51 protein-coding genes, 3 tRNA genes and 1 pseudogene (1 of these 55 only partly in view) are annotated in these 55,234 nt (G+C 70.1%); 24 read left to right on the plus strand and 31 right to left on the minus strand.

Features of this window, described 5'->3' with window-relative positions:
- Positions 1–202 precede the first annotated feature (202 nt).
- Positions 203–1,393, plus strand: a complete 1,191-nt coding sequence (locus O2L52_RS03975) for a M20 metallopeptidase family protein (protein ID WP_270114030.1) — start codon at positions 203–205, stop codon at positions 1,391–1,393.
- On the opposite strand, the gene O2L52_RS03980 is transcribed toward O2L52_RS03975, so the two are convergent.
- Positions 1,390–2,727 carry a Vgb family protein gene (locus O2L52_RS03980; protein ID WP_270114031.1) on the minus strand — a complete coding sequence of 446 codons (1,338 nt, stop codon included), beginning with the start codon at positions 2,725–2,727 and terminating at the stop codon, positions 1,390–1,392. The two genes, O2L52_RS03975 and O2L52_RS03980, sit on opposite strands and share 4 nt — an antisense overlap.
- A gap of 108 nt (positions 2,728–2,835) precedes the next feature.
- Positions 2,836–3,339, minus strand: coding sequence for a gluconokinase (locus O2L52_RS03985; RefSeq protein WP_270114032.1), 504 nt, complete (start codon positions 3,337–3,339; stop codon positions 2,836–2,838).
- A gap of 209 nt (positions 3,340–3,548) precedes the next feature.
- On the opposite strand from O2L52_RS03985, the pseudogene O2L52_RS03990 reads away from it, so the two are divergent.
- The 4 genes and pseudogenes from O2L52_RS03990 to O2L52_RS04005 form a co-directional block, all read left to right on the plus strand.
- Positions 3,549–4,205 (plus strand): annotated as a pseudogene (locus tag O2L52_RS03990) (FadR/GntR family transcriptional regulator); the annotation flags it as partial.
- Between the two features lie 352 nt (positions 4,206–4,557).
- Complete coding sequence (locus O2L52_RS03995) at positions 4,558–5,685, plus strand: hypothetical protein (RefSeq protein WP_270114034.1); 1,128 nt, start codon at positions 4,558–4,560, stop codon at positions 5,683–5,685.
- 95 nt (positions 5,686–5,780) lie between these two features.
- A complete protein-coding gene (locus O2L52_RS04000; RefSeq protein WP_270114035.1) occupies positions 5,781–6,665 on the plus strand; it encodes a poly(ethylene terephthalate) hydrolase family protein in 885 nt (294 codons plus the stop codon).
- Between the two features lie 113 nt (positions 6,666–6,778).
- Entirely contained in the window at positions 6,779–8,482 is a 1,704-nt protein-coding gene (locus O2L52_RS04005; protein WP_270114036.1) for a LuxR family transcriptional regulator, read from the plus strand.
- Between the two features lie 356 nt (positions 8,483–8,838).
- Here the strand turns inward: O2L52_RS04005 and aceB are convergent, their stop codons facing one another.
- Together aceB and aceA are read right to left on the minus strand one after the other, a co-directional pair.
- On the minus strand, positions 8,839–10,428 hold the full coding sequence (gene aceB, locus O2L52_RS04010; RefSeq protein WP_373897057.1) for a malate synthase A: 1,590 nt from the start codon (positions 10,426–10,428) through the stop codon (positions 8,839–8,841).
- Positions 10,429–10,536: 108 nt separating this feature from the next.
- A complete protein-coding gene (gene aceA, locus O2L52_RS04015) occupies positions 10,537–11,844 on the minus strand; it encodes an isocitrate lyase (RefSeq protein ID WP_344472563.1) in 1,308 nt (435 codons plus the stop codon).
- A gap of 139 nt (positions 11,845–11,983) precedes the next feature.
- Here aceA and O2L52_RS04020 point away from each other — a divergent pair, with 139 nt between their 5' ends.
- Together O2L52_RS04020 and O2L52_RS04025 are read left to right on the plus strand one after the other, a co-directional pair.
- Positions 11,984–13,612, plus strand: coding sequence for a helix-turn-helix transcriptional regulator (locus tag O2L52_RS04020; RefSeq protein ID WP_270114039.1), 1,629 nt, complete (start codon positions 11,984–11,986; stop codon positions 13,610–13,612).
- A gap of 56 nt (positions 13,613–13,668) precedes the next feature.
- On the plus strand, positions 13,669–14,466 hold the full coding sequence (locus O2L52_RS04025; RefSeq protein WP_270114040.1) for a metallophosphoesterase family protein: 798 nt from the start codon (positions 13,669–13,671) through the stop codon (positions 14,464–14,466).
- Between the two features lie 18 nt (positions 14,467–14,484).
- Here O2L52_RS04025 and O2L52_RS04030 read toward each other — a convergent pair whose 3' ends face one another.
- From O2L52_RS04030 to O2L52_RS04045, 4 genes are all read right to left on the minus strand, one after another.
- Positions 14,485–15,048, minus strand: coding sequence for a TetR-like C-terminal domain-containing protein (locus O2L52_RS04030; RefSeq protein ID WP_270114041.1), 564 nt, complete (start codon positions 15,046–15,048; stop codon positions 14,485–14,487).
- Positions 15,041–15,895 (minus strand): alpha/beta fold hydrolase, encoded by an 855-nt coding sequence (locus tag O2L52_RS04035; RefSeq protein WP_270114042.1) that lies wholly within the window; start codon positions 15,893–15,895, stop codon positions 15,041–15,043. The genes O2L52_RS04030 and O2L52_RS04035 overlap by 8 nt, the downstream gene beginning before the upstream one ends.
- Before the next feature lie 104 nt (positions 15,896–15,999).
- On the minus strand, positions 16,000–16,425 hold the full coding sequence (locus O2L52_RS04040; RefSeq protein WP_270114043.1) for a low affinity iron permease family protein: 426 nt from the start codon (positions 16,423–16,425) through the stop codon (positions 16,000–16,002).
- A gap of 290 nt (positions 16,426–16,715) precedes the next feature.
- Complete coding sequence (locus O2L52_RS04045) at positions 16,716–17,126, minus strand: VOC family protein (RefSeq protein ID WP_270114044.1); 411 nt, start codon at positions 17,124–17,126, stop codon at positions 16,716–16,718.
- Between the two features lie 92 nt (positions 17,127–17,218).
- Between O2L52_RS04045 and O2L52_RS04050 the strand changes: the two genes are divergently transcribed.
- Entirely contained in the window at positions 17,219–18,199 is a 981-nt protein-coding gene (locus O2L52_RS04050) for a helix-turn-helix transcriptional regulator (RefSeq protein ID WP_270114045.1), read from the plus strand.
- On the opposite strand, the gene O2L52_RS04055 is transcribed toward O2L52_RS04050, so the two are convergent.
- From O2L52_RS04055 to O2L52_RS04090, 8 genes are all read right to left on the minus strand, one after another.
- A complete protein-coding gene (locus O2L52_RS04055; protein WP_270114046.1) occupies positions 18,156–19,391 on the minus strand; it encodes an MFS transporter in 1,236 nt (411 codons plus the stop codon). The two genes, O2L52_RS04050 and O2L52_RS04055, sit on opposite strands and share 44 nt — an antisense overlap.
- A 75-nt stretch (positions 19,392–19,466) precedes the next feature.
- Complete coding sequence (locus O2L52_RS04060; RefSeq protein ID WP_270114047.1) at positions 19,467–20,171, minus strand: hypothetical protein; 705 nt, start codon at positions 20,169–20,171, stop codon at positions 19,467–19,469.
- An 89-nt stretch (positions 20,172–20,260) separates the two neighbouring features.
- Positions 20,261–20,665, minus strand: a complete 405-nt coding sequence (locus tag O2L52_RS04065; protein WP_270114048.1) for a VOC family protein — start codon at positions 20,663–20,665, stop codon at positions 20,261–20,263.
- Positions 20,666–20,675: 10 nt separating this feature from the next.
- A complete protein-coding gene (locus O2L52_RS04070) occupies positions 20,676–21,128 on the minus strand; it encodes a helix-turn-helix transcriptional regulator (RefSeq protein ID WP_373897019.1) in 453 nt (150 codons plus the stop codon).
- Positions 21,129–21,261: 133 nt separating this feature from the next.
- Positions 21,262–23,637, minus strand: a complete 2,376-nt coding sequence (locus tag O2L52_RS04075) for an excinuclease ABC subunit UvrA (protein WP_270114050.1) — start codon at positions 23,635–23,637, stop codon at positions 21,262–21,264.
- Positions 23,638–23,720: 83 nt separating this feature from the next.
- Positions 23,721–24,686, minus strand: coding sequence for an acyl-CoA desaturase (locus O2L52_RS04080; RefSeq protein WP_270114051.1), 966 nt, complete (start codon positions 24,684–24,686; stop codon positions 23,721–23,723).
- A 148-nt stretch (positions 24,687–24,834) separates the two neighbouring features.
- Entirely contained in the window at positions 24,835–25,476 is a 642-nt protein-coding gene (locus O2L52_RS04085) for a LuxR C-terminal-related transcriptional regulator (RefSeq protein WP_270114053.1), read from the minus strand.
- Between the two features lie 134 nt (positions 25,477–25,610).
- Complete coding sequence (locus O2L52_RS04090; protein ID WP_270114055.1) at positions 25,611–26,915, minus strand: sensor histidine kinase; 1,305 nt, start codon at positions 26,913–26,915, stop codon at positions 25,611–25,613.
- Positions 26,916–27,037: 122 nt separating this feature from the next.
- Here O2L52_RS04090 and O2L52_RS04095 point away from each other — a divergent pair, with 122 nt between their 5' ends.
- On the plus strand, positions 27,038–27,841 hold the full coding sequence (locus O2L52_RS04095; RefSeq protein ID WP_270114056.1) for an SDR family NAD(P)-dependent oxidoreductase: 804 nt from the start codon (positions 27,038–27,040) through the stop codon (positions 27,839–27,841).
- Positions 27,842–27,844: 3 nt separating this feature from the next.
- Here the strand turns inward: O2L52_RS04095 and O2L52_RS04100 are convergent, their stop codons facing one another.
- A complete protein-coding gene (locus O2L52_RS04100) occupies positions 27,845–28,513 on the minus strand; it encodes an O-methyltransferase (protein WP_270114057.1) in 669 nt (222 codons plus the stop codon).
- A 400-nt stretch (positions 28,514–28,913) separates the two neighbouring features.
- Here O2L52_RS04100 and O2L52_RS04105 point away from each other — a divergent pair, with 400 nt between their 5' ends.
- The gene (locus tag O2L52_RS04105; protein WP_091043033.1) at positions 28,914–29,348 is read left to right on the plus strand and encodes an SsgA family sporulation/cell division regulator; all 435 of its coding nucleotides are present in this window, start codon (positions 28,914–28,916) and stop codon (positions 29,346–29,348) included.
- A gap of 91 nt (positions 29,349–29,439) precedes the next feature.
- On the opposite strand, the gene O2L52_RS04110 is transcribed toward O2L52_RS04105, so the two are convergent.
- The 5 genes from O2L52_RS04110 to O2L52_RS04130 form a co-directional block, all read right to left on the minus strand.
- Positions 29,440–30,891, minus strand: coding sequence for a multicopper oxidase family protein (locus O2L52_RS04110; protein WP_270114058.1), 1,452 nt, complete (start codon positions 30,889–30,891; stop codon positions 29,440–29,442).
- Positions 30,878–31,333, minus strand: a complete 456-nt coding sequence (locus O2L52_RS04115) for a hypothetical protein (protein WP_270114059.1) — start codon at positions 31,331–31,333, stop codon at positions 30,878–30,880. The genes O2L52_RS04110 and O2L52_RS04115 overlap by 14 nt, the downstream gene beginning before the upstream one ends.
- Before the next feature lie 141 nt (positions 31,334–31,474).
- Positions 31,475–32,659 carry an acetate/propionate family kinase gene (locus tag O2L52_RS04120; RefSeq protein ID WP_270114060.1) on the minus strand — a complete coding sequence of 395 codons (1,185 nt, stop codon included), beginning with the start codon at positions 32,657–32,659 and terminating at the stop codon, positions 31,475–31,477.
- 65 nt (positions 32,660–32,724) lie between these two features.
- Positions 32,725–34,782 (minus strand): phosphate acetyltransferase, encoded by a 2,058-nt coding sequence (gene pta, locus O2L52_RS04125; RefSeq protein ID WP_270114061.1) that lies wholly within the window; start codon positions 34,780–34,782, stop codon positions 32,725–32,727.
- 358 nt (positions 34,783–35,140) lie between these two features.
- The gene (locus O2L52_RS04130) at positions 35,141–36,286 is read right to left on the minus strand and encodes a citrate synthase/methylcitrate synthase (RefSeq protein WP_270114062.1); all 1,146 of its coding nucleotides are present in this window, start codon (positions 36,284–36,286) and stop codon (positions 35,141–35,143) included.
- 281 nt (positions 36,287–36,567) lie between these two features.
- Between O2L52_RS04130 and O2L52_RS04135 the strand changes: the two genes are divergently transcribed.
- The 4 genes from O2L52_RS04135 to O2L52_RS04150 all read left to right on the plus strand — a co-directional run bounded on the left by O2L52_RS04135 (position 36,568) and on the right by O2L52_RS04150 (position 40,857).
- The gene (locus tag O2L52_RS04135) at positions 36,568–38,097 is read left to right on the plus strand and encodes a serine/threonine protein kinase (protein WP_270114063.1); all 1,530 of its coding nucleotides are present in this window, start codon (positions 36,568–36,570) and stop codon (positions 38,095–38,097) included.
- Positions 38,098–38,231: 134 nt separating this feature from the next.
- On the plus strand, positions 38,232–38,414 hold the full coding sequence (locus tag O2L52_RS04140) for a hypothetical protein (protein WP_270114064.1): 183 nt from the start codon (positions 38,232–38,234) through the stop codon (positions 38,412–38,414).
- A 186-nt stretch (positions 38,415–38,600) separates the two neighbouring features.
- Entirely contained in the window at positions 38,601–40,103 is a 1,503-nt protein-coding gene (locus O2L52_RS04145) for an MFS transporter (RefSeq protein ID WP_270114065.1), read from the plus strand.
- 109 nt (positions 40,104–40,212) lie between these two features.
- Positions 40,213–40,857 carry a TetR/AcrR family transcriptional regulator gene (locus O2L52_RS04150; protein ID WP_270114066.1) on the plus strand — a complete coding sequence of 215 codons (645 nt, stop codon included), beginning with the start codon at positions 40,213–40,215 and terminating at the stop codon, positions 40,855–40,857.
- A gap of 101 nt (positions 40,858–40,958) precedes the next feature.
- Here O2L52_RS04150 and O2L52_RS04155 read toward each other — a convergent pair.
- The 4 genes from O2L52_RS04155 to O2L52_RS04170 form a co-directional block, all read right to left on the minus strand.
- Positions 40,959–41,059 (minus strand) — tRNA-Gly (locus O2L52_RS04155).
- A 63-nt stretch (positions 41,060–41,122) separates the two neighbouring features.
- Positions 41,123–41,198 (minus strand) — tRNA-Gly (locus tag O2L52_RS04160).
- 116 nt (positions 41,199–41,314) lie between these two features.
- Positions 41,315–41,977 (minus strand): GNAT family N-acetyltransferase, encoded by a 663-nt coding sequence (locus O2L52_RS04165; protein ID WP_270114067.1) that lies wholly within the window; start codon positions 41,975–41,977, stop codon positions 41,315–41,317.
- Positions 41,974–42,636 (minus strand): GNAT family N-acetyltransferase, encoded by a 663-nt coding sequence (locus tag O2L52_RS04170; protein ID WP_270114068.1) that lies wholly within the window; start codon positions 42,634–42,636, stop codon positions 41,974–41,976. The genes O2L52_RS04165 and O2L52_RS04170 overlap by 4 nt, the downstream gene beginning before the upstream one ends.
- A gap of 116 nt (positions 42,637–42,752) precedes the next feature.
- Between O2L52_RS04170 and O2L52_RS04175 the strand changes: the two genes are divergently transcribed.
- From O2L52_RS04175 to O2L52_RS04190, 4 genes are all read left to right on the plus strand, one after another.
- Entirely contained in the window at positions 42,753–43,091 is a 339-nt protein-coding gene (locus O2L52_RS04175; protein ID WP_270114069.1) for an ArsR/SmtB family transcription factor, read from the plus strand.
- A complete protein-coding gene (locus O2L52_RS04180; RefSeq protein WP_270114070.1) occupies positions 43,091–43,336 on the plus strand; it encodes a hypothetical protein in 246 nt (81 codons plus the stop codon). Before O2L52_RS04175 ends, O2L52_RS04180 begins: the two co-directional genes overlap by 1 nt.
- Positions 43,337–43,410: 74 nt before the next feature.
- Positions 43,411–45,795 carry a phosphoketolase family protein gene (locus tag O2L52_RS04185; protein ID WP_270114071.1) on the plus strand — a complete coding sequence of 795 codons (2,385 nt, stop codon included), beginning with the start codon at positions 43,411–43,413 and terminating at the stop codon, positions 45,793–45,795.
- Between the two features lie 106 nt (positions 45,796–45,901).
- A complete protein-coding gene (locus tag O2L52_RS04190; RefSeq protein ID WP_270114072.1) occupies positions 45,902–46,390 on the plus strand; it encodes a DUF4188 domain-containing protein in 489 nt (162 codons plus the stop codon).
- Positions 46,391–46,396: 6 nt separating this feature from the next.
- On the opposite strand, the gene O2L52_RS04195 is transcribed toward O2L52_RS04190, so the two are convergent.
- Positions 46,397–47,371: a phosphotransferase family protein gene (locus O2L52_RS04195; RefSeq protein ID WP_270114073.1), complete on the minus strand. Its 975-nt coding sequence runs from the start codon at positions 47,369–47,371 to the stop codon at positions 46,397–46,399.
- A 119-nt stretch (positions 47,372–47,490) separates the two neighbouring features.
- On the opposite strand from O2L52_RS04195, the gene O2L52_RS04200 reads away from it, so the two are divergent.
- Both O2L52_RS04200 and O2L52_RS04205 read left to right on the plus strand, forming a co-directional pair.
- Positions 47,491–47,991 (plus strand): GNAT family N-acetyltransferase, encoded by a 501-nt coding sequence (locus tag O2L52_RS04200; RefSeq protein ID WP_270114074.1) that lies wholly within the window; start codon positions 47,491–47,493, stop codon positions 47,989–47,991.
- 99 nt (positions 47,992–48,090) lie between these two features.
- Positions 48,091–48,594: an Hsp20/alpha crystallin family protein gene (locus O2L52_RS04205; RefSeq protein ID WP_270114076.1), complete on the plus strand. Its 504-nt coding sequence runs from the start codon at positions 48,091–48,093 to the stop codon at positions 48,592–48,594.
- A 55-nt stretch (positions 48,595–48,649) separates the two neighbouring features.
- Here O2L52_RS04205 and O2L52_RS04210 read toward each other — a convergent pair whose 3' ends face one another.
- Together O2L52_RS04210 and O2L52_RS04215 are read right to left on the minus strand one after the other, a co-directional pair.
- The gene (locus O2L52_RS04210) at positions 48,650–49,480 is read right to left on the minus strand and encodes a UdgX family uracil-DNA binding protein (RefSeq protein WP_333490214.1); all 831 of its coding nucleotides are present in this window, start codon (positions 49,478–49,480) and stop codon (positions 48,650–48,652) included.
- Positions 49,463–49,536, minus strand: a tRNA-Cys gene (locus tag O2L52_RS04215). Before O2L52_RS04215 ends, O2L52_RS04210 begins: the two co-directional genes overlap by 18 nt.
- Positions 49,537–50,323: 787 nt before the next feature.
- On the opposite strand from O2L52_RS04215, the gene O2L52_RS04220 reads away from it, so the two are divergent.
- A complete protein-coding gene (locus tag O2L52_RS04220) occupies positions 50,324–51,676 on the plus strand; it encodes a hypothetical protein (protein WP_270114077.1) in 1,353 nt (450 codons plus the stop codon).
- 34 nt (positions 51,677–51,710) lie between these two features.
- On the opposite strand, the gene cutA is transcribed toward O2L52_RS04220, so the two are convergent.
- Positions 51,711–52,052, minus strand: a complete 342-nt coding sequence (cutA, locus tag O2L52_RS04225) for a divalent-cation tolerance protein CutA (protein WP_270114078.1) — start codon at positions 52,050–52,052, stop codon at positions 51,711–51,713.
- Entirely contained in the window at positions 52,053–52,754 is a 702-nt protein-coding gene (locus O2L52_RS04230) for a helix-turn-helix transcriptional regulator (RefSeq protein ID WP_270114079.1), read from the minus strand. It abuts the gene before it with no gap.
- Positions 52,755–52,859: 105 nt separating this feature from the next.
- Between O2L52_RS04230 and O2L52_RS04235 the strand changes: the two genes are divergently transcribed.
- The 3 genes in view from O2L52_RS04235 to O2L52_RS04245 are tightly spaced (each overlapping or abutting the next) and all read left to right on the plus strand, a layout consistent with a single transcriptional unit that may run on beyond the window.
- Positions 52,860–53,411 carry a hypothetical protein gene (locus tag O2L52_RS04235; protein WP_270114080.1) on the plus strand — a complete coding sequence of 184 codons (552 nt, stop codon included), beginning with the start codon at positions 52,860–52,862 and terminating at the stop codon, positions 53,409–53,411.
- Positions 53,408–54,022, plus strand: coding sequence for a hypothetical protein (locus tag O2L52_RS04240; protein ID WP_270114081.1), 615 nt, complete (start codon positions 53,408–53,410; stop codon positions 54,020–54,022). The genes O2L52_RS04235 and O2L52_RS04240 overlap by 4 nt, the downstream gene beginning before the upstream one ends.
- Positions 54,022–55,234: the 5' portion of a replication initiator gene (locus O2L52_RS04245; RefSeq protein ID WP_270114082.1), read on the plus strand. 155 nt of this gene lie beyond the right edge of the window; 1,213 of the gene's 1,368 nt are visible here — the first part of the coding sequence; it begins with the start codon at positions 54,022–54,024; its stop codon lies beyond the right edge, outside the window. The genes O2L52_RS04240 and O2L52_RS04245 overlap by 1 nt, the downstream gene beginning before the upstream one ends.

Here is a 55,234-nt window from a genome sequence, read left to right on the forward strand (position 1 = left end):
GGGGCCTCCCCCCGCCGGCCCCCCCCCTTTTCAAAGGGCCCCCCCCCGGGGGGCCCCCGCCCCCCCCGGCCCGCGCCCCCGTCCGCGCTGCAGCCCCGCGCAAAGGCCTGTCGCCGCGCAGGCGGGACGTGGCAGTATTGCGGTCACGGGGCGGCTTGCCGTCCGACTAGTTGATGAAACCCAATACGCCCCAGGAGTGCACATGGACTTTCGGGAAGAGGCCGCCGCGATCGCGCCCGAGCTGATCGCGCTGCGCCGCGAACTGCACCGGATCCCCGAGATCGGGCTCGAACTTCCGAAGACGCAGGCGGCCGTGCTCGCGGCCCTGGAAGGCCTGCCGCTGGAGATCACCCTCGGCCGCACCTCGACCTCGGTCACGGCGGTGCTGCGCGGCGGGAAGCCGGGCCCGGTCGTGCTGCTGCGCGGCGACATGGACGCGCTGCCCGTGACCGAGGAGACGGGCGTGGCTTACACGTCCGAGCACGTGGGCACCATGCACGCGTGCGGCCACGACCTGCACACGGCCGGACTCGTGGGCGCGGCGCGGCTGCTGTCCGCGCACCAGGCCGAGCTGGCCGGTGACGTCGTGTTCATGTTCCAGCCGGGCGAGGAGGGCCATGACGGCGCCGGCCACATGATCGCCGAGGGCGTGCTGGAGGCGGCGGGCCGCAAGGCCGATGCCGCCTACGGGCTGCACGTCATCTCGGACATGATGCCGCGCGGGGTGTTCACGACGAAGCCGGGGCCGATGATGGCCGCGTCGTCGGGGCTGTTCGTGGACGTGCGCGGCAAGGGCGGGCACGGCTCGCGCCCGCACGCGACGCTCGACCCGATCCCGGTGGCCGCGGAGATCGTCACGGCGCTGCAGACGCTGGTGACGCGCCGGTTCTCGACGTTCGAGCCGATCGTCATCACCGTGGGCACGTTCCATGCGGGGACGCGGCACAACATCATCCCGGACAACGCGAAGTTCGAGGCGACGATCCGCACGTTCTCGGCCGAGGCGCTCGACCAGGTCGAGAAGGAGTCGGTGAAGCTCGCCGAGGACATCGCGACCGCGCACGGCCTCACGGCCGACGTGCGGTTCGACCGCGAGTACCCGGCCACGGTGAACGACGCGGACGAGGCGGCGTTCGTGGAGGCGACCGTCAAGGACTTGTACGGCGAGGCGCGGTACACGGAGATGCCGTTCCCGGTCATGGGTTCGGAGGACTTCTCGCGGGTGCTCGAGGCCGTGCCGGGCAGCTACATGTTCTACGGCGCGACCATCCAGGACGACCCGGACGACGGGGCGTCCAACCACTCCCCGCGGGCGGCCTTCGACGACAGCGTCCTCGCCGACGGCGCGGCCCTCCTGGCGGAACTCGCCGTGCGGCGCATGGCCCGCGGCTAGGGCCTGTCCTGTGAATCAGACCGGTCGTTATCCGGCCCGTTCACCCGCTCGCTGCGTTGTCGGCCCTCCGAATACAACACCGGTATTCGGAAGGCCTTCCGCGGTCTCGGCGACGCTTGCGAGCCGTCAATCGGTGGAGCGAGCGAACAAACGGACTCGGATACCGCCGCTCCCTGATTCACAGGACAGGCCCTAGCGGGACACGAAGCGCGAACAACGAAGAGGAGGTGAGGGCGGCCCGCAAAGCGGGCCGCTCTCACACGGTTCCTGTCCGGGGTGTTCCCACTGCACCCGGCGTCGGCCGAAGCACCCGCCCCTGCACGCCGTTCGCTTCGCGGCCCCCGCCCGACGCGATCCCGATCGGGTGAAACCCAGGCCCCGGACCGCGTTCTCACCGGTGTTCTGTCGGACCCGGGTGCCACGCTCGAGCCGAGTCCGCGCGTCCCCTCTGGGTGGGTGGGGGTTAGGGACGGTAAGCGGCCTTCAGCTATGCGCACGAGCTCGCCGATCTCCAGGGCCGACCAGACCGCGCCGTCCGGGGCGATCGCGATGCCGTGCGGCTCACTGGCTTCGACCGGCAGGTCGTGGCCGGTGAGGTTCCCGTCCGCGTCCACCCGGCCGATCCGGTTGCCGCCCCATTCGGTGAACCAGCAGCCGCCCTCGGCGTCGGCGACCACCGCGTGCGGCTTCGCGCCTTCGCTCAGCGCGATCGCCGTGACCGTGCCGTCCGCGTCGAGGTGCCCGATGCGGTCGCCCATGATGTCGGCGAACCACACCCCGCTCGCCCCGGCCGCGATGCCGACCGGCGCGGCCCCCTGCAGCGCAAGGGGGATCACCGCCACCGCGCCGTCGCCGTCCACCCGCCCGACCGAGGCCGCGGCGTTGAGCGTGAACCACAGGTCGCCGGTGGGCGCGAGCGCGATGGCGGAGGGGAAGCCGCCTTGGTGCGGGATCGCGAACCGCGAGAGCGCCCCGTCCGGACCGATGCGTCCGATGTGGTCGGTGGCGCTCTCGGTGAACCACACCGACCCGGTGCGGTCGACCGCGATGCCGTACGGCCCCGCGCCCTCGGCCAGCTGCACCTCGCTCAGTTCGCCGTCGGCGCCGACGCGGCCGATCCTGTCGGCCTTGAACTCGCTGAACCAGGCCGCGCCGTCGGGCGCGACGGCGATGACCGTCGGCTGCGACCCCTCATCGAGCTCCCAGTAGACCGGCTCGCCGCCCTCAGGGCCGATGCGGCCCACCCGGCCGCCCTCGGCCACCGTGAACCAGGTCGTGCCGTCCGCCGCGAACGCGATCCCGTACGCGCCCTTGGCCACTGCGATGGTCTCCAACACTCGGTCTCCCTTCGTCGTCGTTACTCCGTACATTGTACAACATTATTTGGCGCGAAAAAAGCGGCCGGCGAGATCACCCCGCCGGCCGCCGCAGCGATGCGGGGCCTAGTGCTCGAGCTCGGCGACGACGCGGTCGACGATCCGATCAGGAGTCGCGGTCACGTCGACGGTGGTGCCGTCCTCGTCGGCACCGAGGGGCTCCAAGGCGGCGAACTGGGAGGCGAGCAGGCTGGGCGGCATGAAGTGCCCGCTGCGGGAGGCCAGCCGCTCGGCGATGACCTCCTGCGTGCCGTGGAGGTGGACGAAGTGGACGCGGGCGCTCGCACCGCGCAGCACGTCCCGGTACTCGCGCTTGAGCGCCGAGCAGGTGACGACGGTGCCCTGACCCGCCTTGTCCTGCTTGCTGATCCAGTCCCGGAGCGTCCGCAGCCACGGCCCCCGGTCGGCGTCGGTGAGCGGGATCCCGGCGGTCATCTTGGCGATGTTCGCCTCCGGGTGGAACTCGTCGGCCTCGGCCATGGGCCAGCCGAGCCGGTCGGCCAGGAGCCGCGCCACCGTGCTCTTGCCCGAGCCCGAGACCCCCATGACCACCAAGCAGGTAGTCGCCATGGACCCCTCCTCTTCGAAAGGCGCACCGCCGAAGGGCGGCGCATGATTGAACGGAAAGGTAACACCAATTGCACCACCCTGCCAACACGGACCGTATAGGATTCGTGCATGGGCGACAGTCACGGGGATGCAACGCACCCGCACCACCGGTTCCGGGCGGCCGCGTGATCGAGCGGCGCAACCGGTCCGGTGCCGGCCTCCACGACCCCATCCTCGAGAAGCTCGGGATGGAGATCGCCGCCGGCGAGCTCCCGGCCGGACACGTCCTCACCCTCGACGGGATCCAGGAGCGGTTCAGCGTCTCCCGCACCGTCGCCCGCGAGGCCATGCGCATCCTCGAGTCCATGGGCCTCGTCGAGTCCCGCCGCCGCGTCGGGATCACCGTGCGCCCCATCGCCGACTGGAACGTCTTCGACCCCAAGGTCATCTGGTGGCGCCTCTCCGGCCCCGACCGCGGCGCCCAGCTGCGCACCCTCACCGAGCTCCGCATCGCCGTCGAGCCCCTCGCCGCCGGCGCCGCCGCCCGCGCCGCCACCGCCGCCCAGCGGGCGCGCGTGGTCGAGCTCGCCGCCCTCCTGCGCACCCTCGGCGAAGCGGCCGACCTGGCCGAGTTCATGGAGCGCGACGTCGAGTTCCACGAACTCCTCCTGCAGGCCAGCGGGAACGAGATGTTCGGCGCGCTCGCCGAAGTGGTCGCCGCGGTCCTGCGCGGGCGCACCCAGCTCGGGCTCATGCCCCACAAGCCGGTCCCCGAGGCCATGGACCTGCACGACGCGGTCGCCGCGGCGATCGCGGAGGGGCGCTGCGCCGAGGCCGAGACCGCCATGCGGGCCCTCCTGGTCGAGGTCCGCACCGCGATGCTCCCGGGATTAGTCCCCTGGTCGCCGCGCGACCCGCCGCCATGGTCCACAACGCTATGGCGCCTTATGTCATGTGATCCGCCTTTGTGGGTACCCCGTTGCTGCGCGCGACGATTCCCTTCGTGCGCATTGCCACACCCGACCGCTTGCAACTTGCTGTAGTACATCACGCGTCACATACCCAGAGAGGTATCCACGACACCCGGACAGCAAGCAGCACACCGAGACCAACCGCGAACCCTTGTGGGGCATGCACCCCCTGCGCAGGAGACTCGCCCGTCCGACCGAACCGTATTTGGGCGGCGACACGGCGTTTCTCCTGGTCTGACCAGTGAAGCACGGTCAGTAACCGCATAGCATGTGCCACAACACCGCCCCGGCCCACAAGGCCGCGACACCACCGCAGATCGGACCAGCCATGCCCGAGTTCGCACCTGTGCGATTGCCGCACTACGACGGCCTAGGCCCGCATTCGCTCCTCGCCGATGTCGCCGCCTGGACCGGCTCCGAGCCGATGCACCGGCTCCTCGCCCTCTTCGGCGGCAGCCTCCCCGGCACCGGCACCGCCGAGGACCTCGCGTACCTCGAGGCCTTCTCGGCCGACCACTGGGACTTCCGGGCCGGCCGCGAACGGCACGAGACCGCGCCCCAGCCGCTCACCCCCGCGCACGAGCACTTCGCCACCGAAGCGGCCCTCGCACTCGGCCTCGGCGCCGCGGCCACCCCGCGCCTCGCGCACTACACGCACGTCCTGGTCCTCGGCGGCCTCGTCGCCTCCTGCCTCTTCCGCACCCGCTTCGCCGCCGAGCTCCTCGCGAGCGGCACCGGCGCGGACCACGTGACCGGCGTGGGCGGCTTCCGGCCGCTCGGCGGCGCCGACCTGGAGTCCGCGGCCCTCAGCGGCATCGACTGCGGCGGTTACGAAGTGGACGCCATCGAGGCGAGCCTCAAGCGCGCCTTCAGCCTCGCCGGCGACCCGCTCGTCGACGAGGGCGGCGACCCGCTCCTGGACCCCGGCCGGGCATGGAAGGTCGCGACGTACACGGCCGGACCGACCACCGTCCGGGCCGTCGCCGCCCCCTCCTCGCAGCCCGGCCGCCGCCGCGCCGACACCGTGGACACCTGCCGGTTCTGGGCCGACCGCGTCGTCGAACTCACCCCCGGCGACAGCGTCCTCGTCGTCACCTCCGCGCCCTACACCGCGTTCCAGCACTGCGACGCGATCACCCACATGGGACTCCCCTACGGCTGCACCGTCGACACCGTCGGCGTCGACCCCGCCACCCTCCCCGAGCCGCACTTCCGCAAGCAGCACACCGCGAGCGGCTACCTCCAGGAGGTCCGCTCGGCCATCCGCTCCATGCGCCGGCTCTACCACACCGCCTACGCCACGGCCCAGACCCCGATCCGGCCCGTCGAATCCGCGGCCGGCCGGCGTTTAACCCCCGACCGCCCGGCCAGGCGGACCGACCGGCGCCGTGGCTGAGCCGCGGGACCGGTGATTTCACCGATGCGCACGCCCCTGATACCAGGGGATATTTACGTCCATCACTTGATGAGTCACGTCAAGGAGGACGCACAATGGACTCAAGCCTCACCCGCAGGCGCACTTCGATCGCCGCACTGCTCGCGGCGGTCCTCGCCGCGATCATCGGTCTCGGCGCCACCGCCGCCCCGGCGGCCGCCCAGAACCCGTACCAGCGCGGCCCCAACCCCACCGAATCGAGCATCGAAGCCCTCCGCGGCTCCTACTCGACGTCGAGCACCAGCGTCTCCTCGCTCGTGGTCGGCTTCGGCGGCGGCACGATCTACTACCCGACGACCACTTCGGACGGCACCTTCGGCGGGGTCGTCATCGCCCCCGGCTTCACCGCCTACGAGTCGTCGATCGCCTGGCTCGGCCCCCGCCTCGCCTCGCAGGGCTTCGTGGTCTTCACCATCGACACCAACACCACGCTCGACCAGCCGGGCCAGCGCGCCGACCAGATCCAGGCGGCACTGGACTACCTCACCGAGAGCAGCACCGTGCGCAGCCGGGTGGACGCCGACCGCCTCGCGGTCATGGGCCACTCGATGGGCGGCGGCGGCTCCCTGGAGGCGGCCCGCGACAACCCGGACATCAAGGCCAGCATCCCGATGACCCCGTGGCACACCACGAAGAGCTGGTCCACGCTCTCGACGCCGACCCTGATCTTCGGGGCCGAGTCGGACACCGTGGCGCCGGTCGGCTCGCACTCGGAGCCGTTCTACTCCTCGATCCCCAGCAGCGGGAACGACAAGATGTACGTCGAGCTGAACGGGGCCTCGCACTTCGCCCCGAACTCCGCGAACACCACGATCGCGAAGTACTCGATCTCCTGGCTCAAGCGCTTCGTCGACGACGACACGCGGTTCGACCAGTTCCTGTGCCCGCTCCCGAACGAGTCCGCCGTGGAGGAGGCCCGCGGCACCTGCCCGCTCGGCTGATCCGAGACAGCGCCTCGGGCGGCGGCCTTCACGGGCCGCCGCCCGATCGGCGTCATCCGATTGGCACCGTCCCGCCCCTTTAAACCGACCGGTCGGTTTTGTACGATGAGAGGATGGGACGGAGCGCACTGCGGCACCCCGACCGGGCCGCAGCGCCCGCACGGAGGTCCCACCTCGCCGCCACGGTCCGCCGCCTCGACGACGGCAGCCTCGCGCTCATCGTCGCCCCCACCGACGCGCACCTGCTCCAGGACGCCGACCGCTCGGGCGCGACCCTCACCGTCCAGGTCGCCCGCGACTCCATCGAGGACGCCGCCCGGGCCGCACTCGCCGCCGGGTCCCGGACCCTCGCCGCCGGTCCCCTCGGCGACGCGTACGCGACCTTCGTCCAGGCCGCGGCGCTCGCCGCCGAGACCGCGCCCGCCCTCGCGGTCACCGCGATCACCGCCGCCGCCGGGGCCGCCTGGTCGGCGGGCGACCGGCGGGCCTGCGCCGGCGCGCTCGCCGCCGCCCGGCGCGCCCTCGAACCCCATGCGGACAACGCGTTCGCCCGTCTCCTCGAGCCTCACACCGACAAGGCATCCGCTCCGCTCCCGGAACCCCACGCGGGCAGCGCGTTCGCCCCGCTCCTGGACTACCTCGCCGGACTCCGCGGCCTCGTCGAAGCGACCCCGGGCGCGGCCCTCTCCCCGCTCGGGCGGGTCCTGGCCCGCGCCGACGAGGACGACGCCCCCGACACCCTGCACCGCGCCGCGGTGGCCGCACTGCTGCTCGGCGACGCCCCCGCCTCGGCCCGGATCGGCATGCGCGCCTTGGCCGCCGCACGCAGCCGGGGCCGCGAGGACCTGATCCCCCAAGCCCTCGAATACCTCGCGTACGCCGAACTGCGCGCCGGCCGCCACGCCCCCGCCAGGGCCCACGCGCTCGAGGGCCTCACCGCCGCAATGCAGGGCGGCCGCGTCAACACCGCCGCCCACCACCGGGCGGTCCTCGCCCTCGCCGCCTCGGTCGAAGGCGACTTCACCGAGGTCGAGACCCAAGCGGCGCAAGCGCTCGCGGTCGCGCGGAGGCACCGGCTCGCGCAGACCGGCACGCTCGCCGAATGGGCGCTCGCCAGGGCCGACCTGAGCCGCGGCAGGCCGGAGGCCGCAGCTTCGCGCCTCCAGGCCCTCGTCCGCCCCGGAGGCGGCCATTTCGCGGTCCGGCCGCTGCTCATGCCGTGCTTCATCGAGGCCGCGGTCCTCGCGGGCCGCCCCGAGGAGGCGCGCCCGGTCGCCGACGAGCTGCGCCTGTGGGCCGGGTTCGGCATCGACCACGGGGCGTTCGCCGCACTGGCCCGGTGCCAGGCGCTACTGGACGGCGACGGCGCGGACGCGCACTTCCGGCGGTCGCTCCAGCTCCACCCGGTCGACGGCGGCGACTTCGAACGTGCCCGCACCCTGCTGCTCTACGGCAAGTGGCTCCGGCGGCGCCGCCAACCGGGCAGGGCGCGGGCGGTGCTGCGCGACGCCCTGCACGGCTTCGAGCGCTGCGGCGCGGCGGGCTGGGTGCTGCAGGCGAACGAGGAGCTGCGGGCCACGGGCGAGCAGCCGAGGGAACCGGCGCGACCGGCCGCTCCGGGCGGCGAAGGACTCGCGGGGCTCACCCCGCATCAGCGGCGCATCGCCGGCCTCGTCGCGACCGGTGCCACCAACCGCGAAGTGGCGCAGACGCTCTCATTGAGCGTCCGCACGGTCGACCACCACCTGCGGAACATCTTCGCCGCCTTGGGCGTGCGCTCCCGAGTGGAACTGGCGAGGCTGGTCCCCCGGTCGTAGCGGCCCGGAATCGCAGCCGCCCTCGGCATCCCGGCCGTCCAGGTCGGCCCCGACGACGCCGGCAGGCCCACGCTCCTGGTACTCGCGGCCGGACTCATCCGCTCGAACCGGACGGCCTCGCCGCGTCGAGCGCATCGCCGCGCGCCAGGGCGAAACTCCCGGAAATGACCGAGCGGCCCAATGCTGGGTTGCCTACCAGCGGCCGCCGGCCGTCGCATTCTCGCGCAGGCCTTCAAGCAAAAGCGACTACCTCGAGGTCGATATATCATGAAAAACACCGATGCAAAAGGGACGGCGGAGCCGGACCGCCTGGGGACGGTGCCGGCTCCGCCGATGGGGACCGCTCAGTGCGGGGCTCAGCCGCCGTTGGCGAGGAACCTCGTGTAGGCGGGAATGGTCAGGAACGTCGGGTACGCCTCCCCCAGCGCGCATTCGGTGAAGACCGCGAGCGCGTCGTCGAAGCGGTCGCCCTCGAAGCGCTCCATGCGCTCGAACTCGTCCTTGAGCAGCCGCTCGACCCAGCCGCGCGTCACCGTCCTGCCGTCGTCCGTGGTCGACCCGGCGTTGATCCACTGCCAGATCTGCGAGCGCGAGATCTCGGCGGTCGCGGCGTCCTCCATGAGGTTGTTGATCGCCGCCGCGCCGATGCCGCGCAGCCACGACTCGATGTACCGCACGCCGACCTCGAGGTTCTTGCGGATGCCGGCCTCGGTGATCTCACCGGGAGTTCCGGCGACGTCGAGCAGGGCCGCCGCGTTCGGCACGACGTCCTCGCGCAGCTTGTCGATCTGGTTCGGCAGGCCGCCGAGGGTCTCGTCGAAGACCGCCATGGCCACGGGCACCAGGTCGGGGTGGGCCACCCAGGAGCCGTCGAAGCCGTCGTCGGCCTCGCGGTTCTTGTCGGCCCGCACCTTCTCCAGCGCGATCGCGTTCGCCTCGGCGTCCTTGCGGCTGGGGATGAACGCGGCCATGCCGCCGATCGCCGAGGCGCTGCGCCGGTGGCAGGTGCGCACGAGCAGTTCGGTGTAGGCGCGCATGAACGGCGCGGTCATGGTCACCTGGTCCCGGTCGGGCAGCACGAAGCGCGGTCCGCGCTCGCGGAAGTTCTTGATGACCGAGAAGATGTAGTCCCAGCGCCCGGCGTTCAGCCCGGAGGAGTGGTGGCGCAGTTCGTACAGGATCTCCTCCATCTCGAACGCGGCGGTGATCGTCTCGATGAGCACCGTGGCGCGGATCGTCCCCTGCGGCACGCCGAGGAGGTCCTGGGCCATGATGAACACGTCGTTCCACAGCCGCGCCTCGAGGTGCGACTCCAGCTTCGGCAGGTAGAAGTACGGGCCGCGGCCCAGCTCGATCAGCCGGTGCGCGTTGTGGAAGAAGTACAGCCCGAAGTCCACCAGGGAGCCCGCGACGGGGACCCCGTCGACCCGCACGTGCAGCTCGGCGAGGTGCCAGCCGCGCGGGCGCACGATGATCGTGGGCAGGTCGGTGAGCGCCTCCCCCTTGAGCCGGTACTCCTTGCCCTGGGGGCTGGTGAAGTCGATGCGCCGCTCTATCGCGTCGCGCAGGTTCACCTGGGAGTCGATCACGTTGTGCCAGTTGGGCGTCGAGGAGTCCTCGAGGTCGGCCATCCAGCATTTCGCGCCCGAGTTGAGGGCGTTGATCGTCATCTTGCGGTCGCAGGGGCCGGTGATCTCGACGCGGCGGTCCTCCAGGCCCGGGGCGAGGGTGGCGACGCTCCAGGAGAAGTCGTCGCGCACGTCCTGCGTCTCGGGCAGGAAGCCGGGGTCGACGCCGTTGCCGATCTTGATGCGGCGCGCCTGGCGCAGTTGCAGCAGCTCCTGGCGGCGGGGCGCGAACGCCCGGTGGAGGGCGGCGACGAACGCCAGCGCCTCCGGGGTCAGGATCTCGTCCTGGCGGTCGACGGCGGGCCCGTTGACCGCGATGCCCGTGTCGTCACGAGTCTCGGTTGTGGTGACCACGTGGTTCTCCTCATGTGGCAGTGCGGGAGCCGGCGCGGGCCGGCTCGCCGCAGCGGACAGGTCGCAGGGCAGCTAGTGGAATTGTCCCGCCTCGGTGGAGCCCGCGAGCGCGAGCGTCTCACTTTGGGGGTTGAGGGCCTGGGTGACGCGGTCGAAGTAGCCGGTGCCGACCTCGCGCTGGTGCTTGGTGGCGGTGTACCCGCGCGACTCGGCCTCGAACTCGCGCTCCTGGAGGTCCACGTAGGCGGTCATGCCTTCGCGGGCGTAGCCGTGGGCGAGGTCGAACATGGAGTGGTTGAGGGCGTGGAAGCCGGCCAGCGTGATGAACTGGAAGGTGAAGCCCATGGAGCCGAGTTCGCGCTGGAACTTGGCGATGGTGTCGTCGTCCAGGTGGCGCTTCCAGTTGAAGGACGGCGAGCAGTTGTAGGCGAGCATCTGGTCGGGATGCTCGGCCTTGACGGCTTCGGCGAACGTGCGGGCGGCGTCGAGGTCCGGTGTGCCGGTCTCCATCCACAGCAGGTCCGCGTAGGGCGCGTAGGCGTTGGCGCGGGCGATGCACGATTCGATGCCGCCGCGCACCCGGTAGTACCCCTCGGGGGTGCGGTCGCCGGTGATGAACGGGCGGTCCCGTTCGTCCACATCGGAGGTGAGCAGCGTGGCGGCCTCGGCGTCGGTGCGGGCGATGATGAGCGTCGGGACGCCCTCGACGTCGGCGGCGAGCCGGGCGGCGTTGAGGGTCCTGACGTGCTGCGAGGTCGGGATGAGGACCTTGCCGCCGAGGTGGCCGCACTTCTTCTCGGAGGCGAGCTGGTCCTCCCAGTGCACGGCCGCCGCGCCGGCCCCGATCATGGCCTTCATGAGCTCGAAGGCGTTGAGCGGGCCGCCGAAGCCGGCTTCGGCGTCGGCGACGATGGGCACGAGCCAGTCCTCGACGCTCTGGATCCCCTCGGCGGCCTCGATCTGGTCGGCGCGCATGAGGGCGTTGTTGATGCGGCGCACCACCTGCGGGACCGAGTTGGCCGGGTAGAGCGACTGGTCGGGGTAGGTCTGGGCGGCGAGGTTCGCGTCGGCGGCGACCTGCCAGCCGGAGAGGTAGATGGCGTGGAGGCCGGCCTTGACCTGCTGGACGGCCTGGCCGCCGGTCATGGCGCCGAGCGCGTGGGTGTACCCGCCGGTGGCGGCGTCCTCGGTGAGCCGGGACCAGAGGCGCTCGGCGCCGCGGCGGGCGAGGGTGTGCTCTTCGGTGACGCGGCCGCGGAGGCGGACCACTTCGGCGGCGGTGTAGTCGCGCTCGGTGCGGGCCCAGCGCGGGTCGGCGGCCCATTCCTGGGCGAGCCGTTCGGCGGCGCGGTCGAAGTCGTCTTCGCGGTCGCGGTTCATGTCGTTCATCGTCGGCTCCGAGCATTCGGGGCCGCAGTTGCGGCCATTACTTGCAGGTAACAACAATCTTTCACTCGTGTCCACGCCTGAGTAGCCGTTTGCGGTGGAAAGATCGTCAGTTCTTCGCAATACTGGGAAAATGACGAACCTGCCCGCGAACCCCTCAGGCCCAGGCGCGGCCCCCGCCCAGAGCAGCGCCGGTGGCAGCGGTAACCAGCCCGCCTCCTCGCGTCTCCAGGGCGCCCGCGCCGCCGCGAAGAACGGCGTTTCCGCCGATCCGGGCGCCGCCCGCCGCCCCTGGGGGGCGGGCGAGGCCGCCGAACTGGCCGCCGACGACACGCGGGTGGACCTCATCAGCCTCGGCAAGCAGATCCGCCACCTGCGCAAGCAGCGCGAGATGAGCCTCGACGACCTGGGCTCGGCCGTCGGCTCCGCCGCCTCGCAGCTCTCGCTGATCGAGAACGGCAAGAAGGAGCCGAAGCTCTCGATGCTGCGGGCCCTGGCCCGCGCCCTCGGCGTCTCCTCGGACGAACTGCTCGGCGCCGAGCCGCCCAACCGCCGCGTCGCGTTGGAGATCGCGCTCGAGCGCGCCCAGCGGAGCGCCCAGTACCGGGCGCTCGGCCTACCGAACGTGAAGCCCTCAGGGCGCACCCCCACCGAGATCCTCGAGGCGCTCGTCGGTCTGCACCGTGAAGTCGAACGCCAGGTCAACCTTCACACTGCCACACCGGAGGAGGCCCGGAGGGCCAATACGGAGCTGCGCCGGCGCATGCGGGACAAGGACAACTACTTCGGCGACATCGAGGCCGAGGCCAGGACCCTCCTCGCGGGCGTCGACTACGCCGGCGGGCCGCTCTCGCAGCACCAGATCGCCGACCTCGCCGCGTACCTGCGGTTCACGCTGCACCATGTGGACGACCTGCCGCACTCCACCCGCTCGGTCACCGACCTCAAGCACCGCCGGATCTACCTGACGCAGGTCGGCACCGGCTCCCACGACCCCCGCACCGTCCTGCTCCAGGCCCTGGCGAGCCATGTGCTGCAGCACGAGGTCCCGCGCACGTACCTGGAGTTCCTGGGCCAGCGCGTGGCGACGAACTACCTCGCCGCCGCGCTGCTCATCCCCGAGTCGAGCGCCGTGGCGTTCCTGCGACAGTCGATGACGGGCAAGGAGATCGCGGTCGAGGACCTGCGCGACAACTTCGCGGTGTCCTATGAGGCGGCGGCGCACCGCTTCACCAACCTGGCCACCCACCACCTGGGGATCAGGACCCACTTCCAGAAGGTCCACAAGTCCGGGATCATCTTCAAGGCCTACGAGAACGACGACGTGGCGTTCCCGGCCGACCCGACCGGCGCCATCGAGGGGCAGCCGATCTGCCGCTACTGGACGAGCCGCCAGGTGTTCGACGTGCCCGACAAGTTCAACGCCTTCAACCAGTACACGGACACGGCGACGGGCACCTACTGGTGCACCGCCCGCACCGAGCGCAGCGCGGACGGCCTCTTCTCGCTGAGCATCGGCGTCCCGTACGAGTCGGCGAAGTGGTTCCGCGGCAAGGAGACCAAGGCCCGCTCGGTCTCCAAGTGCCCGGACCCGGACTGCTGCCGCAACCCGCCGCGGTCCCTCGCCGACGCCTGGTCGGGCCAGGCCTGGCCCACCGCCCGCGCCGCCAGCTCCCAGCTCGCCGCCATGCCCCTGGGCTCCTTCCCCGGCGTCGACGAGACCGAGGTCTACCAGTTCCTGGAACGCCATTCGAAGGAGTAACCGCGGGTCGGAAAGGGGTTTCCTGCGTTGCCGGGCGTGCTGGCACACTTGCGGGCATGGCCTCCTCCCCTGACCGCGTCGCGCTGCTCTCGGACATCCACGGCAACCTCACCGCGTTCCAGGCGGTCCTCGACGACCTCGACTCGCGCGGCGTCACGCGGATCTTCAACCTGGGCGACACGATCGGCAAGGGCCCGCGCGGCGCCGAATGCGTGGACCTCTCCCGCGAGCACTGCGAGGTGCACGTCCAGGGCAACTGGGAGGCCACGATGTGCGCGCCGGACCGCGTACCCGAGGGCGACCCGTTCGACTGGTGGCACGACCGGCTCGGCGAGGGGCGGCGCAAATGGCTGCGGGACCTGCCGTTCAGCCACGACTTCCTTATGAGCGGCAAGCGCATCCGGGTCTTTCACGCGTCCGCGAAGAGCGTCTTCCACCGCGTGTTCTGCGACCACGACGAGGCCGAGTTCCTCGGCATGTTCGCCAACACCGAGGCGACAGGAAGCGGACCCGTGCCGGACGTGGTGGCCTACGGCGACATCCACGACCCGTACCTGGAGAACGACCTCGGCCGCACCCTCGTCAACGTCGGGAGCGTCGGCAACTGCCTCGGCGACCCGACACCGTCCTATGTGGTGCTCGAAGGCGTCTCCGGGAGCGCGGCGCCGGGTCCGTTCTCCGTGCAGTTCGTGCGCGTCCCCTACGACGTCGAGGCCGAGCTGGCCGTGACCCGCGCGCTCGCGATGCCCTCGGCCGAGTACTGGGAGGGCGAGCTGCGCACCGGGCTGTACCGGGCGAACCAGCGCGACGGCCGTCCGGCCGCCTACCACCGGCACCGCGGCTGCAACGCCTGAGCAGGCGGGCGGCCGCGCTCAGCCCTCTTGCAGCGCCGCGCGCAGACCGGCGGTGGCCATGGTGACGAGCAGTTCGAAGCTCTCGTCGAGGTTCACGGGCAGGCCGAACCCGCCCTCGGATTCGAGCGAGACGAAGCCGTGGACGGTCGAGCGCAGGCAGCGGGCGACGTGGACGGCGGTCGTCTCGTCCAGGCCCAGGCCGTGCAGGGACGCGTTGATCGCGTCGAGCAGGCGCGCGCCGGGCTCGGCCGCGCGCGGTTCGGGGCGCTGGATCACCGCCGCGTACCGGTGCGGGTGCTCGCGAACGTAGGCCCGCCACTCGGTGAGGAGCGCCCGGATCGCGTCGTCGGAGGCGCGGCCCATCACGGCGGCGCTCACCCGGTCGGCGAGTTCGCCGATCACGGCGGCCGACACCAGGGCCTTCACTTCGGCGAGGTCGCGCACGTGCTTGTAGAGCGAGGGCGTGGAGACCCCGGCCTCGGCGGCGATCGCGGCGAGCGTCAGGGCCGCGGGTCCGCGGTCGTCGACGATGCGGAGGGCGAGGCCGACGACCGCTCCGGTCGAGAGCGCGGCCTTAGGCATGCGTGGTGCTCCGGTCCAGTTCGGTGACGGCCGCGGCGACCGCGGCGGGGGCCTGGAGGTGCACGTAGTGCCCGGCGCCCTCGACCATCTCCAAGGTGCCGAGTCCGGCGGGCATCGCCGCGACGATCCCGGCGCCCTCGGCGGCCGGATCGGCCCAGTCGGGGTCGAGGGTGCCCATGAGCACGATTGCGGGGCAGGCGATCTCGCCGAGTTTCGCGCCGGCGTCGGTCGGGTCCGACAGCCCGCACTGCACGAGCGCGGCCATGCGGCCGGGTCGGCGCAGGTCGGCTTCGAGGGCGGCCAGGTGCTCGTCGAAACCGGCGGGCTTCGCACCGGGCACCGCGTGGCGCAGGTACCGCTTCCAGATGCCGAGGCTCCGGAAGATCAAGGTGCCGAACAGCAGGCGGATGCCTTTGCGGTAGCGGGCGTTGGTGAGCAGCGCGCCGAACGCGATCGTCTGCGCCCGCGTGAACGGCCCGAGCTCCACGATGCCGCGGACCAGGTCGGGCTCCGTCGCGGCCGCGATGGTCGCCGCGCCCCCGCTGAACGAGTGGCCCACGACGATCGCCGGGCCGCCGAGGTGCCGAATCAGCGCGAGGAGGTCCTCGGCCACGTCCGTGCGGGTGTAGGAGGCCCAGTCGACGGTCGACTCGCCGTGGCCGCGCATGTCCATGCGCGCCACGCGGAACCCGGCTTCGAGGAGGAGCGCCGCGGCCTCGCGGTAGGAGTGGCGGTGCTCGCCGATCCCGTGGACGAGGACGACGAGCGGGCCGGCTCCGGCGACGTCGTAGGCGACGGTGCCGCCCTGGAGTTCGAGGGACTGGGTGGATCCAAGGTTAATGCTCATAACTCATAGGCTAATGCCATTAACCAAACGGCGTCAAGCGTCGCCTGCCAACGAATGAGTGATCCAAGACACGGCCAAGCGCCGCGTTCCCCCTGGAGACGGGGTCACGCGCTCTCGTCGTCCTCGAGCCCTACCGCGCGGCGCAGCTCCTTGCGGCGCTCCACCAGGTCGGCCTTCCCGGACTCGTCCGAGAGCTCCTGCATGACCTCGGCGAGGCCGCTGGCGATGGCGTTGAGCTTGTGCTGCAGGGCCGCGTCGTTGCGCGACTCGGTGTTCTGCAGCAGCGCGACCATCAGAAACGTGATGATGGTGGTCGTGGTGTTGATGATCAACTGCCACGTGCTCATGTCGAGCCAGATGATCGACGGCGCCCAGAGCAGCACCACCAGGATGCACATCGAGAAGAACGGCGCGCGGGCGGCGAACTCGGACGCCCTCGTGGCGAACCGGTCGAACCAGCTGACGTTGCTGTCGATGTCACGGGGCATGGTCGCGGACGGACGCTCGGACTCGTGCTCCTTGGCTTTCATACAGGTACGTTTCCCCAGTTGGAAACGAATCAAACATGTGTACTGGCGACCGGCCGCTTCGCACCGGTGGTGCCGCACCGCACAGCCCGATCCGTCAGGTTCGGGGCGGCCGTCCGGTTCGAGCCGTGCCGCGCGGACCGTCCGCGCACCGGACACCGCAGGCCCGAACCGAACTGGGGCGGGAACCCGGCAGACCTCCATCGACGAAGGCCTCGCGGGCCGATGACGGCGGTGGCCACGGCACCGCGCGCACGTGCCGCCGTGGGCGACGCGTGCGCGCGGTGTCGTCGCTAGCCCTTGGAGGGCCACACCGGTTCGTCGCCGTCCCAGACCACGCCCTTGTTGCGGCACAGGCAGAACGGGTGGCCGATCGGGTCGGTGTAGACCCGGAAGCCGTACCCCTCGGGACCCACGTGGTCCCGCTGCAGCGTCGCGCCGAGGCCGAGGAGGCGGGCCTGCTCGGCCTCGATGTCGTCCACCTCGAAGTCGAGGTGGTACTGCTTGGGGTGCTCGGCGCTCGGCCAGGTCGGCGCGCGGTACTCGTCCACGCGCTGGAAGGCCAGTTCGATCTTGCCGAAACTGATGCCCGCCCAGTCCTCGTCGCTGTCGTCCTTGACGGGACGGCCGGTCACCTCGGCGTAGAAGCCCGCGATCGTCATCGTGTCCGGGCAGTCGATGATGAAGTCAGTGAGTCGCAGCATCAGCCGATGATGCCACAGCCCGGCGACGGCCTCGAGTGCTCCGGCCCGCGATGCCCGCACCGGAACTCCTGGATCGCGGGGATACTGGGGCGATGCGCGCCGGTCGTCTCGTCTCGATGCTGCTCCTGCTGCAACAGCACGGCGGCATGACCGCCGAGCGCCTGGCGAAGGAGCTCGGCGTCTCGGTCCGCACCGTCTACCGGGACGCCGAAGCCCTTGCCGCCGCGGGCATTCCGATCTACGGCGAGAGCGGCCACGCGGGCGGGTACCGGCTCCTCGCCGGGTACCGCACAAAGCTCACCGGCCTCACCGAAGGCGAGGCCGAGGCGCTGGCGCTCTCCGGCGTCCCGGCCGCGGCCACGGACCTGGGGCTCCAGACCGAGCTCGCCGCACTCGAACTCAAGCTCTCCGCCGCGATGCCGCCGGCCCAGCGCGAGCGCGCCGAGGAGGCCCGGCGGCTGTTCCACCTCGACGTCGTGGGCTGGTTCCGCCGCGCCGAGCCCGTGCCGTTCCTGGCACTGGTCGCGAACGCCGCCTGGGAGCGGCGGCGCCTGCAGGTCACCTACTCGCGCTGGGCGGAACCGAAGGAGATCGAACGCGAGCTGTGCCCGCTCGGCCTGGTCCTCAAGAGCGGCCAGTGGTACCTGGTGGCCACGGCCGTGACCGGCACGGCCGAACCCGGACCGGCCCGCATGTACAAGGTCACGAACCTGCTGGGGGCCAGGAAGACCGGGGAGGCGTTCGAGCGCCCCGAGGGGTTCGACCTCGCCGCGTGGTGGGCGCGCCAGCTCGAGGACTTCGACGCCCGCCGCTACCGGGGCGAGGCCTTGGTGCGGTGCTCACCGGAGGCGGTCGCGAAGGCCGCGGACAACCTCGACGCAGACTCGGCCGCGGCCATCGGACAGGGCACTGTGGACGACGACGGGTGGACCGTGGCCACCGTCCCGATCGAGACCCACGCCCACGCCGCCGGCGAGTTCCTGCGCCTCGGCGGACTCGAAGTGCTCGAACCCGAATCCCTCCGCACCCTCATGCGGCAGCGCGCGCTTGAAGCGGCCGCCCTGCACGCCTGACCTCGGCGCGCATCGTGAGCGCCGTCGCGGCGAACGCCACCGCGCTGACCACGCCGAGCACGTAGAACCCGTACCGGATGTGGGTCGTGTCGGCCACCCACGCCACCACCACGGTCATGCCTGCCGAGAGGCCGAGGCCGACCGCGTTGACCGCGCCGAACACGCGGCCGGCCCGCGCCTCCGGCACCGCCGCCAGCAGCAGCGACCGCAGCCCCACCCGTGACAGACCGATCAGGAGCGCCGCGGCCGGGATGCAGATCAGCAGCGCCGCCAGGTGGATCGGGAACACGAACGAGAACAGCGCGCACCCGATCCCGCCGACCACCGCCGTCCGCAACTCCCCGAACCGCCTGCTCGCCTTCGGATACAGGGCCGCCGCGAAGCAGAACCCGAATCCCGCCAGCGCGTCGACGAGGCCGTAGACGCCCGCGCCGCGCCCGAAGCCCACGTAGACCAGCACGATCAGGGTGGTGTTGCTGACCATCGTCATGACCTGGCAGATCGCGTAGAGGAAGCCGAGGCGCAGCAACGGCGCCCCTTGCCTGCCCTTCGGTTCCTCGGCGGTCTCGGCGGCCGCGGGAGCGCGGGGAGCGCGGCGCAGGGCCCAGAAGACCCCGGCCGAGGCCAGGAATGTCGCCCCGTTGAACACGAACAGCGGTGTGGTGCCCACGAATTGGATGAGGAACCCGCCGATGGAGGCGGCCAGGAGGGTGCCGATCTGGAGCGCCATCTCGTAGTGCGCACTGAAGCGGGCGACCCGGGCGGGGTGGACGCGTTCTTTGATGAGGGCGTTGCTCGCGGGCATGAACATGGCCGCGAGGAGGGCGAGGGCGAACGCGGTGCCGTAGGCGACGGAGCCGGGGTCGCCGCCCGCGAGCATCCAGGCCGGCAGGACGAGCGAGGCGGCGGCGCTGGCGAGGTCCGCGATGAGGCAGAGGGTGCGGCGGTCGAAGCGGTCGGCGATGGTGCCGAACCAGAGGGAGAGCAGTGCGGGCGGGACCGAGACGGCGATGAAGAGCCAGCCGACGGCCAAGGCGCTCTGGCCGGTCGTGAAGACGAGGACGGCGGCGGCGACGAGCTGAATGCCGTTGCCGAGGCTGGTGATGAACGTGGCGGGCAGGAGGAGTCGTTCGGCGCGGCCAGGGCGCGGCAGTGCGGTGTCGGGCTGCGGGGCGTGGGCGGTGACGGTCATGGGAAGCATTGTGCGGAGGCTCCACTGACATCCTTTGTCAGTGAAGTGTCGTGGGGTCCGTCACAGCCTCCGGGCTCAGTGGAGGCGGCTGCGGAGGCGGGCGCCCGCGTCGGCGTACGTGTCGGGCAGTTCGGGGAGCAGGGTGAGGGCGGCCTCGACGCGTTCGCGGGTCGGGTTCGGGTCGTGGCGGACCGCTTCGAAGGCCGCGGTCGCGCTCATGGGGGCGAGCCGGGAGTGCCAGGCGGGGTGCGCGTGCGTGGAGGCGTAGTGCGCGGTCAGGGTCTCGATGGGGGTCAGCGGCGCGCCGGTGCGGCGCAGGAGGGGCGCGAGGCCGTACTGCGCGACCAGGTCGCAGATCTCCTGGGCGGTGGCCTGGTTGCGGCGGTGGGCGTCGTGGACCTCGTAGACCACCGCGTAGACGAGGGAGCGCTCGCGGTCGGTCGCGGGGCCGGGATGCGGCACGTCCCACCAGAGCCCTTCGACGGCGGCGGGGCTGATCGCCGGCCGCTGCAAAGCGTCCTCGGCCGAGGTGGCGAGGGCCAGGCGGACGGCGCCGAGGGCGACGACGTTCTCCGAGTACCGGCGCAGGTACCGCAGTCCCCGGGCGGCTTCGGGTTCGGCCGCCTCGGCGTTCCGGCGCACCTGTTCGGCGGTCGGCCCGTCGGTCCACGTGCAGGTCCATGCCCCCGTCCCCGGGTCGTGCCCGATCTCGACGGGTGCGGCATAGGCGGCGGCGAGCCGGCGGAGACGTGTCTCGCGGTCGGGGGAGGCGGAAGGCATGGTGACATCCCATCACGTTCGGTGGCCGCCGGACCGGGGGGACGGAGGAGCGCCCGGCCGGAGGTCCGGCCGGGCGCTGTCATTCGGTGTTACTGCTGCTTGATGCGGACCATGTTGCCCGCCGGGTCGCGGAAGGCGCAGTCGCGGATGCCGTACGGCTGGTCGGTGGGCTCCTGGACGACCTCGGCGGTCTCCTGGAGCTTCGCGAAGACCTCGTCGAGGTTCTTGGTGGAGAGGTTGATGGAGGCGTAGGTGCCCTTGGCCATCATCTCGGCGATGGTCGCCCGCTCCTCGTCCGTGATGCCCGGGTCGGCGGCCGGCGGGTGCAGCACGATGGAGACGTCCGGCTGCCCTTCGGGCCCGACGGTGATCCACCGCATGCCCTCGTAGCCGACGTCGTTGCGGACTTCGAAGCCGAGCACGTCGCGGTAGAACTCGAGTGCGGCCTCAGGGTCGTTCTGCGGCAGATATGCCTGGTAAATGTTGATGTCCATGCCGGCAACTCTATTTCTTGCCGCGCGCGGGTGCTTCTCGATTCCTGATCGGTCTGCTGATCTGCTTCGAGACGCACGCGGGGATGCCCTCGGTCGCTGCGGCGGCCTTCTCCTTGTAGACGCTCGGCGGCATGCCCACGAGCTCGGTGAAGCGGGTGCTGAACGTGCCGAGCGAGGACGACCCCACCGCGAAGCACACCTCGGTCACGCTCAGCTCGCCGATGCGCAGCAGCGCCATCGCGCGTTCGATGCGGCGCGTCATGAGGTACGAGTACACCGATTCGCCGTACGCGGCCTTGAACTCGCGGCTGAGGTGCCCGGCCGACACGTGGACGCCGTGCGCGAGGGCCTCGACGTTGAGCGGTTCGGTGTACTCGCGGTCGATGCGGTCGCGCACGCGGCGCAGGAGCGCGAGGTCGCGGAGGCGCTGTTCGGGGATCGGGCGGCTGGTCACCCGCAACATTGTGCCACCGCGTGCTGACAGCTGCCAGGAACGACGCTCGGCGCGAGCGGCTCCGGGCGCCGCCTGTGAGCTGCGAGACAGCGGAGCGCCCGCGGCGGGACCGCGGGCGCTCGGGGCGGGCGCATGGGGCCGTTCAGGCCCCGACGTAGTCGGCGAGGTGCTCGGCGGTCAAGGTCGAGCGGTCGGCGACCAGGTCGGCGGGGGTGCCCTCGAAGACGATCCGGCCGCCGTCGTGGCCCGCACCGGGGCCGAGGTCGATGATCCAGTCGGCGTGGGCCATCACGGCCTGGTGGTGCTCGATGACGATCACGGTCCGGCCGGAGTCCACGAGCCGGTCGAGCAGGCCCAGCAGGTTGTCGACGTCGGCGAGGTGGAGACCGGTGGTCGGCTCGTCGAGGACGAGCACGCCGCCCTTCTCCCCCATGTGGGTCGCGAGCTTGAGGCGCTGGCGCTCGCCGCCGGAGAGGGTGGTGAGCGGCTGACCGAGGGTGAGGTAGCCGAGGCCGACGTCGGCGAGGCGGTCGAGGATCTTGTGCGCGGCGGGGGTCTTGGCCTCGCCTTCGCTGAAGAACGCCTCCGCTTCGGCCACGGGCATCGCGAGGACCTCGCTGATGTCCTTGCCGCCCAGGTGGTATTCGAGGACGGCCGTCTGGAACCGCTTCCCCCCGCACTCTTCGCAGGTGGACTCGACGGTGTCCATGATGCCGAGGTCGGTGTAGATGACGCCGGCGCCCTTGCAGGTCGGGCAGGCGCCCTCGGAGTTGGCGCTGAACAGGGCCGGCTTCACGCCGTTGGCCTTCGCGAACGCCTTGCGGATGGGGTCGAGCAGGCCGGTGTAGGTGGCCGGGTTGCTGCGCCGGGAGCCGCGGATGGCGCCCTGGTCGATCGTGACCACGCCGTCGAGCGGGGAGACGGAGCCGTGGATGAGGGAGCTCTTGCCGGAACCGGCGACGCCGGTGACGACGGTGAGGACCCCTTCGGGAATGTCGACGTCGACGTCCTGGAGGTTGTGCGAGGTCGCGCCGCGCACCTCCAGCTGGCCGGTGGGTTTGCGCACGTCCTCCTTGAGCTGGACGCGGTCGTCGAGGTGGCGGCCGGTCACGGTGTCGCTCTTGCGGAGCCCGTCGACGGTGCCCTCGTAGCAGATGGTGCCGCCGCCGGTGCCCGCGCCGGGGCCGAGGTCGACCACGTGGTCGGCGATGGCGATCGCCTCGGGCTTGTGCTCGACGACGAGCACGGTGTTGCCCTTGTCCCGCAACTGGATGAGCAGGTCGTTCATCCGCTGGATGTCATGCGGGTGGAGGCCGATGGTGGGCTCGTCGAAGACGTAGGTGACGTCCGTGAGGGAGGAGCCGAGGTGGCGGATCATCTTGGTGCGCTGCGACTCGCCGCCGGAGAGGGTGCCGGTGGGCCGCTCGAGCGAGAGGTACCCGAGGCCGATGTCGGTGAAGGAGTCGAGCAGGTGCTGGAGGCCGGTGAGGAGGGGCGCCACGGTCGGCTCGTCGAGGTCGCGGACCCATTCGCGCAGGTCGTTGATCTGCATCGCGCAGAGGTCGGCGATGTTCTTGCCTTTGATCTTGGAGGAGCGCGCCTCGGGGGCGAGGCGGGTGCCCTCGCAGTCGGGGCAGGTCTGGAAGACCACGGCCCGCTCCACGAACGCGCGGACGTGCGGCTGCAGCGCGTCGATGTCCTTGGAGAGCACCGACTTCTGGATCTTGGGGATCAGGCCCTCGTAGGTGAGGTTGACGCCGTCGACCTTGACCTTGGTGGGGTCCTGGTAGAGGAGGGTGTGGAGCTCCTTCTTGGTGTACTTCCCGATCGGCTTGTCCATGGGCAGGCCCGCGCCGGCGAAGACGCGGCCGTACCAGCCGTCCATGCTGTAGCCGGGCGCCTTGATCGCGCCCTCGTTGAGCGAGAGGGCGTCGTCGTAGAGCGCGCTCATGTCGAAGTCGTTGACGCGGCCCATGCCCTCGCAGCGCGGGCACATGCCGCCGAGCTGGTTGAACGTGGCCTTCTTCGCGATGGTCTTGTCGCCGCGCTCGATGGTGATCGCGCCGCTGCTCGACACCGACGGGACGTTGAACGAGAAGGCGTTGGGCGAGCCGATCTGGGGGCTGCCGAGCCTGCTGAAGAGGATGCGCAGCATGGCGTTGGCGTCGGTGGCGGTCCCCACGGTGGAGCGGGGGTTGGCGCCCATCCGCTCCTGGTCGACGATGATCGCCGTGGTCAGCCCTTCGAGGCGGTCGACCTCGGGCCGGCCCATGGACGGCATGAACCCCTGCACGAACGTCGAGTACGTCTCGTTGATGAGCCGCTGCGACTCCGCCGCGATGGTGCTGAACACGAGGGAGCTCTTGCCGGAGCCGGAGACGCCGGTGAACACGGTCAGGCGGCGCTTGGGCAGCTCGACGCTGACGTCCTTGAGGTTGTTCTCACGGGCGCCGAGGACGCGGATCAGGTCGTGGCTGTCGGCGTCGTGCTGGTCGGAGTGGGTCACGGCTTTGCTCATGAACGCAACTCTAGAGGCAGGGTCCGACACCCGCTTCTCGAATCCTGACCGGAATGAGACGGCGGTCGTGACCTGCGGCGACGCTAGTCGGCGGTGAGTTTCGCGACCCGCTCGGGAGTCGGCCACTTGACGTCCGTCGCCCATCCGGCGCGCTCGAGGAGCCAGATGATCCGGGCCGAGGTGTCGATCTGTCCGCGTTTGACGCCGTGGCGGGCCCAGGTCTGGTCGGCGTGGTGGGAGTTGTGCCAGGACTCGCCGCCGGAGAGCAGCGCGAGCGGCCAGAAGTTCGCGGCCTTGTCGCGGCTCTTGAAGGGCCGCTCGCCGATCATGTGGCAGATCGAGTTCGTCGACCACGTGGCGTGGTGCAGGGCCGAGACGCGGACCAGGCTCGCCCAGAAGAACGCGGTGGCCGCGCCGAGCCATGACCCGGCGATGAGCCCGCCGAGCACGGCCGGGAGCAGGAAGGTCGCCACGGTCCACACCCAGAACAGCTTGTCGACCATGACGAGGTCGCGGTCGCGGCGCAGGTCGGGGGCGAACCGCTCCTCGTTGGTGGTGTTGCGCGGCTGGAACATCCAGCCCATGTGCGCGTGCCAGAAGCCCTTGCTCAGGGCCCAGGCGGAGGTGCCGTAGCGCCACGGCGAGTGCGGGTCGCCCTCTTTGTCGGAGAACGCGTGGTGGCGGCGGTGGTCGGCGACCCAAGTGATGAGCGGGCCCTGCACGGCCATGCTCCCGAGGATCGCCAGCGCGATCTTCACGGGCCGGTTCGGCTTGAACGAGCCGTGGGTGAAGAGGCGGTGGTAGCCGACGGTGATGCCGTGGAGGGTGAGGAGGTAGAAGCCGACGCTGAGGGCGATGTCGGTCCAGCTGAGGAGGCCCGTGGTCCAGGCGAAGGGCACGGCGGCGGCGAGCGCGGCCATCGGCACGAGGAGGAAGAGGTAGATGAGCGACTGGCGTCCGGCGTCGCGCACCTCGCCGTGGACGGGCCTGGGCCCGGTCTTGAGCGCGGGGGCGTTCGGGGTGGGGGCGGTGTGCGTGAGTGCTGCCATCGCGTCCTCGCTTTCGATTCGTCCGACGGCTCAATCGTCGTCGCGGACGCTCTCGTGCGCAGTGGGGCGGATGGGTGCTTTTCGGGCCGGTGATGCCCCGCGTCACAGGGGGCGTAGGCCCCGACGGGGCGCGCGGGCCGGTTCCAGGTCAGTTGCCTTCGAGGTAGGCGAGGACGGCGAGGACGCGGCGGTTGTCGTCCTCGGACTGGCCGAGGCCGAGTTTGCGGAAGACGTTCGCCGAGTGCTTGCCGACGGCCTTCTCGGTGATGAAGAGGCTGGCGGCGATGGCGGCGTTGGTGCGGCCTTCGGCCATGAGGCCGAGGACCTCGAGTTCGCGCGGGGTGAGGGCGTCGAGCCGGTTCTGCTGTCGGCCGAGGAGGCGGGCGACGACCTCGGGGTCCATGGCGGTGCCGCCGGCGGCGACGCGGCGCAGGGCCTCGATGAATTCGGCGACGTTGGAGACGCGGTCTTTGAGGAGGTAGCCGACGCCGCCGCGGCGGTCGCCGAGGAGTTCGCGGGCGTACAGCTGCTCGACGTACTGGGAGAGCACGAGGATCGGCAGGGCCGGGATGTGGCGGCGGGCCTCGATGGCGGCGCGCAGGCCCTCGTCGGTGAAGGTCGGCGGGAGGCGGATGTCGACGACGGCGACGTCGGGCCGGTGCTTGAGGAGGGCGGCGGTGAGCGCGGGGCCGTTGTCGACCGCCTCGACGACGGTGAAGTCGTAGGCCTCGAGCATGCGGGTCAGGCCGTCGCGCAGGAGCGAGTGGTCTTCGGCGAGGACGACGTCCATCTTGCACCCCTTGTTGTTCGGATCGGTCGTGCGCCGTCTCGGTCGGGGTCGGCGTCCCGTTCGCCGCGCCCGGTCGCAGGTGACGGGCCCGGCGATGCACCACTGTGTCCGGTGCGGCGGTGGTCCTGTTCGACTCAGGACGGGTGTGGCCTGGCCACATTATGGGTGCTGTCGAGCCCGGCCGCGGCGGCGGGGATCGACATGGTGACGACGGTGGGGCCGCCTTCGGGGCTGTCGACGTCGACGGTGCCGTCGAAGGCGGCGAGGCGACGGCGCACGCCGTCGAGTCCGCCGCCGGCGGAGAAGCTCGCGCCGCCCACGCCGTCGTCGCGGACCTCGATGACCACTTGGTGGTGGTCGCGGTTGACGACGACATGCACCTGGGTGGCCTGGGCGTGCTTGGTGATGTTGGTGAGGACCTCGTTCGTCGCGAAGTACGCGGCGGCCTCCAGCGGCGCGGGCAGCTTGCCCACGAGTCGGTCCACTACAGACACCGGGAGCGGGTGGTCGAGCGCCATGGCCTGCAGCGCGCCGGTGAAGCCCCGGTCGGCGAGCACCGGCGGGTGGATGCCGCGCACCAGCTGCCGGATCTCCTCGAGCGCGTCGGAGCAGGCCTGGCGGGCTTCGCCGACGAGCGCGGCGGCCTGCTTCGGCCGGTCGTTCGAGAGCAGCTCCTGGGCCATGCCGAGGGTCAGGCTGAGGGCGGCGATGCGGGCCTGCGCGCCGTCGTGGAGGTCGCGTTCTATGCGCCGCAGCTCGGCGGCGGCGTGATCGGCGGTCTGGTCGCGCGCATGGCGCAGCTCCGAGACGCGCTCGGTGAGCAGGGCCTTCGCGGTGGGGCCGAGCAGCAGCACCCCGAGGTGCGCGTACCAGCGCAGCAGCAGCTCGCCCCAGCGCCACCAGGCGACGCCGCAGGCGAGCGCGAACGGCACGAGCATGAGGGTCTTGCCGGGGGTGTCGAAGTCGTAGAAGCCGAAGTCGTTCACGAACGGGCTCGGCGCGGCGTGGAAGACCGTGGCGAGCAGCAGCGGCTGCACCAGGTAGTAGACGGCGATCCCGAAGACCCCGAGGTAGAGCAGGTTCACGATGAACCCGAGAGTCGCGTCGATGGCGAGCCAGGCGAAGTCGCGCCAGGTGGCGGCCTCGCGGATGAGCCACAGGGCCTGCTGGTCGAACCGGCCCTTCATGCGCGGCTGGTACGGGACCGGGATGCGGACGCCGAGCTGCTCGCCTATGACGCGCCGCTGGGTGTTGGCCCAGAAGCGGATGGCGAGGAGGACGAATACGGCGACGGGGATGCCGATCCAGAAGACGACGAGCACCCCGGTGACGATCGCGGCGGCCAGAAGCGCCCCCGCTACGAGCGTGAGGCTGAATCGCAGAACGGACCAGCCCGGGAGGGCCAGTCGTCGCGTGATCGGATTGGCCGGTATCGACATGGTGCGGAAAGCCTACCTGCTGCTTTTCAACCCTCAGCGTCACTGCCTGCGGCGCGACCGCCGCTCGGGCGCCGCTCGCTAGGCTGGGGCCTGCTTTTCCATTATCGCTGAGGGAGACCGGTATGCGCGAGGGAACGTGGGCCCTGGTCACGGGCGCTTCGGCGGGGATCGGCGCGGCCTTCGCGCGGCAGCTGGCGGCGCGCGGCCACCACGTGGTCCTCGTGGCGAGGTCGGAGGCGAAGCTCGAGGCGCTGGCGGCCGAGCTGCGCGCGGCACACGGGGTGCGGACGCGGGTGGCGGTGCAGGACCTGGCGGCGCCGGGCGCGGCCGAGCGGATCGCGGAGGCCGTGGCGGGTGCGGGGATCGCGGTCGAGGTGCTGGTGAACAACGCGGGGATCGGCACGTTCGGCCGGGACGCGGAGATCGGCGCCGATTACAACCGCGATGTGGCGATGGTGAACGTGGTGGCGGTCGCGGACCTGGTACAGCGGTTCCTGCCGGGGATGGTCGCGCGCGGTTCGGGGGCGGTCGTGAACGTGGCGTCGATGGCGGGCTTCCAGCCGCAGCCGTACATGGCGCTGTACGCGGCGACGAAGGCGTTCGTCGTGAACTACAGCCTGGGGCTGTGGGCGGAGACGAAGGGCACGGGCGTGCGGGTGCTGGCGGTGTGCCCGGGGCCGGTGGACACGGACTTCCCGATCGCCAACGGCATCAAGTACGACGAGGGGCGCCTGGGCTGGCTGCTGGCCGACCCGGAGGCGATCGTGCGGCAGTCGCTGCGCGCGCTGGACCGCGACAAGGGGTACGTGGTCCCGGACTGGAGGAACTGGCCCGAGGCGCACCTGCTGCCGCGGCGCCCGCGGCGGCTCATGACCCGGCTGATCGGGCTGGTGCTGCGCCGCTTCGCGGACTACCAGCGCCGCTGAACGTCAGCCGACGACGCGGGCGATCGAGAGGCCGTCGTAGCCCTTCACGCCCACGGTCTGCATGACGGTGCCCTCCAGGCGCGGGTCGGCCGCGACCTTCTCCAGATAGGACCGCACGCCCTGCACGTTCGGGTCGCGGCTGAGCCCGTCGGCCACGGCGCCGCCGCGGACCACGTTGTCGGCCACGATGAGTCCGCCGGGGCGCGTCAGCTGCAGCGACCAGTCGAGGTAGTCGGGGTATCCGCCCTTGTCCGCGTCGATGAAGACCATGTCGAACGGCTCGCCGCCCTCGGCGGCCAGCTTCGGCAGGGTGTCGGCGGCCGCGCCCACGCGGATCTCGACGATGCCCACGAGCCCGGCTCGGGCGATGTTGCCGCTCGCGACCTCGGCGTGCCGCGGGCTGTACTCGAGGCTGACGAGGTGGCCGTCCTTCGGCAGGGCCCGCGCCATCCAGATCGCGCTGTATCCGCCGAGCGTGCCGATCTCCAGCACGCGCTTCGCGCCGAGCGTCTTCGCCAGCAGGTAGAGCAGCTTGCCCTGGGCGGCCGACACCGAGATCGGCGGGAGTCCGGCCCGCTGGGCGGCGGTGTGAGCCTCGGCGAGGGCCTCGTCCTCGCCGACGAGCAGCGACGAGAGGAACGCGTCGACTTCGGTCCATTGGCCCTGGCCCATGGTTCGCCCCTTCCAAGGAGTCCGAGAACGTCGGTCAAACGCTATCACCGCCGCGCCGCCCGATTCACGTCCGTATTTTCAGGGCTTCGCAACCGAGTCGTAACGCCGATTTGCGACTACGCGGACTGGCGGTCGGGAATAGTACCGCTAAAGAGTGAAGGACGTTGTTGTAATTACGACATAGAACGATGATTGACCGTGGTCATTTGTCGGAATTTGCCCCCTTATCAGGGGAACGCGCCGGTCTCGGTCTTGCGGATCATCGTACGACGCAACGGCTTGAATGATAGACCTGAATCACGACTTGTTCGCGGCCGAAGTTCCGGACCTCCGGTGCGGCGGCGGATTGGAATGACGACCGGCTTCGGGGGGAGCCGGTCGCACACTGGGGGGTAACGCTATGAGCATGGCACGATCGGCGACAGTCGATATCGGCACCACCATGCGGCTCGTCGCGCCCGATTTCGCGACGGTGAGTGTGCGCGCGAGCCTGCGCTACGACCCGGACGACCCGTACGCCGTCTGCGTCATGTTCCACCCTGACGGCACCGACGCGGACCAGGTGGCCTGGTCCTTCTCGCGGGAACTGCTCGCGAAGGGCCTGGAGGAGCCCACAGGGATCGGCGACGTCCGGGTGTGGCCCTGGACCACCCCGCGGGGCGAATCGGTCGCACTGGCCCTCTCCTCGCCCGACGGGAACGCGCTCTTCGAGATCAACCGCGGCGTCGTGCAGCGCTTCCTCCGCCGGGCGTACAGCCTGGTGCCGCGCGGCCGCGAATCGGGCTACGTCGACATGGACACGACCCTCACCAAGCTCCTGGCCGGCGGCGTCTGACCCGCCTGCGACCGTCGAACGGAAGGGCGGACCGAGACTTCCCGGTCCGCCCTTCCGCGTCCCCGTGCGGCTCAGCGCCGAACGCCGCGTCTCATTCCGGATGGTTCCCGTGGGGCCCGCCGATGAGGAACGGCGTGCCGACCCCCTCGTAGTTCAGGTGCGCGACCAGGCCCTCGGCGGCGTGCGGCAGGTTGTGGCAGTGGTCCATCCAGATCCCCGGGTTGTCGGCGACGAACGCGATCTCGAACGTCTCGCCGTCGCGCACCTCGAGCGAGTCGACCCACCAGGGGCTCCCGGTCGCGGCGACGCCGTCGCGCGCGAGCACCACCGCGTGGTGGCCGTGCAGGTGCATCGGATGGGCCTCGCCGCTGTCGTTGGTGATGCGCATCCGCACCACGTCGCCGTACGCGACGGTGAACATCGGCACCTCGGGGGCCATGGCGCCGTTGACGGTCCACCAGAACCCGGGCTTGCCGTCGAGGAACCCCGGGCGGCGCCCGATGCCGAACGCGAACTCGCGGTCGGCGCTCGCGGGGTCGAACCCGAGCGGCGCCGGTGATCCATAGTGGAGCAGATCGAGGACGTCGTCCGGGGGTGCGGAGGCTTCGACGCTCCCCTCCCCCACGAGCAGCGCCGCCGACGCGCTGAGGTTGACGCGGACGGCGCCGCTCTCGGGCATGACGAAGACGAGGTCGCCCCGACCGCCGGCGGCCACTTCGACGCCCTTGCCTTCGATCTCCGGGGGGCCATGCAGGTCGGTGCCGTCGACGGCGGCGAGGCGGAACGGCGCGCCGTCGACCCAGACGGGCATCACCCCGAAGTCGGTGTTCACCACGCGGACGCGGACCGTGTCGCCCGCCTCGGCCGCCACCCGGTCCTCGCCGTCGCGCCCGTTCACGGTGCGCCGCCCGCCGTAGAGGTGCGCGAGCGCCAGCGCGTCCACATCGGCGCCGGTCCCGGCCGCCGGGGTGATGACGAGGGGCCCGAGGAGGCCGCCGAGGACCTGCTCGTGGGAGACCTGGTGCGAGTGGTACCAGAAGGTGCCGGCCTGGTCGGCGACGAACCGGTAGGTGAACGACTCGCCGACGCCGACGGCGTCCTGGGTGACGCCCGCGGCGCCGTCCATGGCGCCGGGCACGTCGACGCCGTGCCAGTGGAGGGTGACGCCGTCGGGCACGCTCGCGTTCTCGAGGACCACCTCGACGAGCTGGCCCTGCACGGCGCGGATCTCGGGTCCCGGGGAGGAGCCGTTCAAGGTGTAGCCGTCGAAGTCCCGGCCGGACGCGAGCGTGACGCGCTCTTGTGCGGCGGTGAGCGTGAGGCGCACGTCCGCTTCGCGGTCGTCGGGGGCGGTGAGCTCGTCGACCGGGACCGTGGACGCGTCGCCGCCGGGCGCGTGGCCGCCGTGGTCGTGGCGGCCCATGTCCGCGACCGAGTAGGCGTCGGGCACCAGGCTGGCCTGCCAGAACCAGGCGACGGGCGCGATGACCGCGACGGCGGCGGCCACCGCGACGAGCGTCTTCGCGCGTCTACTGAGGCGCATTCCCGACCGCGGGCTCCGTGGCGGGCTTCTTCGCGCGGAAGCCGGCCATGAACGCGGTCCCGTAGACCGCGAACGCGACGAGGCCGTGCAGGAGGCCGAAGATCGCGGCCTCGTGGCCGAAGAGGCCGAGGAAGATCTGCAGGGCGACCCAGAGGAGGAGGATGACGGCGAAGCGGATGCCGCCCTTGATCTTCGCGAAGAACGAGATGATCAGCAGGACCAGGGCGAGGAACGGGACGACCATCATGCCGTTGATGCCGTGGAGCATGAAGCCGACGGACTCGTCGAAGGGGATGTCCTCGCTCTCCATGACGGCCGAGTCGAGGACCCCGCCGTCCTGGACCCAGATGTAGAGGCCGGCGATGGCGTAGGCCATGAACGCGGCCTGGAGCGCGACCTCGGCGGCGATGACGTAGGCGAGGATGCGGTAGACGACTCTCATGCGGATGCCCTCCTGCGAGCGGGCCCCTTGGCTCGCTACATGAAGTGAAGATAAGCACACCGAGAGTGTTGTATGTCGGAAAAGCAGGGAGCCGCGCCCGGTTTCCCGGGCGCGGCTCTGCCGTCTACGTGTGCGCAGGCGTCAGGAGCGCAGCAGCGCCGCCGTCTGCGAGGCGATCTCGCCTTCTTCGTTGGTCGGGACGACCATGACCGTGATCGGCGACTGCGGCGTCGAGATGACCGGCCCGCCCGCCGCGTTCGCGGCCTCGTCCAGATGCACGCCGAGCGCCACGAGCGAACCGAGCGCGCCCGCGCGCACCTCGGCGCTGTTCTCCCCCACGCCGGCGGTGAACGCGATCGCATCCGCCCCGCCGAGCGCGGCGATGTACGAGCCGATGTACTTGCGGATCCGGTAGCAGTAGATCTCCAGGGCGATCTGCGCCGACCGGTCGCCGGCCGCCGCGGCCGACTCGACCGCGCGCATGTCGATCTGCCCGCTCAGGGCGAGCATCCCCGACTCCTTGTTCAGCGCCGCGTCGAGGTCCTCGAAGGACGCACCGGTCCGCCGGTTCATGTGGAAGACGATCGCCGGGTCGATGTCGCCCGAGCGCGTGCCCATGACCAGGCCCTCGAGCGGGGTCAGCCCCATCGAGGTGTCGATCGAGCGCCCGCGCTCCACGGCGGAGACCGACGCGCCGTTGCCCAGGTGGGCCACGATCACGTTGACCTCCTTGGGGCTCTTGCCGAGCAGCTCGGCGGCCTTGCGGGAGACGTACGCGTGCGAGGTGCCGTGGAAGCCGTACCGGCGCACCCCGTGCTCCTCGCGCCACGAGCTCGGCACCGCGTACAGGTGCGCCCGCTCGGGCACCGTCGCGTGGAACGCCGTGTCGAACACCGCCACCTGGGGCAGCTTCGGGAAGAGCTTGCGCGCCACCTGGATGCCCTCCAGGTTCGCCGGGTTGTGCAGCGGCGCGAGCGCCGAGAGCTCCTCAATGGCCTGCTCGACCTCGTCGTCCACGACCACCGGCTGCACGAACCGCTCGCCGCCGTGCACCACGCGGTGCGCGACCGCGATCAGCCCGGCCTCCGCGAGCGGGGTGCCGTGCTCCTCGAACGCGGCGACCATCGCCTCCAGCCCGGCGGCGTGGTCGGCCAGGTGCGTCGTCGTCTCGTGCTTCTCGCCCGCGTGCTTGTGGGTGAGGACCGACGCCGACTGCCCGATGCGCTCGATGAGCCCCGAGGTCGAGGCCTCCAGGGTCTCGCCGTCGACCAGCTGGTACTTGATCGACGAGGACCCGGAGTTGATCACCAGGACCGGTGCGCTCATGGCATTCCTTTCTCGCGCGCGGCCTTCGCGAACGCAGGCCCGCCAGGGCCCGGGTTCACGAGAGCTCAGGCGGGCTGGCTCGCCTGGATGGCGGTCAGCGCGACGGTGTTGACGATGTCGGGGACGGTCGCGCCCCGCGACAGGTCGTTCACGGGCTTGCGCAGGCCCTGGAGCACCGGACCCACCGCGATCGCCCCGGCGGAGCGCTGCACGGCCTTGTACAGGTTGTTGCCGGTGTTCAGGTCGGGGACGATGAAGACCGTGGCCTTCCCCGCCACCTGCGAATCAGGGAGCTTCGTGCCGGCGACGCCGGCGTCGGCGGCGGCGTCGTACTGGATCGGACCCTCCACCGGGAGGCCCGGCCTGCGGGACCGGACGATCTCGGTGGCCGCCCGGACCTTGTCCACGGCTTCGCCGTGGCCCGAGGTGCCGGTGGAGTAGGAGAGCATCGCCACGCGCGGTTCCACGCCGAACTCGATGGCGGTGTCAGCAGAGGATAGCGCGATGTCGGCCAGTTGCTCCGCATTGGGGTTCGGGTTGACCGCGCAGTCCCCGTAGACGAGCACGCGGTCTTCCAGGCACATGAAGAACACCGAGGAAACCACGGCCACTTCGGGTTTCGTCTTGATGATCTCGAACGAGGGCCGGATCGTGTGGGCCGTGGTGTGCACCGCGCCCGAGACCATGCCGTCGGCCATGCCCGTGTGGACCATCATCGTGCCGAAGTAGGAGACGTCCGCGACCGTGTCGTAGGCCTGCTCGAACGTGACGCCCTTGTGGGCCCGCAGCTGCGCGTACTCCTTCGCGAAGCGCTCGCGGATCTCGTGGTCGCCGGGGTTCATGATCGAGGCCCGGCCCAGGTCGACGCCCAGTTGCGCCGCCTGCGAGCGGATCTCGGACTCCTCGCCGAGGAGCGTCAGGCGGGCGACGTCGCGCCGCATGAGGATCTCGGCGGCCTTGAGGATGCGCGGCTCCGCGCCCTCGGGCAGCACGATGTGCTTGTCGAGGGCCTTGGCGCGCCCGATCATGGCGTGCTCGAACATGACCGGCGTGACCACGGTCGGCTTCGCCAGCGCGAGCCGGTCGAGCAGGTCGTCGCCGTCCACACCGGCCGCGAAGTCCTCGAGGGCGCGGGTGATCTTGCGCTGGCCGCCGGCGGCGAGCGAGCCGGAGACGTCGCCGACGAGGTTGGCCATGTCGTAGGTGTCGTGCTGGACTAGGGCGATCGGCAGGCGGGAGTCGAGGCCCGCGACGATGTCGAGGATCTGCGGTTCGGGCCGGATGCCGCCGGTGAGGAACACGGCGGAGAGGCTCGGCGTGCCTTCGGCCTGGTGGGCGGCGAGGAGTCCGAGGAGGACTTCGGAGCGGTCGCCGGGGAGGATGACGGCTTTGTCGTCGGCCAGGCGGGTGAGGAGGTTGGGGAGGGTCATGGCCGCGACGACGACGTCGCCGACGGTGCGGGTGAAGACGTCCGGGTCGCCGGAGATGAGGGTCGCGTCGGCGGCCTCGATGAGTTCGCCGACGGTGGGGGCGACGACGACCGGGTCTTCGGCAATGACGCCGGTGCCGGGGTGGGCGGCCTTGACGAGGTCGGTGTCGGCGGGGTCGACGCGGTTGGCGATGGTCCCGAGGACCGTCGCGTGCTCGGCCTCCGCCTGGGCGGTGCCGAAGCGGAGGGCGGCGGCGATGTCGGCGGGGTGCTTGCGGTGCCCGGTGACGAGGAGGAGCATCGGCGCGGCGAGGTTCACGGCGATGCGGGTGTTGTAGGTGAACTCGACGGGGGCGCCCACATCGGAGTAGTCGGAGCCGACCGCGAGGACGACGTCGTGCGTGTCGGCCAGCGCGTGGTAGCGCTCGACGATCTGGGTGAGGGCGGCGTCCGCATCGGAGCGGACGTCGGCGTAGGTGACGCCGACCGAGGCCTCGTAAGGGCTCGGGAGGCGGTACTGGTCGCGGAGGAGGGAGATGATCGGGTCGCCGGCGAGCGTGTGCTCGTCGCGGACGATGGGGCGGAAGACGGCTACGGAGCCGGCCCGCCGGGTGAGCAGGTCCATGACGCCGACCGCTACGGCGGACTTGCCGCTGCCGGGGTCGAGACTGGCGAGGTAGAGACTTTGAGCCACGGCTCCAACGCTATCCACCCCGTGCGAGCCGCGCAGCGGATCTGCGCGGCGGCTCACCTGTGAGCTTGGGCCCGTGGATGCCGTCCCGAGCCCCCACCCGCCCGGGGAAAGGTAGTTCCCACATTGCCGCGCGGGTCCGACAAGAACGCGCCCCCGCAGCGGTCGTGTCGCCCGAAAGCGTGAGCGACCGCGAACGGGACTCGCGGGAGTGCGGTGCTCACCGCCTGAGGCTCGACCCGGCCGAACGCCGCTTTCGAGCCGACCGAGGGCCGGCTTTCAAGCCGCTTTCGAACCGACCGAGTGCCGGTTTCAAGCCCGTCCGGCCGCGGCTGCGCCGCGGCCGGGCGGTCGCGTCGTCTCAGTCGGCGAAGCCGTCTTCGGGGACGGGCTGGGGCGGCGGGGTGCCGACGTAGCGGGCGCGCGGGCGGATGATCTTGGAGTCGCGGGCCTGCTCGAGGATGTTGGCGCTCCAGCCGACGACGCGGCTGGTCGTGAACGTGGGCGTGAACATCGTGCGCGGCACGCCCGCGAGCTCCATCACGACGCCCGCGTAGAACTCGACGTTCGTGTAGAGCTTGCGTCCCGGTTTGACCTCGGCGAGGATCTCGACGACCCGCCGTTCGACGGTCTTGGCGAAGTCGACGATGTCGCCGTCGAGTTCGTCGGCGACGTCGCGCAGGTGCAGCGAGCGCGGGTCGTCGGTCTTGTAGACGGCGTGGCCGAAGCCCATGATGCGCCGCCCGGCCTCGAGTTCGCCGCGGATCCAGTCGTCGATGTTCTCGGGGCCGCCGATGGCGTCGAGGGCGTCGAGCGCGCGGGCGGGCGCGCCGCCGTGCAGCGGGCCCGAGAGCGCGCCGATCGCGCCGACCAGGGCCGCGCCGAGGTCGGCGCCGGTGGAGGCGATGACGCGGGCGGTGAAGGTGGAGGCGTTGAAGCCGTGGTCGATGGTGAGGATGAGGTAGTGCTCGACGGCGCGCGCGGCGGCCTCGGAGGGCACTTCACCGGTCATCATGTACAGGTAGTTCGCGGCGTAGCCGAGGTCCTCGCGCGGGTCGAGCGGGTCGAGGCCCTGGCCCAGGCGGTACATGGCGGTGAGGATGGTCGGGGTGACGGCGCACGCGAAGAGCGCGTCGTCGGCGCGGGCGGCCTCGTCGATGTCGAGGACCGGCTGCATGGGACGTGACGCGCACGCGGCGGAGAGCGCGGTGCGCAGGCCGTCGAGCGGTGAGGAGCCCTTGAGGTGGGGCAGCAGCTCGCGGAGCGCGGGGGTGAGCGTGCGGTAGGGCGCGACCTGGGCCTTGAACTCGTCGAGCTGCGCGCGGGTGGGCAGCGCGGCGTGGGTCATGAGGTACCAGACCTGCTCGAACGAGCAGCGCTGCGCGAGTTCCACGGCGTTGTACTGGCGGTAGTGGTAGAAGCCCTCTTCGCCGCGCACGTCGCCGATCTCGGTGTCGGCGACGATGACACGGTCCAGGCCTTTGGGGACTTCGATGAATTCGGTCATTGGCTACTCCTCGTCCGGCACGCCTGTGGCCGCCTGGTGACGCTTGCTGTCGCGATCGCCGCTCCGGTTCGCTTGACAGCCTACGGGATTTCGCGCGTCGGGGACCCGAACGGCCGCCGGGAACCGGGCGTCGCGGCACGGGCGGCGGCAGGCCCCTCGCGCGGGCGTTTTAGAGTAGACCTCCTGCCCGACAGCAGCGCCGACACCGCGAGCCGCCGGTTTCCGTCCCCCCATGGCCCGCAGGCGATCGCGCGACAGGACCCCCCGAACGAGGATTGCCCGTGGACTCCGGAACGCTCATCGCCGGCCGCTACCGACTCGACCGCGTCATCGCCTCCGGCGGCATGGGCGCGGTGTGGCGGGCCGAGGACGAGCGGCTCGACCGCACGGTCGCCGTGAAGGTGCTGCACGCGGGCCTGGACGGCTCGCAGCACCCGCGGGACCGGTTCGAGCGCGAGGCGAAGACCCTGGCGAGCCTGAAGGGCCCGGGGTGCGTGGAGGTCTACGACTTCGGCGAGGAGCCGGACGGCGACCGCACGATCGTGTACCTGGTGATGGAGCTCGTCGACGGCGTGTCGCTGGCGGAGCTGCTGCACCGGGAGGAGCGCCTGGACCCGGCCCGGACGATGCGGATCGTGGCCGAGGCGGCCGAGGCGCTCGCCGCCGCGCACCGGCGCGGGATCGTGCACCGGGACATCAAACCCGGGAACATACTCATCGACGCCGACGGCCGGGTGAAGGTGGTGGACTTCGGGATCTCGCTGTTCGCGAACCGGTCCCGGCTCACCCCCAGCGACCAGGTGCTGGGGACAGCCCCGTACGTCTCGCCGGAGCAGCTGCGGGACAAGGGCGTCACGGGCGCGTCCGACCTGTACTCGCTCGGGGCGGTGGCCTACGAGTGCCTGACGGGGACGCCGCCGTTCGACGCCGCCGACCCGGCCGCGGTGATCCACGGGCACCTGTACTCGGAGCCGCCGGCGCTGCCCGCCGACGTGCCGGCCGAGGTCGCCGGGATCGTCTCCCGCTCGCTGTCGAAATCCCCTGAGGAGCGCTGGGAGTCCGGCGACGTCCTCGCCGCGGCGGCCCGGGCGGCGACGACCGGGGAGCACCCGGTCGCGAAGGCGATCGGCTCCTCGATCGGGGCCCGCACCGCGGAGGTCCCGCAGGCGCCGTTCACATCGCCGCCGCAGCCCCCGGTGACGCCGCCTCCGGCGGCGGTCGAGCGCGAGGAGGACCCGCGCAGGCGCCGCCGCATCGCGTTCATCGGCGTCGCGGTCGCATTGGTGCTCACCGCGATCGCGGTCCTGGCGCTGAACCCGTTCTCAGGCGACGGGAACGTCGCCGGGGACGAGGACACCACCCCCACGGCATCGGCCTCGGACCCGGGTTCGGCCGCCGCGCAGGAGCCGTCGTCGACCGTGAGCGCGACGCCCACGGAGTCCGCGGCGCAGACGTCCGCCGCAGCGGACGAGGGCGGCACCGAAGGCGACAGCGGCACGGAGTCGGAAGGCGCCGAGGGCGGCGGGACCGAGGACGAGGAGACCCCGGACGGGAACGAGCCGGCGCAGGAGGGCAGCGGCCCCGTGCCGGATGTGACCGGCGGGACCACGTTCGACGCCCAGGACCAGTTGAACGGCGAGGGGTTCGCGAACGTGACCGCCGAGGTCGGCTACTACTACATCCGGCCCGAGCCCGCGCACTGCACGGTCATCCAGCAGAGCCCGGCGCCCGGCGAGACCGCCGACTACAGTGCACCGATCACTGTGTACTTCCACGAGCGCACCGCCGAGGGCACCAGCTGCCTGCTGTGACCGGGCGGCGGGTCCGGCGGATCACGCCTCCGGGACGGCGAACGGGTTGACCGGCCGGGCCCCGGCCTGAATGATTGAGTGAGCGACCGGTAGAACAGTCGGGACACGGTCGCTCGGACGGGATTGGGATCAAGGTGGACGAAGGAATCAGCTCCGCGCCAGGCGTGGTCGTCGGGGTGCTGCTCATCATGGCGGCGGTCATGTGGTTCTCCCCGGGCGCCCGCCACAAGTTCCGCAAGGCAACCCTGTGGCTGGTGATCGTGGCGGTCGCGATGATCATCATCTTCGGATACCTGAACGCGGGCCAGCAGGCCTGAAATCCGCGGGCTTCGCCCGCTCACTCCGCGCCCGGTCGCCCGTCGGCCGGGCGTTTTCGCTGTTCCGGGCCCCTTTCCTGATCGTCGCGAGAAAGATCCGCCCTCCTAGTGGAACAGATCGTTCCGGTCTGTTATAGTGGAATCAAGCGTTCCGTTCCACCGATTACCGAGAGCCCGGAGGCTTCCGTGACCTTCACCGTCGACACCCCGCCCACCGAGACCGCGCCCGCCCGCGACTCCTCCCCCGCGATCACCGAGACCGCTCCGGCCGCGACCGAAGCGCCCGCCACGCACCCGCGGCGCTGGCTCGGGCTCATCGCGATCCTCGCGACGACCCTCCTCAACCTGCTCGACGCCTCGATCGTCAACGTCGCCGCCCCCGCGATCCGCACCGAACTCGGCGGCACCGCCTCCCACATCCAGTGGCTCGCCGCCGGGTACACCCTCGCCCTCGCGATCGGCCTGCTCACCGGCGGCCGCCTCGGCGACATGTTCGGCCGCAAGAAGGTCCTCATGATCGGCCTGGTCGGCTTCCTCGTCGCCTCGCTCGCCTGCGGCGCGGCCGGCTCGATCGAACTGCTGCTCGCCGCCCGCCTCGTGCAGGGCGCCTTCGCCGCGGTGATGGTGCCGCAGGGCTTCGGCCTCATCCGCGACCTGTTCGGCCGCGACATGGGCAAGGCCTACGCGGTCTTCGGTCCCCTCATCGGCCTCGCCTCGATCGCCGGCCCGATCGTGGCCGGACTCCTCGTCGACGCCGACCTCTTCGGCTCCGGCTGGCGCTCGATCTTCCTCATCAACCTGCCCCTGGGCATCGCCGCGCTCATCCTGGGCACCAAGGTCCTCCCGGCCGGCGCGCCGCAGCAGCGCGGCCTCAAGCTGGACCTCGGCGGGGCGCTCATCGCCGCCGCCGGCATGAGCCTCCTGCTCGTCCCGCTCGTCGAAGGCCGCGAGCTCGGCTGGCCCGCCTGGTCGATCGCGATGCTCATCGCCTCCGTGCCGGTGCTCGCCTACTTCGTGCGCGGCCAGATCAAGCGCGCCCGCTCCGGCAAGACCGCGCTGATCGAGCTGAGCGTGTTCGCCAAGCGCTCGTACACCTCCGGCATCGCGTTCGTGGTCGTCTTCTTCGGCTCGGTCACCGGCTTCTCCCTCGCGGTCGGCCTGTTCCTCCAGCTCGGCCTGGGCTTCGGCCCGCTCAAGGCGAGCCTGGCGATGGCCGCCTGGGCGGTCGGCGCCTTCATCGGCTCCGGTGCCAGCGCCGGCCTGGCCCCGAAGCTCGGACGCGGCGTGCTGCACCTCGGCCTCGCGATGATGACCGCCAGCCTGGTCGTGCTGTGGCTCCAGTTCGGTGCCGACTCGGCGCCGGGCGCCTGGTCGCTCTCCCCGGCGTTCCTGTTCTACGGGATCGGGATGGGCATGATCTTCGTGCCGCTGTTCGGGATCATCACCGGTGAGCTGGAGGACCACGAGGTCGGTTCGGCTTCGGGGCTCCTGGAGTCCTTCCAGCAGGGTGCGGCCGCGCTCGGTGTCGCGGTGCTGGGGACGGTGTTCTTCAGCCAGTTCGCGATCGGCGGCGGTGTCGCCGAGGCGATGGGCGCGGCCCGCTGGGTCACGGGTCTGACCGTGGGCCTGACGGTGGTGGCGTTCCTGGTGGCCTTCGGGCTGCCGAAGCAGGCCAAGGCCGAGCACTAAGCAGCAGTGTCTTCGGACCGGTCGGGCCCTTCGCGGGCACGGCCGGTCGAAGGCGTACTGGAGAAAGGTGCATCAGAATGAACCGCTCTGTTCCGGATAGGATGCCGACATGACCGACAAGCCGCTCAGCGGGCGCAAGGCACAGGCCGCCCGCAACGACAAGCTGATCCTCGAAGCCGCCCACGAGGTGTTCGTCGCGAACCCGGAGGCGCCGATCGCGGAGGTCGCCAAGCGCGCCGGGGTGGGCATCAGCGCGCTGTACCGCCGCTACCCGAGCAAGGAGGACCTGCTGCGCAAGCTGTGCGGGGACGGCTTGGCCCGGCACATGGAGCTGGTGCAGGAGGCGGTCGACGCCGAGGGGGACCCCTGGGAGGCGTTCTGCCGCTTCATGAGAGAGGTCGTCGCCGCCGACACGGCGTCGATCACGGTGAAGCTGGCCGGGACGTTCACGCCGACGCCGGACATGTTCGCGGCGGGCGTGGCGGGGGCCGAGCTGAACGACGCGCTCATGCGGAAGCTCCGCGACGCGGGCGTGCTCCGCGAGGATGCGGCGATCGGCGACCTCATCATGATCACCGAGTGCCTGGCCTCGATCAGCATCGGCGACGCGAAGCGGACCCGCGAGGTGCGGCTGCGGAACCTCGAGCTGTATCTCGAAGCGCTACGAGCCCCAGGCCATGGGCCGCTGCCGGGCACTGCACCGTCCGAGGAGGAAATGGGAGTCCGCTGGATTCCGAAGAACTCGAAGCCATAGCGAAAGGGCCGCCCGACCCGGGCGGCCCTTTCTGCACGAATAACAGTTGCCCCGTTCCCGGGGCACGAAAAAACCCGGCATCACTGCCGGGCTTCCCTATCTGGAGCGGACGACCGGGATCGAACCGGCGACCTACACCTTGGCAAGGTGTCGCACCAGCGCGAAGCGCTGCAATTGGCGCAGCCAACTGCGCTACGTCCGCCCCGAACCCACCCCCGTCCCCGGGGCACGAAAAAGCCCGGCATCACTGCCGGGCTTCTCAATCTGGAGCGGACGACCGGGATCGAACCGGCGACCTACACCTTGGCAAGGTGTCGCGCTACCAACTGCGCTACGTCCGCATTTCTCCGGTGTTGACCGGGGAACGGTGATTACTTTAGCGCATCGTCCATCGGGGTTCGATAGGGCCTTGGGGCGGATTGGGGCGCGGCTCACGCCTGAGCCGCGCCCGCCCCGGTCACCCCTCGGCCCCGCCCAGGCCGAGCATCGCGAGGGCCTCGGCGTCCAGCCCTTCGATCGCGACCTCGTGCTTGCGGTGCGCCTCCCAGTCCTCGCGCGAGAGCCGCCAGCGGTTGTCCTGGCGGCGCACGCCGTTGAGGACCTTGTGGTCGATGCCGTCGGCCTTGTAGCCGAGCTTGCGCGAGACGCCCTCGGAAGGCCCGTTGCCCTCGAACGAGGCGCTCAGCGCGAAGTCGGCGCCGAGCCCGGTGAAGACGAAGTCGAGCACGGCCGCGCGCATCTCCGTGCCGATGCCCTTGCCGTGGTGGGCGCGGCCGAGCCACGACCCGGTGCTGGCCTCCCGCGTCGCCTTGATGTCGGCGGCGCCGACCTCCTGTATGCCGACGATCTCGCCGTCGTGGAGGACGACGAGCGGCAGCATCCACCGCTCGGGCGTGATGCCCGCGATGACGCTCATCTGGTGCAGCAGGGTCCTGCGGCCGCGCTCGAGCGGCTCGCATTCGGTCCAGGGGACCACGAACGGCATGAAGTCCGGGTCGTGGACGCCGGCGGCGGCCTGGTCGGCGAGCGCGACCAGGTCGTCGAGGTCGGGCAGGCGCAGTTCGAGCCGTTCCGTCCGCAGGCGGATCCGGTAGACCGGCAGGTAGTCGGTGAGTGTCACGAGGGTTCCTTTCCCAGGCCGAGCATGTCGTTCACGTCGTCGTCGAGGCCTTCGATCGCGACCTCGTGCGTGCGGTGGGCCTCCCAGTCCTCGCGCGAGAGCCGCCAGCGCTGCTCGGTGCGGCGGACGCCTTGGACGACAGGCAGTTTGATGCCGTCCTCGCGGTAGCCGAGGCTGCGCGAGACGCCCGCCGAGGGCTCGTTGCCGTCGTAGGAGCCGCTGGTGGCGTAGTCGGCGCCGAGGCCGGCGAACGCGAGGTGGAGGACCGCGGCGCGCATCTCCTTGCCCAGTCCGCGGCCCTGGTAGGCGCGGCCGATCCACGAGCCGGTGCTGACCTCGCGCGTGGCGGTGAACTCGATCCCCTTGACGTCCTGCACGCCGATCGGTCGGCCGTCGTGGAAGACGTAGAACGGGAGGGTCCAGCTCTCGGTCTCCCAGCGGCCGATGGCGCGGTGGTACCAGAGGGCGACGCCGCGGGCGACCTGCTTGGGTTCGGCTGCGGTCCACGGGATGCCGAAGGGCATGAAGCCGGGGTCGTGGACGCCCGCGACGGCGACTTCGGCCAGTGCCGCGATCTCGTCGAAGGTCGCGGGCAGGCGCAGTTCGAGCCGGTCGGTGCGCAGGCGCAGCCGGTAGATCGGGAGGTGGTCGGCGAGCATGGTCAGATTCTTCAGGCCCGTGCCGGAGAGGGCAATCGGTTTACCCGGCGGGTCCGGGTCCTCGCGCGGTGCCGATATGTGTCAGACTTTTCTGACATACGACAAGGATGGTTGTCATGGAGCCCGAGGAGCTGACCGGCGCGGCCCTGCTCGCGGCCTGCTCGGCCCTGGCGAACCCGCACCGCCTGCGCATCCTCGGGGCGCTCGCGGACGGGCGGCAGTACGTGAGCCTCCTGGCCCGCCAGCTGGGGATGAGCCGCCCGCTGCTCCACATGCACCTGCAGAAGCTCCAGTCCGCGGGCCTGGTGAAAGGGTCGCTGGAGCTCTCGGAGGACGGCCGTGCCGTCAAGTACTTCGAGGCGGTCCCGTTCACGCTGCAGGTCTCCCCGCAGATCGTCAAGGCGGCACTGCCGACCCTGCCCGTACCGGGCGACCACGGAAAGGAAACAGACTGATGTCCATGGGACAAGCCGGAATGCTGTTCGTATTCGGATTCGCCTTCCTGATCGCCGCGATCATGATCGTCTCGATGCTCGTCTGGGCGTCGACGAAGAAGGCGCAGGCGTCCGCCGCCCGCGAGGCGAACTACCGCGAGCTGGCGGCGAAGGCCGGCGAGGACTCGGCGGAGATCAAGGCCTCCCTCGCGGAGCTCAAGGGCCGCTTGGCGTCTGTGGAGCGGATGCTCAAAGAGGTCGAGTGACCGCGGTGTCCGCGCTTGCGAGGAATTCCCGCGAATCACGGTTAAGGCGCGCCTGATACGGCACCCTCGGACGCATGGACACGACGCAATCCGGCCTCGCCACCGCGCCGCTCGGCCACGAAGAGCTGGCCCGCATCGACGCCTACTGGCGGGCCGCCAACTACCTCACCGTCGGCCAGATCTACCTGCTCGACAACCCCCTGCTCAGGGAGTCCCTGCGCCCCGAGCACATCAAGCCGCGCCTGCTCGGCCACTGGGGCACCAGCCCCGGCCTGAGCCTGATCTATGCGCACCTGAACCGCTGCATCACCGCCCGCGGCCTCGACATGATCTACGTGACCGGCCCCGGCCACGGCGGCCCCGCGATCGTCGCCAACACCTGGCTCGAGGGCACCTACCCGGAGCTGCACCCCTCGGTCAACCACTCCGAAGAGGGCATGAAGCAGCTGTTCCGCCAGTTCTCCTTCCCCGGCGGCATCCCCTCCCACGTCGCCGCCGAGGTCCCCGGCTCGATCCACGAGGGCGGCGAACTCGGCTACGCGCTCTCGCACGCCTACGGCGCCGCGTTCGACAACCCGGACCTGACCGTGGCCTGCGTCGTGGGCGACGGCGAGGCCGAGACCGGCCCGCTCGCCGGCTCGTGGTTCTCGAACGTGTTCCTCAATCCCGTCTCCGACGGCACGGTCCTGCCGATCCTGCACCTCAACGGCTACAAGATCGCCAACCCGACGATCTTCGCGCGCATCTCCGACGAGGACCGCATGTCGTTCTTCCGCGGCGTCGGCTACGAGCCGTTCCTGGTCGAGGGCGACGACCCCGAAAGCGTCCACCAGCTCATGGCCGCCACATTGGACGCGTGCTTCGACCGGATCGCCGAGATCCGCGCCGACGCGCGCCGCAGCGCGAATGGGAAACCGGTCCGCCCGCGCTGGCCGATGGTCATCCTGCGGACCCCGAAGGGCTGGACCGGTCCGGCCGAAGTGGACGGCGTGCCCGTCGCGGGCACCTGGCGCGCCCACCAGGTGCCGCTCTCAGGGGTGCGCACCAATCCCGAGCACCTGGAGATGCTCGAGGCGTGGATGCGCTCGTACCGGCCCGAGGAGCTGTTCGACGCCACCGGCAAGCCCGCTGCCGAGATCCTCGACCTGCATCCCGAAGGCGCGCAGCGCATGAGCGCCAACCCGCACGCGAACGGCGGCCTCCTCCTGCGCGACCTCGTGCTGCCCGACTACCGCGAGTACGGCCAGGAGACCGAGGGCCACGGCCGCACCACCGGCGAGGCGACGAAGGTGCTCGGCAAGTGGCTGCGCGACGTCATCAGCGCCAACCCGGACCGGTTCCGGCTCTTCGGGCCCGACGAGGTCGAGTCGAACCGGCTCGGCGCGGCCTTCGAGACCACCGACAGGCAGTGGCAGGCCGACATCTACCCCACGGACGAGCACCAGGCCCCGCACGGACGGGTCATGGAGGCCCTCTCGGAGCACCTGTGCGAAGGCTGGCTCGAGGGCTACCTCCTCACCGGGCGGCACGGCCTGTTCACCAGCTACGAGGCGTTCATCCACATCGTCGACTCGATGTTCAACCAGCACGCGAAGTGGCTCGACTCCTCCGCCGCGATCCCGTGGCGCCGGCCGATCGCCTCGCTCAACTACCTGCTGTCGAGCCACGTGTGGCGCCAGGACCACAACGGCTTCTCGCACCAGGACCCCGGGTTCATCGACCACGTGATGAACAAGAAGGCCGACATCGTGCGCGTCTACCTCCCTCCGGACGCCAACACCCTCCTGTCCACGATGGACCACTGCCTGCGCAGCCGCCAGTACGTGAACGTCGTGGTCGCCGGGAAGCAGCCCGCGCTCCAGTACACGAGCATGGACGAGGCGGTGCGCCATTGCGAACGGGGCCTGGGCATCTGGGAGTGGGCCTCCACCGACGGCGGCCAGTCGCCCGACGTCGTGCTCGCCTGCGCCGGTGACGCGCCCACATTGGAGGTCCTGGCCGCCGCCGACATCCTGCGCCAGGCCCTGCCGCGGCTGCGGGTGCGCGTGGTCAACGTCGTCGACCTCATGCGGCTCCAGCCCGAGACCGAGCACCCGCACGGCCTCGGCGACCGCGAGTTCGACACGATATTCACCTCCGACAAGCCGGTCCTGTTCGCCTTCCACGGCTACCCGACGCTCATCCACCGGCTCACGTACCGCCGCACCAACCACGACAACATCCACGTGCGCGGCTACAAGGAGGAGGGCACCACGACCACCCCGTTCGACATGGTCATGCTCAACGACCTCGACCGGTTCCGCCTCGTCATCGACGTCATCGACCGCGTGCCCGGACTCGGCGAGAACGCCGCGGGCCTGCGGCAGCGGATGGAGGACGCCAGGCACGCCGCCCGCGAGCACACCCGCACCCACGGCGAGGACCTGCCCGACGTCGCCGAGTGGCAGTGGCCGCACTAGAAGCGAAGCGGCACAGGCAGACCCGTCCAGCGGCTTGACATCAGGTGAACACGCTTCGTTAGTCTCTAAGGGGAGGCATGCTCGCAACCCCTTGGGAGGACTGCACGTGGCGAAGGTCAGGCCCGGTCGCGTCGTGGTCGACTACGAGGACGACCTCGTGGTCTTCACCGTCGGCATGCGCATCAACAAGTTCTGGAAGTTCCGCAAGTGGGTGCCGGTGTTCGCGTCGATGCCGAAGATGCTCCGGGAACTCCACGCCGACCCCGAGCTCGGCCTGCTCGACTCGCGGACGATGATCGGCGGCCGCGTGATCATGGTCGTCCAGTACTGGCGCAGCGAGGAGCACCTGGAGCACTACGCGCACTCGCAGGTGCACGCCCACCGCGGCTTCTGGAAGTGGTTCAACCGCAACGTGAAGAGCAACGGCGAGGTCGGCCTGTGGCACGAGCTCTACAAGGTCCGCGCCGGCGAGTACGACACCTCGTACATCAACATGCCGCCGTACGGCCTCGCCCGCGCCACGAAGGAGCGGGACGCGACCCGCACCGACCCCGACGACCACGACCACGAGCACTCGGCGGGCGCCGCCCACTGAGGACGCTCAGCCCTCCAGGATCGCGAGGTTCTTGAGGAGGCTCTCGGTCGACCAGCCGCGCTGGTGGGCGGTCAGCTCCTCGTCGAAGCCGCGCACGTCGCACTCGGCGATGAGGATGAGCATCAGGTAGATCCGGTAGAGGGCGAGCCGGCGCTCCTCCCCCGCGGTCATCGGCCGGCCCAGGAACCCCTCGACGGACGCCGCCTGCTCCTCCTCGGAGCCGAACGTGAGCGAGACGATCTCGGCGACCGGGTCGCCGTAGAAGGCCCGCTCGCCGTCGATGAACGCCTCGACCCGCCAACCGGACTCGCCCTTGACGACGAAGATGTTGCCGTCCCACAGGTCGAAGTGGACGAGCGCGGGCCGGTCCACCTCGTCGAGCAGGTCCTTCTCGGCGGCGACGGCCGCACGGATCTCCTCGACCGGGCGCGGCAGCGGCGAGCCGTTCTCGGCGATGTCCGCGAGGACGTCGTCGATCATCGCCAGGAACGACGCGGACCAGGTGTCGGCGACCGTGCGGCCGCTCTTGCGCGGGTACCCGAACCGCTCCCCGGTGACGGTGGCGAACCGGGCGCTCAAGGCCCCGGCCTCGCGCCGCACGGCCAGGAACTCGGCGTCGGACATGTCGGCCCGGGCGTTCGGGAGCGTCACGCCCTCGAGCCGGTTGATGATCATCACGCCGCCCTCGGGATCGCCGTAGTGCAGCGCCGGCATCGGCACGCCCGCGGCGAGCCCCCGTTCGAAGCACTCGATCTCGGTGGCCATGAGGTCGACCTCGTACCGCAGCAGCTTGTGCGCCTTGTCCGGGGCGACCTTGACGACCACGTGGCGGCCGTCGGCCAGTTCGAGGGCGTGGGCGGCGTTGAAGAAGCCGTCCTTGAACTCCTCATGGCCGACGAACTCGACGGCACCCGGCAGGTGCTTGCTGACGATGGCCTCGACGGCGGCGCGGTCGAGCTTGGGGCGGATGGCGATCTCCATCGCGCCATTCTGGGGCCCGGCGGCGGGCCGCGCAATCGGGTATTCGTGCGGCTCTTGCCTAGTGGGACGAGCGCGCATAGCGTGGAAGGCCGCACGCGAAGGGACGAAGGAGGCGCTTCATGGACACACCGCGACTGCGCAGGCTGCAGCCGGGCGACCTCGGCTGGATCGTCTACAGCCAGGGCAAGGGGTACTGGCAGCAGCTCGGCTGGAACGAGGAGTACGAGGCGCTCGTCGCGCGGATCGTCGCCGACTACGCCGAGCGGCACGACCCCGCCCGGGAGGCGGGCTGGATCGCCGAGCTGAACGGCGAGCCGGTCGGGTCGATCCTGTGCGTGGACGCGGGCGACCAGGTCGCCAAGCTGCGGCTGCTGTGGGTCGAGCCGTCCGCGCGCGGGCACGGCGTCGGCGGGACGCTGGTGCGCCAGTGCGTCGACTTCGCCCGCGAGGCCGGGTACCTGTCGATGACGCTCTGGACCATGAGCCTCCTCGACGCGGCCCGGCGGCTGTACGAGGAGGCCGGATTCTCGCTCGTGAGCGAGCAACCGGTGCGGATGTTCGGCAAGGACGACCTGGTCAACCAGGTGTGGGACCTGCCGCTGCGCGACAGCAGCGCGTGATCCGGACCACGGCGGAAATATCCGGATCGGGCCGGGCGTCGTATAGGTCGTTAGCACTCTCCACCACCGAGTGCTAATCCTGAGGAAGGAGACAGCACCATGATCGTTCGCTACCAGCACCCTTACGCGGCCTTCCGGCAGCTCGACCGCGAGTTCGAGCGCCTGGCCCGAGCCGGCTTCGGCCAGCGCTCGGTTCAGTACACGCTTCGGTCCGACATCTACACCGAAGGCGAGGACCTCGTGGTCACCGCCGCGGTTCCGGGTGTGAGCCCTGAGGACGTCACCGTCGAGCTCGAGGGCCGCCGCCTCTCCATCACCGCCGAGCGCCGCCAGCGCGAAGCGGCCGAGGGCGACCGCTACCTCGTGCGGGGTCTCGCCGGCGGCACGTTCCGCCGCGAGTTCCAGCTTCGCGAGGGCGTCACCGCCGACCAGCTCAGCGCTGCGGTCGCCGACGGCATCCTGACGATTCGCATCGCAGGGGCCGTGAAGCCGGCGCCGCAGGCGCAGCGCATCCCGATCAACGGCGTCGAGCCTGCGATCGAGGGCGAGGCGGTCGAAGGCGAGGCAGCCGAGTCTGAGGCGACGTCCGAGGACGCCGCCTAAGCCGACACGCCGACGGCCCCAGGGGATTCCCTTGGGGCCGTTGTCGTCTCCGCGGTCAGCGGTGCCCGGCGCCGACGGTCTCGGCGGCCTTGGCGAGGTCGGCGATGAACCGGGACAGGGCCTCGTCGCGGTCGTCGCCCGAGAGGCGGATGACCGCCGAAGGGTGGACGGTGGCCAGGAACTCGCACGGCTCGTCGAGCTCGGCGAGGTCCAGGTCGAACAGCTCGCCGCGCTGGGTGCTGACGCGGAAGCCGGTCCCCATGAGCGACTGCGCCGCGGTCGCGCCGAGAGCGACCACGAGGTCGGGCTTGACCGCGTTCAGCTCGGCGATCAGCCAGGGCCGGCACGCGACCGCCTCGCCGCGGGTCGGCTTCTTGTGCAGGCGGCGGTTCCCGCGTTCGACGTGCTCGAACTTGAAGTGCTTGACCGCGTTGGTGAGGTAGATCCGGGACCGCTCGATGCCGGCCTCCTCGAGCGCCTGGTCGAGCAGCCGCCCGGCCGGGCCGACGAACGGCTCGCCCTCCTGGTCCTCGACATCGCCCGGCTGCTCCCCCACCAGGAAGAGGCGGGCCTTCGCGGGTCCTTCGCCGAAGACGGTCTGGGTGGCCTCGCGGTACAGGTCGCAGCCCTCGCAGGACCGGGCCGCCTTGCGCAGCTCGGTGATGCCGCCCGTCTCGGGCACCCACGCCTGGGCGCCGGGATGCCGTGCCGCCATGTCGCCACCTGCCGATCGAGTCGAGCGCTCAAGGCGTTCGGATACCCGGGCACTGCGGCCGCGAACCGCTTTCGCGGTCCGGAGAGGATGCCGCGCCTCTTGCAGCGAATAGCGAAAAGGGCCCGGATTCCGGGCCCTTTCGCAAAGATCGAATGGAGGTGGGTACGGGATTCGAACCCGTGTGCACGGCTTTGCAGGCCGTTACCTAACCACTCGGACAACCCACCATGATGTGAAAAAAGCCCAGGCCTTGCGAACCTGGGCCTTTCACTTCGGTGGACGATACTGGGATTGAACCAGTGACCTCTCCCGTGTCAGGCAATTATTACCCACCTAGATGTCCGTTTCGGAGAACGTTTCCGCAGCTAGAGACCGGTTAGCGACGGTGGTTGTCGGTGGTTGTTGGCTGTTGTTTTCCGCTGTTGTCCGCTGGTGTCGGCTCCCTTAACGGCTCCCCAGAACCATCCATAATGCTCTTTGGAGCCGGGCTCGATCGGACTCGCCACCTTGCCGCAGCCGACGCTTGCGGCGGCAAGTAGCCCTCGTTGATCCTGCGGTGGTGCCGCCGACCGCCACGGTCCGCTGCCACGACGGCGGCTGACTACGTTCGTGTCGACCTTGGCTGAGACGGTGAACGGGGCTACGTCGGGCTCGACGCTCGCTGAACAGCCGCCTGCGGGTCGGGCACTCCACGGTCTCCTCGTCGCTGCCCTGGCGCCCCTGCGCCCACCCGGCCCGGCGTCCTGCTTCATGCCGGCCGTTCTGCTTCTGGTCCGCCTCGCTGGCGCCGCCGCCGCCCGCGGAACGGCCGGAGGCCGCACGCCCCGGGCGAGCGGCGCGCGCCAGGCGCGCGAAGCGCGCCCTTGATGATGTATAGAAAGTTTGAACACGCACGCCAGGGCGCCATCGAGCCAGGACTTCCAGGGAACGAGAGAACTGCAGCTGCCGGAGTCAGGAGCTAGAAGCGTTGAGCAATCCCCATATCGGCATGAGCAATTGCGGTAAAATCTCCTGATGGCAAACACTCTTGAACCGTCCGAGGTTCGCACAGGTCATCTAATTGATCCCAAGTCTGGCATTCCATTCCAAACCTGCACTCTTAGGCATGAGCCCGGGCAAGGGGTTCTCCTGTCTATTCCATACTTGAACGGTGACCCGCAATTTGCAAAAATTGAGAACTGGTTCTCAAATCAGGATCCTCCAAAGTCACTCATTTACCGGGACGACAAGGGATCAGTAACTCTTTCAGGCGTTCGCTGGCGAGGACATGGGCACTTTGGCTACACTTTGGGGCGATTGGGCGCGGATGTAGCAATATTCGAATATCCACGTCAGCTGAAGAACGAATACAAACTTGCACGAGTTCAGTCACGCATCGACGGCCTCAATGAATTCAGTCGGTTTCAATCCATCAACCATGTCGGTTCTTTTGAAGATGGAGTTTACAAGTCTGTAGTAACAGTCAAGGCCGTTGAAAAAATGGTGGTACGACATGGCGGGTTCACGTACATATTTCGGGCTGTTGTTCCTGGTGAGAACCGCCATAGCGTCTCTGGATCGAGATTTTCAGCTAAATCAGATACCGTTATTGAAACCAATAAGAGTCGTGGCGCGACCATGGACGAGCATATCGTGGCGCAATGGCCTATCCGCGCACTCTTGATTCTTGCGCATGGATCCGAGCAGTACTGGCGTGAGCACAAGATTCTGGATGACCAGTTCCCAGTTTGGATGATCTCAGGAGAAATCAAGGGTCCGATGTACGTCCCAGTTCGATTCCGCCGCACAATCCGCGATACAGAGCAACCAGAGAGACTCGATGGCGATAACTCATTTCCCGCATTTCAACTCCAGGACCTGGGGACTCGAGGACTCTTGCGGTGGCTAAAACTGTATGACGACGAAAACTTCAGAAGAGCGATTGAGCCCGTAGTCGAAGTCATCAATGGGGCATCGAATTTCCTGGAGCCACAAGTGCTAATGACGGTTATGGGCCTTGAGGCGATGGGCTACTTTCGGAATCCGAAGAAGGCGTCTTTGGAGGCTCATGTTAAGCGCTGCGTGGAAGCCACTAGAGTCAACTGGAGCGATATCGGCCGTAAATCTGGCATCGCACAGGCAATCGCAAGGGTGAATAATGACTTGAAGCATCCAGATCGACAGGCGCGCCCCAACGGACTAGAACTGAACCTCATTGCGAGCTTGTCTAAAACAATCATGCGATTGCAAATGATTGAGCTATTGGGTCTTCCGAAATCCCAATATGAGAGAATATCCAATTCAATGGGCGTGATCCACACCAAAGAACTATTCAGGCTTAACGGTGTCCGAATTACGTCTGGCGGAAACTTCGTAGATACGCCCTAAAAGGCATACACACAAGGCTTGGGTATTCATTTGTTCACCGCGGACCAGTTGAGGAAGAATCCTTTGTTTCCGTTAGAACCCATGCGTGGTAGTCGGGGCTGGCTTGATCGATCGCGGTTGCGAGTACACAAGGAACCTCGTAAGGGTGCTCCTGGTTGACAATCTTGATGATCTCGGAGACCAGTGATCGGCGAGTGTGGAGCATGACGCGGGCTTCGGGCTCGTCGTGGACTTGGCCGTCCCAGCGGTAGATGGAGCGGATCTCGACGAGGTTGTGTCCGCAAGCGGCTAGGCGCTCCTCGACCAGCTTGCGCGTGAACTCGGCGAGCCAGGCGGCATCGGGGGCCGTGATCGTCACTTCGCAGATGGGCTGCACTTAGGACTCCTCCTGATTGAGGTCTGCGATCAGTGCTCGTGCTTCGGCCTCGCTGCGCGCAATGGCGCCCCAGCCGGTGCGGATGCTGCCGTCGTAGCTCATGCCGACCCAGCGGCCCTTCATGTGGACGCCGTGGGGGTGGACGGTGAAGTAGAAGGTGCCCTTCGAACGCACCGCTCCGTCATCGGCGGCGTACCAGCCGATGAGGACTTCGTTGTCCCACAGGCGAAGTTCGCCCTTCCAGTGGTATCCGCCGTCCTCGACTGCGATGCCGCGGGTCGTGGTCTCGATGCGGAGCTGCTCTCCCTGCTGGCGGATCTCGACTTCCTGGGCCGTGATGACTTCCTCGAAGTCTTTCGAGGTCTGCCAGCTGGTCCACCAGCTTCCGGAAAGGTCGACGCGGTGGGTGGCGAGTCCGGCGAGTTCATCGACAGAGATGCCGAGGGCCTTGGCGATCTTCACTGCGACAGGCAGTGTCGGGTGAGATTCGCCCGCCTCGTAGCGCCGGATCTGGCGTGCCTCGACGCCGGCCAGCTTCCCGAGCGCGGCTTGCGAGAGTCCTCGTTCCTCGCGCTTCTCCTGGATGATTTCGTTCATCTCCACGGTTTCAGCTCCCCCCAGAAGAGGACCTTCTTGTCCTCTAGCAGGGACTTTACCGTCTTCTTGAAAGAGGTCATTTCCGTCCTTGACGCGGTCGTTCATGTCCCCTAGTATAGGGACATAAACGTCCTCCCGCAAGGACGAGAAAGCCCCAACGAGCTGTCACTCGTCAGGGCTGGATTCCTCAGATTTTGCCAAGGAGATCAGATGTCCTCCCACGCTATCAAGAACCTGACTCGGAAGTCCATGCCTTCCTGCTCACAGGCTTCGGGCTGCTGGTGCGGCTGCGGCGAGTGCTTCACCGCCACCGGCTGCGACTGCTCGAACCTCGCCGATGTCTTCGACCGTGGCGGGATGACCGCTGCTCTCTACTCCTCGTCGGCTTCGACCCGCGACCTCGAAGCGATGGTCTCGATCTCCGAGATCGAGTCCTACGCCATGGAGTCCATCGACGCCTTCGGCATCGACGCGTTCGCGGGCCGGATCTCGGACGTGTCCGAGCAGACCGAGAACCGCTCCCGGTGGGAGGCCGCGCAGATGGCCGGGGACACCTGGTGGCACAACGCGGTCCACAACCCGCCCCGGAAGAGGGTCGCTCCGCCCGTCGGGCAGCCCTGCCGCGAAGGCTTCATTGCGGCGGCGCGGGAGAAGATGGCGCGCGGCGAGATCGATTCGCTCGGGCTCGGTCCGACCACGACTGAGCAGGCGTTCGGGCACCTGCGCGGCTCCGGCCTCAACCTCGACATGATCGGGCTGTGATCGCCATGAGCATGCTCGAAGCGACCACCCTGCACACCACCGAACCCGTTGCCTCCGAAGCGGACCGCGACCGCGCGGCCATGCCGGAACCGGGCTGCCCCGGCTTCGACGCCTGGGTCCAGGCCGAGACCGACCGGATGCGGCAAGCGGCCCTCGACGCCGCCGCTCTCGCTGTCGCGACGGCCCCTCAGATCACTCATGAAGCGGTCATGACCGGCCGGTTCTCCGGTGAGTACGCGGAGGCCCTGTCGGCCCTGGCGCTCGTCGAGGGCATGACCACTGCGAAGGTGACCGGCCTGGTCCGTGTCGCGATGATGTCGGCGCTGTATCTGGCTGACTGCAAGGTCGCCGATCTGCGCGCGGCCCGCGAACCCGCCGAGATCACCGCCCTGGCCGCTCCCGTGGTTGACCGGCTCGGGTACCGGCACCTGATCAACCTGCACTACCGCGAAGCGGGGGATATCCGGCAGGGCAATCCCAGCACCGTGTTCCCCAAGGAAGGGCGGTACGGCGCGGCCGTGGATGCGGCGTACCGGTGGGACTGGCAGCAGATGCCCGAGGAGTGGATCGCCGAGCAGCGCCGCGCGGTGGGCGGGAAGGCCCGGGGTTGATGGGCGCCGCTGTGGCGGCCACCGGCGGGGACCGGGAGCTAGTGCAGTTGATGCGCTCTCCCGGCTTCGCCTTGTGGCGCAAGAAGGTCAAGTCCGTTCACGGCTGCGCGTCCCCGGTCAAACTGCGCGGCTCCTCCCAGGTCACCCGCCGCTCGGACGGCGCGGTCCTCAAGTCCACGGCCGGGTCGGTCTGGATCCCGTGCGGTACCCGCCGCGAGGCACTGTGCGAGTCATGCTCCCGGTGGTACGCCGAGGACGCCTTCCACCTCATCCGGGCCGGGCTCTGCGGCGACGCCTCCAAGGGCATCACCGCAGACGTGGCCGACCGGCCCCGCTGGTTCGTCACCCTCACCCCGCCGAGCTTCGGCCCGGTCCACTCCCGGATCGTCGGGGCCGGTGGGCGCATGAAGCGGCCCTGCTCCTGCGGGGAATGGCACCGCGAGGCCGACACCCGCCTCGGGCAAGCCCTGGACATGGGCGCCTACGACTTCGAGGCGGCGGTGCTGTGGCAGGCCAACGCCGGGGAGCTGTGGCACCGATTCACGATCAGCCTCAAGCGGGAACTCGCGCGGCTCGGCGGCATCCGCGTTGCCGACCTCCCGAACATGGTGCGGCTGTCGTACTCGAAGGTCGCGGAGTACCAGCGGCGCGGCATGGTCCACTTCCACGCCGCGATCCGCCTGGACGGCCCCGAGGGCGCTACTGCGGCACCTCCGGCGTGGGCCACCAAGGAGGCTCTGGCGACGGCCGTGCGCGCTGCTGCGGCTTCGGCGACGGTCACCACGGGACGCCGTGACGGGACGGTCCTGGATCTCGCCTTCGGGCGCCAGCTGGACCTGCGCGATATCACCGACCGCGCCGATGCCGGCCAAACCGAGGACGAGTCCCGGCAGGTCGCGGCCAGTCGCGTGGCCTCCTACGTCGCGAAGTACGCCACCAAGTCCACCGGCTCGCATGAGGGCCCGGACCGCAAGATCCGCTCGGCGGACGAGATCGAGGACCTGCCGGTGTCGGCGCACCACAAGGCCATGATGCGCACCGCTTGGGAGCTGGGCGGCCTGGAGGCGTATGCCGATCTCAACCTGCGCCGCTGGGCGCACATGCTCGGCTTCCGGGGCCACTTCCTCACCAAGTCGCGCGCCTGGTCGGTCACCCTCGGGGAGCTGCGGGCCATCCGTGCCCGGTTCCGCCTCGCCGAGGTCCTGGCCGAGC

Source organism: Glycomyces algeriensis, from assembly GCF_027622855.1.
Lineage (GTDB): Bacteria > Actinomycetota > Actinomycetes > Mycobacteriales > Micromonosporaceae > Glycomyces > Glycomyces algeriensis.

Excerpts from the sequence above, each read along its gene's own strand:
- O2L52_RS04025 (WP_270114040.1), top strand. The coding sequence starts at position 13,669 with ATGGCCTCCTCCCCTGACCGCGTCGCGCTGCTCTCGGACATCCACGGC.
- O2L52_RS04170 (WP_270114068.1), bottom strand. The coding sequence starts at position 42,636 with ATGCTCGCCGACCACCTCCCGATCTACCGGCTGCGCCTGCGCACCGAC.
- O2L52_RS04115 (WP_270114059.1), bottom strand. The coding sequence starts at position 31,333 with ATGAGAGTCGTCTACCGCATCCTCGCCTACGTCATCGCCGCCGAGGTC.
- O2L52_RS04235 (WP_270114080.1), top strand. The coding sequence starts at position 52,860 with ATGTCCTCCCACGCTATCAAGAACCTGACTCGGAAGTCCATGCCTTCC.
- O2L52_RS04050 (WP_270114045.1), top strand. The coding sequence starts at position 17,219 with ATGCGCGCCGGTCGTCTCGTCTCGATGCTGCTCCTGCTGCAACAGCAC.
- O2L52_RS04200 (WP_270114074.1), top strand. The coding sequence starts at position 47,491 with ATGGACACACCGCGACTGCGCAGGCTGCAGCCGGGCGACCTCGGCTGG.
- O2L52_RS04035 (WP_270114042.1), bottom strand. The coding sequence starts at position 15,895 with ATGAGCATTAACCTTGGATCCACCCAGTCCCTCGAACTCCAGGGCGGC.
- O2L52_RS04070 (WP_373897019.1), bottom strand. The coding sequence starts at position 21,128 with ATGTTGCGGGTGACCAGCCGCCCGATCCCCGAACAGCGCCTCCGCGAC.
- O2L52_RS04085 (WP_270114053.1), bottom strand. The coding sequence starts at position 25,476 with ATGGACGTCGTCCTCGCCGAAGACCACTCGCTCCTGCGCGACGGCCTG.
- O2L52_RS03985 (WP_270114032.1), bottom strand. The coding sequence starts at position 3,339 with ATGGCGACTACCTGCTTGGTGGTCATGGGGGTCTCGGGCTCGGGCAAG.
- O2L52_RS03975 (WP_270114030.1), top strand. The coding sequence starts at position 203 with ATGGACTTTCGGGAAGAGGCCGCCGCGATCGCGCCCGAGCTGATCGCG.
- O2L52_RS04045 (WP_270114044.1), bottom strand. The coding sequence starts at position 17,126 with ATGCTGCGACTCACTGACTTCATCATCGACTGCCCGGACACGATGACG.
- O2L52_RS04060 (WP_270114047.1), bottom strand. The coding sequence starts at position 20,171 with ATGCCTTCCGCCTCCCCCGACCGCGAGACACGTCTCCGCCGGCTCGCC.
- O2L52_RS04105 (WP_091043033.1), top strand. The coding sequence starts at position 28,914 with ATGAGCATGGCACGATCGGCGACAGTCGATATCGGCACCACCATGCGG.
- O2L52_RS04205 (WP_270114076.1), top strand. The coding sequence starts at position 48,091 with ATGATCGTTCGCTACCAGCACCCTTACGCGGCCTTCCGGCAGCTCGAC.
- O2L52_RS04120 (WP_270114060.1), bottom strand. The coding sequence starts at position 32,659 with ATGAGCGCACCGGTCCTGGTGATCAACTCCGGGTCCTCGTCGATCAAG.
- O2L52_RS04020 (WP_270114039.1), top strand. The coding sequence starts at position 11,984 with ATGACGAACCTGCCCGCGAACCCCTCAGGCCCAGGCGCGGCCCCCGCC.
- O2L52_RS04195 (WP_270114073.1), bottom strand. The coding sequence starts at position 47,371 with ATGGAGATCGCCATCCGCCCCAAGCTCGACCGCGCCGCCGTCGAGGCC.
- O2L52_RS04230 (WP_270114079.1), bottom strand. The coding sequence starts at position 52,754 with ATGAACGACCGCGTCAAGGACGGAAATGACCTCTTTCAAGAAGACGGT.
- O2L52_RS04110 (WP_270114058.1), bottom strand. The coding sequence starts at position 30,891 with ATGCGCCTCAGTAGACGCGCGAAGACGCTCGTCGCGGTGGCCGCCGCC.
- aceA (WP_344472563.1), bottom strand. The coding sequence starts at position 11,844 with ATGAACCGCGACCGCGAAGACGACTTCGACCGCGCCGCCGAACGGCTC.
- O2L52_RS04080 (WP_270114051.1), bottom strand. The coding sequence starts at position 24,686 with ATGGCAGCACTCACGCACACCGCCCCCACCCCGAACGCCCCCGCGCTC.
- O2L52_RS04100 (WP_270114057.1), bottom strand. The coding sequence starts at position 28,513 with ATGGGCCAGGGCCAATGGACCGAAGTCGACGCGTTCCTCTCGTCGCTG.
- O2L52_RS04005 (WP_270114036.1), top strand. The coding sequence starts at position 6,779 with ATGGGACGGAGCGCACTGCGGCACCCCGACCGGGCCGCAGCGCCCGCA.
- O2L52_RS03995 (WP_270114034.1), top strand. The coding sequence starts at position 4,558 with ATGTGCCACAACACCGCCCCGGCCCACAAGGCCGCGACACCACCGCAG.
- O2L52_RS04150 (WP_270114066.1), top strand. The coding sequence starts at position 40,213 with ATGACCGACAAGCCGCTCAGCGGGCGCAAGGCACAGGCCGCCCGCAAC.
- O2L52_RS04040 (WP_270114043.1), bottom strand. The coding sequence starts at position 16,425 with ATGAAAGCCAAGGAGCACGAGTCCGAGCGTCCGTCCGCGACCATGCCC.
- O2L52_RS04130 (WP_270114062.1), bottom strand. The coding sequence starts at position 36,286 with ATGACCGAATTCATCGAAGTCCCCAAAGGCCTGGACCGTGTCATCGTC.
- O2L52_RS04180 (WP_270114070.1), top strand. The coding sequence starts at position 43,091 with ATGTCCATGGGACAAGCCGGAATGCTGTTCGTATTCGGATTCGCCTTC.
- O2L52_RS04030 (WP_270114041.1), bottom strand. The coding sequence starts at position 15,048 with ATGCCTAAGGCCGCGCTCTCGACCGGAGCGGTCGTCGGCCTCGCCCTC.
- O2L52_RS04090 (WP_270114055.1), bottom strand. The coding sequence starts at position 26,915 with ATGTCGATACCGGCCAATCCGATCACGCGACGACTGGCCCTCCCGGGC.
- O2L52_RS04095 (WP_270114056.1), top strand. The coding sequence starts at position 27,038 with ATGCGCGAGGGAACGTGGGCCCTGGTCACGGGCGCTTCGGCGGGGATC.
- O2L52_RS04000 (WP_270114035.1), top strand. The coding sequence starts at position 5,781 with ATGGACTCAAGCCTCACCCGCAGGCGCACTTCGATCGCCGCACTGCTC.
- O2L52_RS04055 (WP_270114046.1), bottom strand. The coding sequence starts at position 19,391 with ATGACCGTCACCGCCCACGCCCCGCAGCCCGACACCGCACTGCCGCGC.
- O2L52_RS04185 (WP_270114071.1), top strand. The coding sequence starts at position 43,411 with ATGGACACGACGCAATCCGGCCTCGCCACCGCGCCGCTCGGCCACGAA.
- O2L52_RS04065 (WP_270114048.1), bottom strand. The coding sequence starts at position 20,665 with ATGGACATCAACATTTACCAGGCATATCTGCCGCAGAACGACCCTGAG.
- O2L52_RS04175 (WP_270114069.1), top strand. The coding sequence starts at position 42,753 with ATGGAGCCCGAGGAGCTGACCGGCGCGGCCCTGCTCGCGGCCTGCTCG.
- O2L52_RS04220 (WP_270114077.1), top strand. The coding sequence starts at position 50,324 with ATGGCAAACACTCTTGAACCGTCCGAGGTTCGCACAGGTCATCTAATT.
- O2L52_RS04075 (WP_270114050.1), bottom strand. The coding sequence starts at position 23,637 with ATGAGCAAAGCCGTGACCCACTCCGACCAGCACGACGCCGACAGCCAC.